The organism is Methylophilus sp. VKM B-3414 (assembly GCF_032248435.1).
Taxonomy (GTDB): Bacteria; Pseudomonadota; Gammaproteobacteria; order Burkholderiales; family Methylophilaceae; genus Methylophilus; species Methylophilus glucosoxydans.
In genome coordinates this window covers 53,541-111,211 of the sequence record NZ_JAVTLI010000010.1, presented here as the reverse complement: position 1 = coordinate 111,211, position 57,671 = coordinate 53,541, and the positions used below count along the sequence as shown (strand labels likewise).

Annotated in this window: 48 protein-coding genes and 3 tRNA genes (1 of these 51 only partly in view); 37 read left to right on the top strand and 14 right to left on the bottom strand. The window is 50.0% G+C overall.

Translation table 11 applies throughout. The features are described from left to right. A protein-coding gene (locus tag Q9292_RS10390; RefSeq protein ID WP_275355359.1) for an acetyl-CoA carboxylase biotin carboxylase subunit crosses the window boundary here: on the bottom strand, positions 1-175 show its 5' portion. 1,244 nt of this gene lie to the left of the window's left edge; only the first 175 of its 1,419 coding nucleotides appear in the window; it begins with the start codon at positions 173-175; the stop codon falls past the left edge of the window. A 340-nt stretch (positions 176-515) separates the two neighbouring features. Between Q9292_RS10390 and Q9292_RS10385 the strand changes: the two genes are divergently transcribed. The 8 genes from Q9292_RS10385 (at position 516) to fabF (ending at position 6,947) form a co-directional block, all read left to right on the top strand. Further along, positions 516-1,022, top strand: a complete 507-nt coding sequence (locus Q9292_RS10385) for a YceD family protein (protein WP_313987680.1) — start codon at positions 516-518, stop codon at positions 1,020-1,022. 209 nt (positions 1,023-1,231) lie between these two features. Then, positions 1,232-1,411, top strand: coding sequence for a 50S ribosomal protein L32 (gene rpmF, locus Q9292_RS10380; RefSeq protein WP_018985326.1), 180 nt, complete (start codon positions 1,232-1,234; stop codon positions 1,409-1,411). A gap of 127 nt (positions 1,412-1,538) precedes the next feature. Next, on the top strand, positions 1,539-2,591 hold the full coding sequence (plsX, locus tag Q9292_RS10375; protein ID WP_194747684.1) for a phosphate acyltransferase PlsX: 1,053 nt from the start codon (positions 1,539-1,541) through the stop codon (positions 2,589-2,591). Positions 2,592-2,639: 48 nt separating this feature from the next. Further along, positions 2,640-3,581, top strand: a complete 942-nt coding sequence (locus Q9292_RS10370; protein WP_313987674.1) for a beta-ketoacyl-ACP synthase III — start codon at positions 2,640-2,642, stop codon at positions 3,579-3,581. Positions 3,582-3,664: 83 nt separating this feature from the next. Then, complete coding sequence (gene fabD, locus Q9292_RS10365; RefSeq protein WP_313987671.1) at positions 3,665-4,588, top strand: ACP S-malonyltransferase; 924 nt, start codon at positions 3,665-3,667, stop codon at positions 4,586-4,588. 10 nt (positions 4,589-4,598) lie between these two features. Further along, the gene (fabG, locus tag Q9292_RS10360) at positions 4,599-5,339 is read left to right on the top strand and encodes a 3-oxoacyl-ACP reductase FabG (protein ID WP_275355353.1); all 741 of its coding nucleotides are present in this window, start codon (positions 4,599-4,601) and stop codon (positions 5,337-5,339) included. Between the two features lie 86 nt (positions 5,340-5,425). Then, positions 5,426-5,662 carry an acyl carrier protein gene (acpP, locus tag Q9292_RS10355; protein WP_018985321.1) on the top strand — a complete coding sequence of 79 codons (237 nt, stop codon included), beginning with the start codon at positions 5,426-5,428 and terminating at the stop codon, positions 5,660-5,662. Between the two features lie 52 nt (positions 5,663-5,714). Further along, positions 5,715-6,947 carry a beta-ketoacyl-ACP synthase II gene (fabF, locus tag Q9292_RS10350; RefSeq protein WP_194747679.1) on the top strand — a complete coding sequence of 411 codons (1,233 nt, stop codon included), beginning with the start codon at positions 5,715-5,717 and terminating at the stop codon, positions 6,945-6,947. Between the two features lie 90 nt (positions 6,948-7,037). Here the strand turns inward: fabF and tpx (Q9292_RS10345) are convergent, their stop codons facing one another. Next, positions 7,038-7,541 (bottom strand): thiol peroxidase, encoded by a 504-nt coding sequence (tpx, locus tag Q9292_RS10345; RefSeq protein ID WP_194747678.1) that lies wholly within the window; start codon positions 7,539-7,541, stop codon positions 7,038-7,040. An 88-nt stretch (positions 7,542-7,629) separates the two neighbouring features. Beyond that, positions 7,630-8,136 (bottom strand): thiol peroxidase, encoded by a 507-nt coding sequence (tpx, locus tag Q9292_RS10340; protein WP_275355350.1) that lies wholly within the window; start codon positions 8,134-8,136, stop codon positions 7,630-7,632. A gap of 184 nt (positions 8,137-8,320) precedes the next feature. Between tpx (Q9292_RS10340) and dnaE the strand changes: the two genes are divergently transcribed. The 7 genes from dnaE to Q9292_RS10305 all read left to right on the top strand — a co-directional run bounded on the left by dnaE (position 8,321) and on the right by Q9292_RS10305 (position 20,095). Next, a complete protein-coding gene (dnaE, locus tag Q9292_RS10335) occupies positions 8,321-11,800 on the top strand; it encodes a DNA polymerase III subunit alpha (protein ID WP_313987663.1) in 3,480 nt (1,159 codons plus the stop codon). Positions 11,801-11,833: 33 nt separating this feature from the next. Beyond that, complete coding sequence (locus tag Q9292_RS10330; protein WP_194747675.1) at positions 11,834-12,829, top strand: acetyl-CoA carboxylase carboxyltransferase subunit alpha; 996 nt, start codon at positions 11,834-11,836, stop codon at positions 12,827-12,829. A gap of 10 nt (positions 12,830-12,839) precedes the next feature. Then, a complete protein-coding gene (gene tilS / locus Q9292_RS10325; protein ID WP_313987660.1) occupies positions 12,840-14,291 on the top strand; it encodes a tRNA lysidine(34) synthetase TilS in 1,452 nt (483 codons plus the stop codon). A gap of 218 nt (positions 14,292-14,509) precedes the next feature. Next, positions 14,510-16,876: a TonB-dependent receptor gene (locus tag Q9292_RS10320; RefSeq protein ID WP_313987657.1), complete on the top strand. Its 2,367-nt coding sequence runs from the start codon at positions 14,510-14,512 to the stop codon at positions 16,874-16,876. 17 nt (positions 16,877-16,893) lie between these two features. Then, a complete protein-coding gene (locus Q9292_RS10315; protein WP_194747671.1) occupies positions 16,894-18,309 on the top strand; it encodes a sigma-54-dependent transcriptional regulator in 1,416 nt (471 codons plus the stop codon). Between the two features lie 155 nt (positions 18,310-18,464). Further along, the gene (gene purT, locus Q9292_RS10310; RefSeq protein WP_313987652.1) at positions 18,465-19,661 is read left to right on the top strand and encodes a formate-dependent phosphoribosylglycinamide formyltransferase; all 1,197 of its coding nucleotides are present in this window, start codon (positions 18,465-18,467) and stop codon (positions 19,659-19,661) included. 11 nt (positions 19,662-19,672) lie between these two features. Then, the gene (locus tag Q9292_RS10305; RefSeq protein WP_275355342.1) at positions 19,673-20,095 is read left to right on the top strand and encodes a group II truncated hemoglobin; all 423 of its coding nucleotides are present in this window, start codon (positions 19,673-19,675) and stop codon (positions 20,093-20,095) included. 122 nt (positions 20,096-20,217) lie between these two features. On the opposite strand, the gene Q9292_RS10300 is transcribed toward Q9292_RS10305, so the two are convergent. Then, positions 20,218-21,669, bottom strand: a complete 1,452-nt coding sequence (locus Q9292_RS10300; RefSeq protein ID WP_313987649.1) for a DEAD/DEAH box helicase — start codon at positions 21,667-21,669, stop codon at positions 20,218-20,220. A gap of 9 nt (positions 21,670-21,678) precedes the next feature. Then, on the bottom strand, positions 21,679-23,229 hold the full coding sequence (locus tag Q9292_RS10295) for a DEAD/DEAH box helicase (protein ID WP_194747667.1): 1,551 nt from the start codon (positions 23,227-23,229) through the stop codon (positions 21,679-21,681). Between the two features lie 377 nt (positions 23,230-23,606). On the opposite strand from Q9292_RS10295, the gene typA reads away from it, so the two are divergent. The 5 genes from typA (at position 23,607) to Q9292_RS10270 (ending at position 29,469) form a co-directional block, all read left to right on the top strand. Beyond that, complete coding sequence (gene typA, locus Q9292_RS10290) at positions 23,607-25,415, top strand: translational GTPase TypA (protein WP_313987645.1); 1,809 nt, start codon at positions 23,607-23,609, stop codon at positions 25,413-25,415. Positions 25,416-25,774: 359 nt separating this feature from the next. Continuing rightward, on the top strand, positions 25,775-26,410 hold the full coding sequence (locus Q9292_RS10285) for a DUF2971 domain-containing protein (RefSeq protein WP_194747665.1): 636 nt from the start codon (positions 25,775-25,777) through the stop codon (positions 26,408-26,410). 164 nt (positions 26,411-26,574) lie between these two features. Continuing rightward, on the top strand, positions 26,575-27,387 hold the full coding sequence (locus Q9292_RS10280; RefSeq protein ID WP_313987642.1) for a polyphosphate kinase 2 family protein: 813 nt from the start codon (positions 26,575-26,577) through the stop codon (positions 27,385-27,387). 127 nt (positions 27,388-27,514) lie between these two features. Continuing rightward, entirely contained in the window at positions 27,515-28,816 is a 1,302-nt protein-coding gene (locus Q9292_RS10275) for an ATP-binding protein (protein WP_409934497.1), read from the top strand. Between the two features lie 32 nt (positions 28,817-28,848). Further along, complete coding sequence (locus Q9292_RS10270; protein WP_018985302.1) at positions 28,849-29,469, top strand: response regulator transcription factor; 621 nt, start codon at positions 28,849-28,851, stop codon at positions 29,467-29,469. Between the two features lie 65 nt (positions 29,470-29,534). Here Q9292_RS10270 and Q9292_RS10265 read toward each other — a convergent pair whose 3' ends face one another. Continuing rightward, positions 29,535-30,398 (bottom strand): DMT family transporter, encoded by an 864-nt coding sequence (locus Q9292_RS10265; RefSeq protein ID WP_313987637.1) that lies wholly within the window; start codon positions 30,396-30,398, stop codon positions 29,535-29,537. 44 nt (positions 30,399-30,442) lie between these two features. Beyond that, positions 30,443-31,594, bottom strand: coding sequence for an aromatic ring-hydroxylating dioxygenase subunit alpha (locus Q9292_RS10260; protein ID WP_313987634.1), 1,152 nt, complete (start codon positions 31,592-31,594; stop codon positions 30,443-30,445). Between the two features lie 274 nt (positions 31,595-31,868). Here Q9292_RS10260 and tal point away from each other — a divergent pair, with 274 nt between their 5' ends. The 3 genes from tal to hxlB all read left to right on the top strand — a co-directional run bounded on the left by tal (position 31,869) and on the right by hxlB (position 34,269). Beyond that, on the top strand, positions 31,869-32,822 hold the full coding sequence (tal, locus tag Q9292_RS10255; RefSeq protein WP_313987630.1) for a transaldolase: 954 nt from the start codon (positions 31,869-31,871) through the stop codon (positions 32,820-32,822). Between the two features lie 172 nt (positions 32,823-32,994). After that, a complete protein-coding gene (gene hxlA / locus Q9292_RS10250) occupies positions 32,995-33,627 on the top strand; it encodes a 3-hexulose-6-phosphate synthase (RefSeq protein WP_194747659.1) in 633 nt (210 codons plus the stop codon). A 105-nt stretch (positions 33,628-33,732) separates the two neighbouring features. After that, positions 33,733-34,269: a 6-phospho-3-hexuloisomerase gene (hxlB, locus tag Q9292_RS10245; protein ID WP_091470596.1), complete on the top strand. Its 537-nt coding sequence runs from the start codon at positions 33,733-33,735 to the stop codon at positions 34,267-34,269. 46 nt (positions 34,270-34,315) lie between these two features. Here the strand turns inward: hxlB and Q9292_RS10240 are convergent, their stop codons facing one another. After that, complete coding sequence (locus Q9292_RS10240) at positions 34,316-35,023, bottom strand: HisA/HisF-related TIM barrel protein (protein ID WP_275355324.1); 708 nt, start codon at positions 35,021-35,023, stop codon at positions 34,316-34,318. Between Q9292_RS10240 and Q9292_RS10235 the strand changes: the two genes are divergently transcribed. The 4 genes from Q9292_RS10235 to Q9292_RS10220 are packed head-to-tail and all read left to right on the top strand — an operon-like array spanning position 35,018 to position 39,257. Then, positions 35,018-36,094: an ATP-grasp domain-containing protein gene (locus tag Q9292_RS10235; protein ID WP_313987623.1), complete on the top strand. Its 1,077-nt coding sequence runs from the start codon at positions 35,018-35,020 to the stop codon at positions 36,092-36,094. The genes Q9292_RS10240 and Q9292_RS10235 overlap by 6 nt on opposite strands. Beyond that, the gene (locus Q9292_RS10230; RefSeq protein ID WP_313987620.1) at positions 36,081-37,133 is read left to right on the top strand and encodes a hydantoinase/oxoprolinase family protein; all 1,053 of its coding nucleotides are present in this window, start codon (positions 36,081-36,083) and stop codon (positions 37,131-37,133) included. Before Q9292_RS10235 ends, Q9292_RS10230 begins: the two co-directional genes overlap by 14 nt. Beyond that, on the top strand, positions 37,130-38,575 hold the full coding sequence (gene pabB, locus Q9292_RS10225; RefSeq protein ID WP_313987984.1) for an aminodeoxychorismate synthase component I: 1,446 nt from the start codon (positions 37,130-37,132) through the stop codon (positions 38,573-38,575). The genes Q9292_RS10230 and pabB overlap by 4 nt, the downstream gene beginning before the upstream one ends. A gap of 16 nt (positions 38,576-38,591) precedes the next feature. Then, positions 38,592-39,257 (top strand): hypothetical protein, encoded by a 666-nt coding sequence (locus Q9292_RS10220; RefSeq protein ID WP_194747655.1) that lies wholly within the window; start codon positions 38,592-38,594, stop codon positions 39,255-39,257. A gap of 20 nt (positions 39,258-39,277) precedes the next feature. Here the strand turns inward: Q9292_RS10220 and Q9292_RS10215 are convergent, their stop codons facing one another. Genes Q9292_RS10215 through Q9292_RS10200 form a run of 4 tightly spaced genes read right to left on the bottom strand, consistent with a single transcriptional unit; the run spans position 39,278 to position 45,204 of the window. Beyond that, positions 39,278-42,409 carry an efflux RND transporter permease subunit gene (locus tag Q9292_RS10215; protein WP_313987616.1) on the bottom strand — a complete coding sequence of 1,044 codons (3,132 nt, stop codon included), beginning with the start codon at positions 42,407-42,409 and terminating at the stop codon, positions 39,278-39,280. 36 nt (positions 42,410-42,445) lie between these two features. Further along, positions 42,446-43,510, bottom strand: coding sequence for a hypothetical protein (locus Q9292_RS10210; protein WP_313987614.1), 1,065 nt, complete (start codon positions 43,508-43,510; stop codon positions 42,446-42,448). Then, positions 43,507-44,925 carry a TolC family protein gene (locus Q9292_RS10205; RefSeq protein ID WP_313987611.1) on the bottom strand — a complete coding sequence of 473 codons (1,419 nt, stop codon included), beginning with the start codon at positions 44,923-44,925 and terminating at the stop codon, positions 43,507-43,509. Before Q9292_RS10205 ends, Q9292_RS10210 begins: the two co-directional genes overlap by 4 nt. Before the next feature lie 42 nt (positions 44,926-44,967). Further along, on the bottom strand, positions 44,968-45,204 hold the full coding sequence (locus tag Q9292_RS10200; RefSeq protein WP_194747649.1) for a hypothetical protein: 237 nt from the start codon (positions 45,202-45,204) through the stop codon (positions 44,968-44,970). Between the two features lie 145 nt (positions 45,205-45,349). Between Q9292_RS10200 and Q9292_RS10195 the strand changes: the two genes are divergently transcribed. The 10 genes from Q9292_RS10195 (at position 45,350) to Q9292_RS10150 (ending at position 55,150) form a co-directional block, all read left to right on the top strand. Beyond that, a tRNA-Leu gene (locus Q9292_RS10195) sits at positions 45,350-45,434 on the top strand. Positions 45,435-45,593: 159 nt separating this feature from the next. Then, positions 45,594-45,968, top strand: coding sequence for a RidA family protein (locus Q9292_RS10190; protein WP_275355309.1), 375 nt, complete (start codon positions 45,594-45,596; stop codon positions 45,966-45,968). Between the two features lie 335 nt (positions 45,969-46,303). Continuing rightward, positions 46,304-47,614 carry a trigger factor gene (gene tig, locus Q9292_RS10185; protein ID WP_313987607.1) on the top strand — a complete coding sequence of 437 codons (1,311 nt, stop codon included), beginning with the start codon at positions 46,304-46,306 and terminating at the stop codon, positions 47,612-47,614. Positions 47,615-47,617: 3 nt separating this feature from the next. Continuing rightward, positions 47,618-48,265, top strand: a complete 648-nt coding sequence (clpP, locus tag Q9292_RS10180) for an ATP-dependent Clp endopeptidase proteolytic subunit ClpP (RefSeq protein ID WP_275355305.1) — start codon at positions 47,618-47,620, stop codon at positions 48,263-48,265. Between the two features lie 27 nt (positions 48,266-48,292). Continuing rightward, positions 48,293-49,582 (top strand): ATP-dependent Clp protease ATP-binding subunit ClpX, encoded by a 1,290-nt coding sequence (gene clpX / locus Q9292_RS10175; protein WP_194747643.1) that lies wholly within the window; start codon positions 48,293-48,295, stop codon positions 49,580-49,582. A gap of 136 nt (positions 49,583-49,718) precedes the next feature. Next, positions 49,719-52,151 carry an endopeptidase La gene (gene lon, locus Q9292_RS10170; RefSeq protein ID WP_313987602.1) on the top strand — a complete coding sequence of 811 codons (2,433 nt, stop codon included), beginning with the start codon at positions 49,719-49,721 and terminating at the stop codon, positions 52,149-52,151. A 120-nt stretch (positions 52,152-52,271) separates the two neighbouring features. Continuing rightward, positions 52,272-52,544 carry an HU family DNA-binding protein gene (locus tag Q9292_RS10165; protein WP_018985281.1) on the top strand — a complete coding sequence of 91 codons (273 nt, stop codon included), beginning with the start codon at positions 52,272-52,274 and terminating at the stop codon, positions 52,542-52,544. A gap of 60 nt (positions 52,545-52,604) precedes the next feature. Further along, positions 52,605-52,680 (top strand) — tRNA-Val (locus Q9292_RS10160). Between the two features lie 163 nt (positions 52,681-52,843). Next, positions 52,844-52,920 (top strand) — tRNA-Asp (locus Q9292_RS10155). Positions 52,921-53,251: 331 nt separating this feature from the next. After that, on the top strand, positions 53,252-55,150 hold the full coding sequence (locus Q9292_RS10150; RefSeq protein ID WP_313987594.1) for a SurA N-terminal domain-containing protein: 1,899 nt from the start codon (positions 53,252-53,254) through the stop codon (positions 55,148-55,150). Between the two features lie 78 nt (positions 55,151-55,228). Here Q9292_RS10150 and Q9292_RS10145 read toward each other — a convergent pair whose 3' ends face one another. Both Q9292_RS10145 and Q9292_RS10140 read right to left on the bottom strand, forming a co-directional pair. After that, on the bottom strand, positions 55,229-55,846 hold the full coding sequence (locus Q9292_RS10145; RefSeq protein ID WP_313987591.1) for a cold shock and DUF1294 domain-containing protein: 618 nt from the start codon (positions 55,844-55,846) through the stop codon (positions 55,229-55,231). Between the two features lie 225 nt (positions 55,847-56,071). Continuing rightward, positions 56,072-56,920 (bottom strand): hypothetical protein, encoded by an 849-nt coding sequence (locus tag Q9292_RS10140; RefSeq protein WP_194747635.1) that lies wholly within the window; start codon positions 56,918-56,920, stop codon positions 56,072-56,074. Between the last annotated feature and the right edge of the window lie 751 nt (positions 56,921-57,671).

Genomic DNA, 57,671 nt, shown 5'->3' with positions numbered 1-57,671 from the left:
AGCCTGCGACAGGGTCTGAGCCAATGTTATAGGCTTCGTCTGCCTTTTTAACATGCAACGCATGGCGGTCAGCATCGGAGTAAATAGCTACCGATTTAATGCCCATTTCAGAGCAGGCACGTACGATGCGCACCGCAATTTCACCGCGATTCGCGACTAAAATTTTCTTAAACACACATTACCCTTAAAGCAAGAAAAAAGGACTAGAGTCTTTTAGTAACTCAACCGAGTTTTTCAATCTCCAGGAGACTGAATATAAAACGGTTCAAGTTGATTTGGTTGTGGTTTGGAGTCGTCTTTGCTACAGCAACAAATGGCCGATCAGGCAAACCGGCACCATGGGTGCGCCCTTGAACAGAGCGCCGCGTGATGCGGTGTCATTATAACAACAAACCTTGCGCTTAAACAGAGGCCTGTCATTTTAGTGCTGGCCTTGTCCGTGTTTTAGTCGTCAATGATCATTGAGTTTGTTATAGTGCCGGCTTAATAGTTGATTGAATTGTTTGGTAAAGATCATGGCGCATTTTCAGGAGCTGGCAAAGCAGCAAAAAACCGTTGAGGGGGTGTTAGCGCTGAGCGCTATGCCCAGGTTACATGAGGCGTTGCAAGCGCTAGGAGTGACGGATGCGGCCGCGCTCGACGGCATGCAGGTGCATTATCGGTTGCAAGGCTTGCCATCCCGCTATTTTGGTGAGGTGTCGCTGCCTATGCTGGCGCTAAGTTTGCAGACGACTTTGCCGCTGATGTGCCAGCGCTGCTTTGAGCCCATGCCAGAGTCGCTAGAGATGACCTTTGAATTTGCGCTTTGTGATGAGCCGCCGGAAGCATTGCTAGAAGATGAAACGGTGGATTGGCTGGAATCTACGGATGAGTCGTCACTGGAAGTGTTGGTCGAGGATGAGTTGTTGATGGCGCTGCCTATCTCTGTCATGCATGAAGAGGCGTGTACACAATTACAGCAGTCTGCGGGTGAAAAGCCGAATCCATTTGCTGTGCTCAAGCAGTTGAAGCTGGACAAATAACCCCGTAAGCTGGGTGTTCATGCCGCGAATCATGGCAAATAAACCAATGAAAAGCGATATTTGCATGATTTATTTGCAGTTATCCCTGAGTTATTTTATAATGCTGGATTAGGTAGCATTTTTAATTTATTAATAACCGAGTTTGTTTTATAAACTGTCATTGAGCTTCGATACATGAGGTGTGGCGGTTTGATATTGGAGTAACTTAAATGGCCGTTCAGCAAAACAAAAAGACACCTTCCAAGCGTGGTATGCACCGTTCCCACGACTTTTTGACTAACCCACCTTTGGCAATTGAGCCAACCACAGGTGAAGTGCATTTGCGTCATCACGTGAGCCCTAACGGTTTTTACCGTGGCCGCAAAGTGATGCCTGCAAAAGGCGAATAATCGCCACATTAAAGCGAACCGCTTTAAAACGCGCCGCGCAGTAAAATGCGCGGCGTTTGCGTATCTGACGTAAGCCGCTGTGATGGCTGCGCTTAAACGCGCAAAGTTAACAAACTTGGAAAATCACATGACAACTGGTCAACACGTGCATTCACATGAAGTAGTGATTGCCATTGATGCCATGGGAGGAGATCACGGTCCGCATGTGACTGTGCCCGCGGCAGTTCGAATTCTGAACGAAAATCCTGAATTAAACATTATCCTGGTCGGCCTGCAAGAGGCAATTGAATCCGAGCTTAAGGTCTTGAATGTCCAGCCGGGACCGCGATTGCGTATCCGCCATGCCAGTGAAGTGGTGTTGATGGATGAGTCGCCACAAAGTGCGATGAAGAACAAAAAAGATTCTTCTATGCGGGTGGCTATTAATATGGTGAAAACGGGAGAAGCGCAGGCTTGCGTGAGTGCCGGTAACACCGGTGCGTTGATGGCGACCGCACGTTTTGTCCTCAAAACCTTGCCCGGGATTGACCGGCCAGCCATTGCCTCGACTTTACCCTCTGAAAAAGGCAGTACATTTATGCTGGATCTGGGGGCGAATGCCGACTGTACGCCTGAGCATTTGTACCAGTTTGCCATTATGGGCGCGATGGTGGTGAGCTGCCTGACCAATAAGCCGAATCCAACCGTGGGTTTGCTCAATATCGGTTCTGAAGATATCAAGGGCAATGAGGTAGTCAAGCAGGCGGCGGAGTTGTTACGCGGCAGTCATTTGAATTTTTACGGCAATGTAGAAGGCGACGATATCTTCAAGGGCACGACAGACGTGGTCGTTTGTGACGGTTTCGTTGGCAACGTATCGTTAAAAACTACCGAAGGCCTTGCGCATATGATGGGTAAATTCCTCACCCAGGAATTTAAACGTAACTGGTTGACCAAATTGATGGCGCTGGGCGCTTTCCCGGTGCTAAAGGCCTTTAAAAAGCGGGTAGATCCAAGACTTTATAATGGGGCAAGCTTTTTGGGCTTGCGTGGCATTGTGGTCAAGAGTCATGGTGGCGCAGACAGCGTCGGTTTTTACCATGCGATTCATGTCGCGATGGAAGAGGCGCAGAGTGGTGTCCTCAAGCGTATTCAGTCGCAGTTGGAGATTGAGCATCTGACGACCTCCGAGCAACCCTGAACCCCTTTTTGTTAGGTGTTTCAAACCAATTAAGGCATAATCGCACGAATGATTTACGCTCGCATTGCAGGTACTGGAAGCTACCTGCCACCCCATATTTTGACCAATGCCGATCTGGAAAAAATGGTGGATACCACCGATGAGTGGATTTACGCCCGAACTGGCATCAAACAACGCCACCGCGTCACGGATGAGCGTACCAGCGATCTGGCGACCCACGCGGCGCGTCAGGCGATTGACGCGGCCGGCATCGCGGCTGAACAGATTGACCTGATTATTGTGGCAACAACCACGCCTGACAAGATTTTTCCAAGTGTGGCGACCATGGTGCAACGAAAATTGGGCATCAGCGGCTGTCCCGCTTTTGATGTACAGGCGGTATGCAGTGGCTTTGTCTATGCGCTGACCACCGCCAACCAGTTCATCAAGTCTGGCCAGTCCCGCAATGTCCTGGTGATTGGGGCGGATACATTCACCCGTATTACTGATTACAGCGACCGCAGCAACTGCATTTTATGGGGCGACGGTGCCGGTGCGGTGATCCTGCAAGCCAGTCAGCAACCCGGTATTCTTTCTACCCACATCCACGCCGATGGTAACTACGAAACCTATTTACATGTGCCGCGCAATCCTGATGGGCCTGACACGGTGGTGATGGAAGGAAATCCGGTGTTCAAAATGGCGGTCAATACACTGGATCAGATCGTCGATGAGACGCTGGAAGCTAACCAGATGCAAAAGTCAGATATTGACTGGCTGGTGCCGCATCAGGCTAATATCCGTATTTTGCAGGCAACGGCCAAAAAACTGGAAATGCCGATGGATAAAGTCGTCGTGACGGTGGATCGCCATGGCAATACCTCTGCAGCCTCAATTCCACTCGCACTGGATGTAGCTGTACGTGACGGGCGCATCCAGCGTGGACATACCTTGCTCATGGAGGCCTTTGGTGGTGGATTTACCTGGGGCTCAGTCCTGGTAAAGTACTAACCAGTGCTAACAGTACCAAAGTTCAACAATGAAGCATGCCGTGCTTGCATGACCGTTTTAATTGAATAAATAACTGAATCAATATGTCTAAATTTGCTTTTTTCTTTCCTGGTCAAGGTTCACAGTCTGTGGGCATGATGCAAGGACTTGCAGCCCATGCCATCGTTAAACAAACCTTTGACGAAGCCTCTGCTGTGTTGGGGGTAGATTTCTGGAAAATGGCCACCGAGCCAAATGAAGAAATTAATCTGACGGAACACACGCAACCCATCATGCTGACCGCCGGTATTGCTACCTGGCGTGTTTATCAGGCGCTGGGTGGCCAGTTGCCAACCGCGATGGCGGGTCATAGTCTTGGTGAGTACACTGCACTGGTTGCAGCCAATGCCATTTCATTTGCGGATGCCTTGCCACTGGTAAAGTTTCGCGCCCAGGTAATGCAGCAAGCCGTGCCGGAAGGCCAGGGGGCGATGGCAGCGATTTTGGGGCTGGATGATGATACCGTGCGTGCTGTTTGTACCGAGGCGGCACAAGGTCAAGTCTTGCAGCCCGTTAACTTCAACTCACCAGGCCAGGTTGTCATTGCCGGTGACAAAGCGGCGGTTGAACGTGGCATGGAGTTAGCCAAGGCGAAAGGGGCCAAGCGTGCGCTCGCATTGCCTGTCAGCGTGCCTTCGCACTGCGACCTCATGCAGACAGCGGCTGAAAAGCTGCGCGAATATCTCAATGGCGTGAATGTACAGGCGCCGATCGTGCCTGTCTTGCATAACGCCGATGTCGCAGCCTACTCGGATGCCGCGCAGATTAAAGACGCGCTGGTTCGCCAGCTCTATAGCCCGGTCCGCTGGGTGGAGACCGTGCAACAGCTGGCTGCACAAGAGGTGCTGAGCACCGCTGAATGTGGCCCCGGCAAGGTGCTGGCTGGTTTAGCCAAGCGCATTGTGGCCGAGGTGAGCTGTGTTGCGCTCGTCAATGACGAAGCCATGCAAACATTGATTACGCAATAAGGGAGAGACCATGTCTGACCAACAAATCGCATTAGTGACGGGCGCCAGCCGCGGCATAGGTGCAGCGATTGCACAAGCCCTGGGCAAGCAGGGAGCCACCGTGATTGGTACGGCGACCTCTGCCAGTGGCGCAGAAGCAATCACCGCCCATTTGAAAGCAGCTGGGGTCAACGGCGTCGGGATGGCGCTGGATGTGACACAGCCTGAACAAATTGAGGCGGTATTAAAGCAGATTGCCGAGCAGTATGGGGATGTCAGCATCCTGGTGAATAATGCCGGCATCACCAAAGATACCTTGCTCATGCGCATGAAAGACGAAGACTGGGATGCGGTCTTGACGACCAACCTGAAGTCCGTATTCCGCATGAGTCAGGCGGTATTGCGTCCGATGATGAAAGCGCGTCAGGGACGTATTATCAACATTTCCAGCGTGGTGGGTCATATGGGCAATGCCGGACAGACCAACTACGCAGCGGCCAAGGCTGGGATGACTGGCTTTACCAAGTCTATGGCGCAAGAAGTCGGCAGTCGCGGTATTACTGTGAACTGTGTGGCGCCTGGCTTTATCGCCACGGATATGACCGCTGAACTACCTGACGATATCAAGACCAAAATGCTGGAGCGTATTGCGCTTGGGCGTTTGGGGGCTGTGGATGAAATCGCGGCGACAGTGGCTTTCCTGGCTTCGCCAGCGGCCGCTTATATCACGGGCGAAACCATCCATGTCAATGGCGGCATGTACTGCGCTTAATATTTAGTTTCTTTGGTATTCTGGGCAAGTTTTGCTAGAATACTGGTTTACTGTACACGACACTTATCAACAAAGGGGTATTTTAGATGTCCGACATCGAACAACGCGTAAAGAAAATCGTTTGTGAACAATTAGGTGCAAACGAAGCTGACGTAAAAAACACATCATCTTTCGTAGATGATCTGGGTGCAGATTCTCTGGACACCGTAGAATTAGTAATGGCTTTGGAAGAAGAGTTCGATTGCGAAATCCCTGACGAAGAAGCTGAAAAAATCACTACAGTGCAGCAAGCGATTGACTACGTCAACGCAAACCTCAAGTAATTCATTGACTTCATTCTTCAATCAGCCCTCGCAAGAGGGCTGATTTTCTATTATGACGAAACGCAGAGTAGTAGTAACTGGCTTGGGCGTGGTGTCTCCAGTAGGGATTGGTACCCAAACCGCTTGGAACAATCTGGTCGCTGGTCAATCAGGCATTACCCGTATCACTAAATTTGATCCTACCCCATTTGCCTCGCAAATCGCAGGTGAGGTTAAGGGATTCAACGCTGAAGACTTTATTCCAGCCAAGGATGCACGCCGCATGGATACTTTTATCCAGTACGGTCTGGCTGCTGGCTTGGAGGCTTTCCGTGATTCTGGCCTGGAAGTGACCGACGCTAATGCAGAACGCATTGGCGTGACCATTGGTTCCGGGATTGGTGGTTTGGGCTTGATTGAGTCCACCAACGACAGTTATGACGAAGGTGGCCCACGCAAGATCTCGCCATTCTTTATTCCTGGCACCATCATCAACATGATCTCCGGCAATTTGTCCATCATGTTGGGTCTCAAGGGGCCGAATATTGCGGTGGTGACTGCCTGTACCACAGGCACCCATAGCATTGGTGAAGCCGCACGTATGATTGAGTATGGTGACGCCGATGTCATGGTGGCAGGTGGGGCAGAAGCCGCCATTACCGAGCTCAGTGTCGGTGGCTTTGCCTCTGCGCGAGCCTTGTCTACACGCAATGACGATCCTGCGACGGCCAGCCGTCCCTGGGATAAAGACCGTGATGGGTTTGTCATCGGTGAAGGTGCAGGGGTGATGGTACTCGAAGAGTATGAGCATGCTAAAGCACGCGGTGCCAAAATTTATGCAGAGGTGGCAGGTTACGGCTTGAGTGCCGATGCCTATCACATGACCGCACCGAATATGGACGGTCCACGCCGCTCCATGGTGAACGCGCTCAAAAACGCAGGGGTGAACCCGGACCAAGTCCAGTTCATGAATGCGCACGGGACCTCGACGCCCCTGGGCGATACCAACGAAACCAATGCCATCAAGGCAACGTTTGGCGATCATGCCTACAAGCTGGTAGTCAATTCGACCAAATCGATGACTGGTCACTTGCTCGGTGGCGCAGGCGGTCTGGAGTCGGTCTTTACGGTGTTATCGATTTACCATCAGGTTTCACCACCGACCATCAATCTGTTGAATCCTGATCCGGATTGCGATCTGGATTACTGTGCTAACACGGCACGTGACTTGCAGATTGAATATGCCCTCAAAAACAATTTTGGTTTTGGTGGGACTAACGGCAGCTTGTTGTTCAAGCGCGTTTAAAAGTATTTAAGACGGGTGTTTAGCAATATAAAAGCAGTAATAAAAAAGCCAGCTTAATGCTGGCTTTTTTTATTACTCAAATCTGCTGACTTATTTGAGGACTGCCAAGGCAGCAGCATAGTTTGGTTCGTCAGCAATTTCGCCAACCAGTTCGCTATGCAATACCTGATTGTTCTCATCCAGTACCACCACTGCACGTGCAGTCAGGCCTGCCAGGCTGCTATCGGTGATCAGGACGCCATAATCATTGCCAAATTTGGCTGTATCGCGGAAGGTAGACAGGGTTACAACATTCTCCAGACCTTCTGCACCGCAGAAACGGCTTTGTGCGAAAGGCAGGTCTGCAGACACGCACAGCACGACGGTGTTGCTGACGCTACTGGCTTCCTTGTTGAAGGTGCGCACTGAGGTGGCGCAGGTGGGCGTATCAATGCTAGGGAAAATGTTCAAGACTTTACGCTTGCCTGAAAACGCATCCAGACCAAGCAGGTTGCGTTTGGCATCTGCCAATTGAAAATCAGGAGCCTTGTCGCCTTTGGTTAAAAATTTACCGCCAACTGCGACCGGATTTCCTTTGAGCGTAACGCTAGACATAGTGTTCTCCAAAATGTGATGAATAAAACTTAAACAAGCACTTTAACGTGTCAGCGCAACGCAATCAACCACATAAAAAGTAAGGGAATCAGGCGGGCAGCACCGCAAGCACGGCTTCGTAGTCTGGTTCCATGACCAGGTCCTTGACCAATTCAACGTGGAGGACGCGGTCATTTTCGTCCGCGACGATGATGGCGCGTGCAGGTAGGCCTGCCAGTTTGCTGGTCATCATGAGCACGCCATAATTCTTGAGCATGTCGCGGCCACGCAAGGTGGATAAAGTCATGCATTGCGGCAGGCTTTCCATGGCGCAGAAGCGGGCCATGGTGAATGGTAAATCCGGTGAAATATGCAGGATGGCGGTGTTAGTCAGATCTAGCGCCATGCGCTCAAGAATACGCACGCTGTTAGCACTGGTGGGCGTATCAATGCCTGGGAAAAAATGCAGTATCTTGCGCTGACCTGCAAAGGCATCCAGCGCAACGTCCTCAAGCTCGCGGTTAACTAGCTGGAAATACGGCAGGTGCTGCCCCACGGCAGGCAGCTCGTCCTCCACCAGTATCGGGTCATCGAGCAGGGCAGTGGCATTGGGCATGTGATCTATCGCTTATGACAAAAACGCCTGCCATCATAGAACATAATCCCGGTTCGTTTCAATTTTTTACAACTATCAACAATCCATTTTTTACGAGGTTTGCATGGCTTTTTTGAGGCTGTCAATGACATTATTTGTCGTCGGCATGGGTACAAAAAAGCAGGTTGGCGGTTAAAATAAAGTGATGGAAGCGCCTGAAACACCCTCTCTCCAACCTGCATTTATTCACCTGCGTTGCCACAGTGAGTATTCCATTGTGGATGGCACGGTGCGCATTGATGATTACGTCAAGGCTGCAAAAAGTGATGCCATGCCAGCGATTGCGCTGACCGATCTGGCTAACCTGTTTGGGGCGATCAAGTTTTACAAGGCTGCCCGTGGCAAGGGGCTCAAACCGATTCTGGGCTGTGATGTCTGGATCGAGAATCCGCTCCAGCGCGACCAGCCTCACCGCTTGCTGTTACTGGTACAAACGCAGCAGGGCTATCGCAATCTGTGTGAATTACTCAGTCGCGCCTATCTGGAGAACCAGTACCGTGAACGGGCAGAAATCAAACCCGAGTGGTTACAGCAAAAAAACGCAGGGCTATTGCTGCTGTCGGGCTTTACTGCCGGTGACATTGGACAGGCACTGCAGGCTGGCAACCAGGCTCAAGCCTTGCAAGCGGCAGCACACTGGGCCTGGGTATTTGAAGGCCGCTACTACCTGGAAGTTCAGCGCGTACATGTGCCCGGCAATACCGAAGCCTATGCCCAAGAGCAATTGATCAGACAAACCATCGCCATTGCACAGCAGCTCGATTTACCTGTGGTGGCAACGCATCCGATCCAGTTCCAGACGCCGGATGACTTTATGGCGCACGAGGCGCGCACCTGTATCGCGGAAGGCTATGTGCTGGCCGATACCCGTAGACCCAAGCGTTTTGTCGCCACCCAGTATGTGAAAACCCAGGCAGAAATGCAGGCTTTGTTCGCCGATATGCCCATCGCCTTGCAAAACTCGGTGGAGATTGCCAAGCGCTGCAACCTGACGCTGACTTTGGGGAAAAATTACCTGCCCGATTTTCCGACGCCTAATGGTGAGAGTCTGGATCAATATCTGGTGGACCAGTCTAAAGCAGGCTTGGAGCACCGCCTGGCCTATTTGTACCCGGATGAACAGCTGCGGGAAGCCAAACGAGCTGAATACGAAGCGCGCTTGCAGTTTGAGTGCGGCATCATCATTCAGATGGGGTTTCCTGGCTACTTTTTGATCGTGGCCGATTTTATTAACTGGGCAAAAAACAACGGCGTGCCAGTCGGACCAGGCCGGGGCTCCGGTGCGGGGTCTTTGGTCGCTTACAGTTTGGGGATTACCGACCTCGACCCGCTCAAATACAACCTGCTGTTCGAGCGTTTCTTAAACCCGGAGCGGGTCTCCATGCCCGACTTTGATATTGACTTCTGTCAGGAAGGGCGAGATCGCGTCATCGATTACGTCAAGCACAAATATGGCTTGGCTTCGGTGTCTCAGATCGCCACCTTCGGGACCATGGCGGCCAAAGCGGTGATCCGCGATGTGGGCCGCGTGCTGGATTTGCCGTTCAACTTTGTCGATGGCATCGCTAAGCTCATTCCAATGGAGCTGGGCATCACGCTTGAATCCGCACTGGAAAAAGAGCCGCAACTGCAAGAGCGCCGCGAAAAAGAAGAAGAGGTCGCAGAATTACTGTCTTTGGCATTGCGGCTGGAAGGCCTGGTCCGTAACATCGGTATGCACGCCGGGGGGGTGTTGATTGCGCCTGGCAAGATTTCAGATTTCTCGCCCGTCTATTGCCAGCCCAATGGCGACAGTCTGGTCAGTCAATATGATAAGGATGATGTGGAGGCGGTCGGCCTGGTTAAGTTCGACTTTTTGGGCCTGCGCACGCTGACTATCCTCAATATGGCGCTTGAAAACGCCAATGCGCAGCGCGCGCAAGAAACGTTGCCTCCACTGAGTTTTGAGACGATTCCGCTCGATGACAAGCGTAGCTACCATCTGCTGAAAACAGCCAATACGACAGCGGTGTTCCAGCTGGAATCGCGCGGCATGAAAGATATGCTTAAGCAAGCCAAGCCAGACTTGTTTGAAGACATTATTGCGCTGGTTGCCTTGTACCGTCCTGGCCCAATGGATCTGATTCCAGACTTCTGCCGCCGTAAACATGGCACGCAGCGCGTGGAATACCCGCACCCGTCGACCGAATCTATTCTCAAGGAAACTTACGGTATTGCCGTGTATCAGGAACAGGTGATGCAGATCGCCCAGGTGGTCGCCGGGTATAGTCTTGGTGGTGCAGACTTGCTGCGCCGCGCCATGGGTAAGAAAAAGCCGGAAGAGATGGTCAAACAGCGCGAAATCTTTAATGAAGGTGCGCTCAAAAATGGCCTGACCTTGCAGCAGTCCAACGATTTGTTTGACTTGCTGGAAAAGTTCGCGGGGTACGGCTTTAACAAGTCGCATGCGGCAGCGTATGCCTTGGTGGCTTATCATACCGCTTACCTCAAAGCGCATTACCCGGCGGCTTTTCTGGCGGCGACCATGTCTGCCGATATGAACAATACCGATAACGTGCATACGTTTTTTGATGACTGCGGCGCCAATCATATCGAAGTGTTGCCGCCAGACATCAATGCCAGTGTCTATCAGTTCAAGCCGCTCAATGCGCAGCAGGTGCTTTACGGCCTGGGCGCTATTAAAGGCACCGGCCTGGCGGCGATTGAGTTGATTATGGCGTCCCGTCAGTCTCAAGGCCCTTTCAAAGACTTATTCGATTTTTGTCAGCGCCTGGATTTGCGCAAGGTCAACCGTCGGGTGATTGAATCCCTGATCCGCGCCGGTGCTTTTGACAAGCTGGAACCTAACCGGGCTGCGTTGCTGGCGGGCCTGGATAGGGCGATCAGTGTCGCAGAGCAGGGCGCGGCACACGCCGGGCAAGATTGCCTGTTTGGCGGGGTGATCGAAACGCAGCATGCTTTACCGGATATTGCCGCCTGGAGCCCTGAGCAGGCCTTGCAAGAAGAAAAAACGGCGCTGGGTTTTTACTTGAGTGGCCACCCTTATTTAAGCTACAAAGCGCAGCTTGGTCCCTTTATCAAAGGCAATCTGGGTGAGCTGGCGCCACAAGAGCAGCCGAAACTGCTGGCCGGGGTGGTCATGGGTGTACGTGTCCGCATGACGCAGCGTGGGAAAATGGCGATTGTGACGCTGGATGATGCCGTCGGTCGCGTGGATGTGGTCGTCGGTAGCGAACTGTTGAATCAGCACGCACAGTGGATCAAGGAAGACCAGCTGCTGGTGGTAGAAGGGCGCATCAGTAATGATGAGTTCTCCGGTGGCATCCGCGTCAGCGCCCGTAAACTCTATGATCTGGCCGCCGTGCGTAACCGTTTTGCGCAAATGCTGACCTTGAGCTGCAATGGCACTTCGGATGTGCAGCGTCTCATGACAGTATTAACGCCTTATCGCTACGCCGGTGAGGAGCAGAAGCGTTGTCCGATCAAAGTCGACTACCATAACCAGTCTGCGCAGGTGAGTTTGATGCTAGGCGATGACTGGCAAGTCGTGCTGCATGATGACCTGCTACACAATTTACAGGGCTGGTTGTCTAAAGAAAACGTCAAAATCCTTTATAATGCCTGAACTTTTTTCTAAAGAATTCATATTGGAATTCCAATGAGTGTAAAACGTTTAACGCCTAGTAAACTGACTTATCTTGATTTTGAACAACCGATTGCCGAACTGGAAAAGCGGATTGACGCGCTACAAGTTTCGCATGACGAACATGACTCTCTGGATATTTCCAAAGAGCTGGATTTGTTACAAAAGAAGAATACCAAGTTATTGCAGGATACCTTCCAGGCCTTGACTGCCTGGCAGATTTCCCAGGTGGCCCGCCATCCGCAGCGCCCCTATACTGCAGACTATATCAATGCCTTGTTTACTGATTTCCAGGAGTTGCATGGCGACCGTGCCTATGCAGATGACCCGGCCATTGTCGGCGGCATTGCGCGCTTTAAAGGCATTCCGGTCATGGTCATGGGCCATCAAAAAGGCCGCGATATCAAAGAACGCCAATACCGCAATTTCGGTATGCCGCGTCCTGAAGGCTACCGCAAGGCGCTGCGCCTGTTCCGTCTGGCCGAAAAGTTCAAGATGCCGATTATCACCTTTATTGATACGCCAGGCGCCTATCCCGGCATTGGGGCTGAAGAGCGCGGCCAGTCAGAAGCGATTGCACGCAATTTGTATGTCATGGCCGAACTGAAAACGCCGATTATTGGCGTGGTGATCGGTGAGGGCGGTTCTGGTGGTGCGCTGGCCTTGGGCGTGGTGGATCATTTGAATATGCTGCAATATTCCACTTACTCGGTGATTTCGCCTGAAGGGTGTGCGTCCATTTTGTGGAAGAGCGCCAGCAAGGCCCCGGAAGCCGCCGAAACCTTGGGCATTACCGCAGACAGGCTCAAGTCTTTGGGCTTGATTGATACCATTATCAACGAGCCGCTGGGTGGCGCACATCGTAATTATGAAGATGTGATGGAGAAGGTCTCGCAAGCGATCGGCCAACAGTTGAAAGCATTGCAAGCCAAAAAAATACCGCAGTTGCTGGAGACACGTTACCAGCGCCTGATGAGTTACGGTAAATTTAAAGCGGCCAGTGAAAAATAATGCTTCTCTTATGACCAGCCTGGAAAGCCAGTTATCTGGTTTTCTGGCTGGGCTGTCAAATCCGGATGCCAACACACCACATCTGCTGCTCGCACTGAGCGGTGGCGTAGATTCTATGGTGTTGTTACATCTGCTGGCAGAGCTCTGCCAGCGATTGCCATTTCGGCTGTCAGCCATGCATGTGCATCATGGCTTGAGTCCTAATGCCGATGCGTGGTTGCAACAATGTGAACACCATTGCCAGACCTACAATGTCCCTTTTTTTGCTGACAAGGTATGCGTAGATTTGCAAAGCGGACTAGGCCTGGAGGCCACCGCCCGCGAAGCACGCTATCATGCCCTAGAGCAACAGCGTCAGCAGATCGGTGCAGATGCGATTGTGACGGCTCATCATCTGCAAGACCAGTCAGAGACGTTGATGCTGCAACTGGTAAGAGGCGCTGGGGTCAAGGGCTTGAGTGCCATGGCCGCGTGGGATGGTGCACGCCGCTTGTATCGGCCACTGTTAAGTGTGCCAAAAGCCACACTTTTACAGTTTGCCACCGCACACCACTTGCAATGGGTAGAAGACGAAAGCAACGCAGATACGGCTTACGACCGCAATTTTATGCGTCATGCAGTGATACCAGTGTTGCGCGAACGTTATCCGCAAGTGGATCAGTCGTTGTTGAGAACGGCGGGGCACATGGCAGACGCGCAGAGTTTGCTGGATATACTGGCCAGTCAGGACTTGGCGCAATGTGATTTACAAGCTGAATGGCTGGGGCAATCGATTGCGATGTCAAAGCTGTATGCATTGGGTGATGTCCGCGCCAAAAACTTGCTCCGCCATTGGTTTCAACAGTTGCAGTTACGGATGCCCAATCAGGATCAATTGCAAGACTATTGGCAGCAGCTTTCATCGGTAAAACCTAACCGTTATCTGCATTTGCCGTTACAAGGGCAAGCCTCGCTTCAGTCAGCTTATTTGCACCATTACCAGCAACGCCTGTATTGCGTTACCAAACCAAGCGCATTGCCACAAACACCGCTGGTATGGCAAGGACAAGCCTCGCAGCAATGGGGTGACTGGCAAGTGCAGTTTAAAGTCGTGAAAGCGCGCGGGATTGCTTTGGCCAGACTGGGGGTTTCCCCGGCAGCGATTACCCTTAACCGGCGGTATGGACAACCTTTGGTGCTTGCTGAAGGCACTTCGCTCAAGTTGATGCCTAGGGCAGGGGGTGAGAGTTTGCAGCCTGATGCCAAGCGTCCACGACGTGAATTGAAAGTCCTCTTTCAAATGCTGGGCATTCCGCCATGGCAGCGTGCTTTTTATCCTTTGGTCCAAGTGGCCACCACCCATCCAGGCGCTTCTGAAACGCTGGTCTCACTGGCAGGTCTCGCCGTGGATGCCGCCTGGCAGCCTGGCCGTAATGCTTACGGTCTGGAAATCAGCCTGACGCCGTCTCCCTCTCTTCTGTAATTGGTTGTATATATCCAATGGTGGTTTTTAAATTGGTTGTAATAAACCAATTTTAAGATAAAATCTGGTTGTAATAAACCAGATTTATTTTTATCTCATTGATTAAAAAAAGATATTTTTTTAGCCTCACAATGGAATGATTTTTGCTCAATACCTTGAGTGTTTTTTGCAGCCAAAAGACATTCATTTAAGTATTCTCGGGAAAAGGATCATTCGTTATGAATAAACAAGCAGTCAAACCATTGTTGATGGCCATTCTCTCTGCTTATGCGGCGCATGCGGTCGCTGTGCAAGCTGAAGAGGTGCAATTGGATAAAGTCGAGGTCATCAGCACCACGCCGCTGAATGGGGTTGGTGTGCCTCTTGAGCACATTCCTGCCGGCGTGCAGCAAGTCAAACAAAAAGAGCTGGTCAAGCAAAAGAGCCTGACATTAGGTGACTACATGAACCAGAACATGCTTGGGGTGAATGTGAATGAAACACAGAACAACCCATTCCAGCCCGATGTGAACTATCACGGTTTTACCGCTTCCCCTTTGCTTGGCACGCCACAAGGATTGTCCGTGTATGTCGATGGCGTACGTGTGAACGAAGCCTTTGGTGATGTGGTGAACTGGGACCTGATTCCGATGAACGCCATTAATCAGATGACTTTGATTCCAGGCTCTAACCCATTGTTTGGTTTGAACACTTTAGGTGGGGCGATTTCAGTGCAGACCAAGAGTGGCCGTACCAACCAGGGCGGCGCTGTTGAAGCTTACACTGGTTCCTGGGGCCGTCATGTGTTGAATGCAGAATATGGTGGCGTGTCCGAAGACGGTTCTAAAGATTTCTTTATCTCTGGCAACAGTTTTGAAGAGGATGGCTGGCGCAGTTTTTCAGCCTCCCGCGTCAAGCAGTTGTTTACCAAGGCCGGTTGGCAGAATGAAAAAACCTCTGTCAATGTCAGCTTGTCGCTCGCAGATAACAAAATGCGTGGCAATGGTTTGCAAGCAGGCAGTTTGCTGGATTCTTTGGGCTACAAAAGCAATTTTACCGTGCCTGACCAAACCAAGAACAACATGGCTTTTGTAAACCTTAATTTGAGCCATTACTTTGCTGACGACATTCAGTTAAGTGGGAATGTTTATTACCGTGATGTGCGTACCAAAACCTTCAATGGTGACTTAAATGATGGTTTTGAATTGGCTGCTGGCGGGTTAGGTGACAATAATTCAGATTGCTTGGCTGGCAATGATGCTGATGAGAACTGCTCTGGCGCGATTAACCGCAGCAGATTAACGCAGAAAAGTTACGGCTTTACCTCACAGTTAACCTTTTCTCAAGATTTACTGGGCCTGAAAAATCAGTTTATCAGCGGCTTGGGCTACAACCGCGGTAAGACCAAGTTCTCGCAGAATACCGAGTTTGGCTTGTTAAACAGCTACCGTGGCGTGGATGGCACTGGCGAACTTAATGCCTTGACTGACCAAGTGAATTTGAGCGGTGTGAACCGCACATGGAGCGTCTTTGCGACGGATACCTTGTCTTTGAATCCCTACTGGCATGTGACCGCCTCTGCCCGTTACAACACCACCAAAATTGATAATGATGACAAGATCACCCCCAGTGGTTCTGGCTCGCTGACCGGCACGCATTCCTTCAATCGGTTGAATCCGTCTTTGGGGATTAATTTTACGCCCAGCAATCAATTGACGGCGTATGCCTCTTATAGTGAAAGCAGCCGTGCGCCTACCTCTATCGAGCTGGGATGTGCGGATGAAAACAATCCTTGTAAATTGCCTAACGCAATGGCCGGTGACCCACCACTCAAGCAAGTGGTTAGCAAAACCTATGATGCCGGCTTGCGTGGCTTCCTGACACCCACAGTCACCTGGAGTCTGGGTGCCTATCATACGATCAACACCAATGACATTCAGTTTCTGACCTCTGCGACTGCTGTCAATAATGGCGCTGGCTTTTTCTCTAATATCAGCAAAACCAAGCGTCAGGGGATTGATGCAAGTTTGGCTGGGCGTATGGATGCGTTTTCATGGAATCTGGGCTACAGCTTTGTGCAGGCCACCTATGAGTCTTCCTTCCAGATTGCCAATGAAGTGAATACCAGTGCTATTCCAGATCCAGCAGGTTCTGGAAACAGCTTTATTCAGGTGAACAAGGGAGATTACATGGCTGGCATCCCAAAACATCAGTTTAAACTGGGCTTGGGCTATGACGTGACTTCTGCCTGGAATGTGGGCAGCAATATTGTGGCTTTCTCCAGCCAGTACTCCCGTGGCAACGAAAACAACAAGGATACAAGCTCTGGCGCAAAAGTCCGTGGTTATACGGTAGTGAATCTGTTCACAAACTACCGGTTTGACAATGGCTGGAACATCTTCGCCCGTGTGAATAATGTGTTTGACCGCGAGTATTACAGCTTGGGCATGCTGGGTCAGAATCCGATTGACCCGACTACCGGCCAGTTTAGCGGCAATGAAACCAACGATACGTTTTATGCCCCTGGTGCGCCAAGAGCAGGCTGGATCGGTGCGCGTTACGATTTTGGCGTCAAAAAGTCAGTCGCTTCTTACGATAAAGACTAAATAAACGAGGAGGATGCGTGCTTTCACAACTTTCATCATCAGTGGATAAATCCAGCTTAATGCCTCTCAAGAAAAAAATCTTGCTGGTAGAGGATGAGGCGCTTTTTGCGCGCGCGGTGGTTAAGCGTTTGCAAAAAGCAGGATTTGAGTGCGAGCACGCAGAATCTTTAAGCGATGCAAGACTGCTAATCAAGCAGTTTGAACCGGATATGGCGCTGTTGGATATGCGCCTGCCCGATGGCAATGGTCTAGACCTGTTATCAGAGTTTATTGCCAGAAATATCAATACGATTGTCATGACTGCGTTTGGTGACGTGAGTGATGCGGTCAATGCCATCAAGCTGGGGGCCATTGATTATTTAAAAAAACCTATTGATCTCGAAGAGTTATTGCTCATTATTCAGAAAAACGAGAAGACGACAGAACTGCAAACCAGCCTGGATTACTCGCGCCAGCGCAATGCCGTTGCTAATGACTCCGTTCAACTGATAGGCGAAAGTACGCCTATGCAAAGTGTGCGCCAACAGATCACGCGTATTGCCCAGTTAAGTGCGCTCAGTGATGCCGTGCAACCGACGGTGTTGATTACTGGGGAAACCGGCACGGGCAAAGACGTTGTTGCACGTTTTTTGCATGGCAGTTGTGCCAATCATGACAAACCTTTTGTGCATGTGGATTGTGCCTCTTTACCGGCTGAGTTGATTGAGAGCGAGCTGTTTGGGCATGAGAAAGGCGCATTTACCAATGCAGTTTCCTCGCGGCCAGGCCTGATCGAATCTGCAGAAGATGGTACCTTGTTCCTCGATGAAATTGGCGAGTTGCCGTTGGGTTTACAGGCAAAATTACTCAATGTACTTGAGCGCAGAATGGTGCGTCGCTTGGGCTCTACCAAGGAGCGTCCAGTGAACGCGCGTATTATCGCCGCCACCAATCGTGATTTATACCAGATGTCGAATGAGGGGCGCTTCCGTTCGGATCTGTATTACCGACTGAACGTGATCACCATGAAAATGCCTCCCTTGCGTGATCGTGGGGCAGATGTCTTGTTGCTGGCTAATTATTTCCGGCAACTGACTGAGAAGCGCTACGCCCTGCCGCATCATGAGTTCAGCGCCGCGGCATTGATGGCAATGCAAACCTATCACTGGCCGGGCAATGTCCGTGAGTTGCGGCATCAAATCAGCCGTGCGGTTTTGATGTGCACACAGTCTATGATTTCCGAGCTTGACTTGGGCTTGCCTCAGGTTGGCATGAACCAGGTCGCGAGTGTCTTGCAAGGCGACAGCCAAGTGACGCTGGATGATGCAGAAAAGGCCATGCTGCTAAATGCCTTGGAGCAGTCGCGTAATAATGTCTCTAAGGCCGCAAGATTGCTGGGCATCACGAGAATGACCATGCGCTATCGTATGGATAAACATGGCATCTCTGTATAACGCGCTGAATCTCTGTCATCCTGAATAAAACGCCTCGCAACTGCGGGGCGTTTTGTTATGCCCGTGCGTGGTTGTTGCATGATGTAAATCAAGCGTACGGCCTCTTGCACATAAATCGCGCATGGTATCATTACGCTTTTACAGTGGAGCTAAAAATGATTGGTACCCCGTTAAGCGCAAATGCGACCAAAGTCATGTTGTTGGGCAGTGGCGAACTTGGCAAAGAGGTGATTATTGCCTTGCAGCGTTTGGGGGTGGAAGTCATTGCGGTTGACCGTTATGAGCATGCGCCTGGTCACCAAGTTGCCCATCATGCCTATGCGATTGATATGACTGACGCGGATGCGCTTAAAACCTTGGTGAGTCAGGTCAAACCACATTATATCGTCCCGGAAATCGAGGCGTTGAATACGCAGGCGCTGGCCGAGATTGAAGCCACAGGCGTCACGGTGGTGCCTACTGTACGTGCCGTGCAACTCACCATGAACCGTGAAGGGATACGCCGGCTGGCCGCGGAAGAATTAAACCTGCCGACGTCACCGTATGCGTTTGCCCGTTCTGAAGCTGAATTGCAAGCAGCGATTGACGGTGGTATTGGTTATCCATGCTTTATCAAGCCCACCATGTCTTCGTCTGGTAAAGGTCAATCCCGCATTACACAAGCCTCAGAAGTGAAGGCCGCCTGGGAGTATGCCGCCAGTGCGGGGCGTGTCAATCAAGGGGTGGTGATTGTCGAAGGTCAGATTGATTTTGATTATGAAATCACCTTGTTAACCGTGCGTGCCAAAAATGCCGCTGGCGAGATTGAAACGCATTTTTGCGCGCCGATTGGCCATGTGCAAAAGCAGGGCGATTACGTTGAGAGCTGGCAGCCACAAGCAATGGATGCGCTAGCCTTGAAAAATGCTCAGGACATTGCCAAAAAAGTGACGGATGCCTTGGGTGGTCAGGGCTTGTTTGGCGTCGAGCTGTTTGTCAAAGGTGAGCAGGTTTGGTTCTCTGAGGTTAGTCCTCGTCCGCACGACACGGGGATGGTCACCATGTGCACGCAGCGCCTGAACGAGTTTGAACTGCATGCACGTGCGATTTTAGGCTTGCCTGTGGATGTGACTCAGCGTGAGACTGGCGCAAGCGCCGTCATTTATGGCGGTGCAGATACCAAAACACTGGCCTATCACGGCCTGGAAGCGGCCATGTCAGTACCTAACAGCGAGATTCGCCTGTTTGGCAAGCCGGAGTCTTTTGTGCGGCGTCGCATGGGCGTCGCCTTGGCGACCGCTGATAATACTGACCTCGCGCGTGCGCGTGCCAAAGAGGCTGCGGGTCTGGTCACGCCTAAAGTCGCAGGATAACTGGTGTGGCAATGACTGAAATTCAAGAGCCAAATACCGCCAAACAATCGTTGTTTGACTGGCTGGGCGGCACAGAAAAAGGGACTGAGACCATCCGACAGCTGGTGGAAACCTTTTATGACATCATGGATAGCGACCCAAAAGCGGCGGGTTTACGCGCCATTCACCAGCCAGATCTCACCGAGGCACGCGAAAAGCTGTTTATGTTTTTAACTGGCTGGACGGGCGGGCCGCAGTTGTATATCGAACGCTATGGTCATCCCAGATTACGGGCACGACATTTGCCGTTTTCCATTGGTGAGTCCGAGCGCGATCAATGGATGTATTGCATGATTAAAGCCATGCATACCTTACAGTTTGAAGAGTCGCTGATGAAGCATATTGCCAATCAATTGTATGGCGTGGCGGATTTTATGCGCAATCGCGAGGGTTAATCCCCTTAATATTCGCAAGCTCAAACTCTCATCCGCAGAAAGAAAAAGCCCCGACTCTCGGGGCTTTGTCATCATCGCGATCCCAGTTCCAGGACTTCAGTGTCGTCTCTGGGATTGCAGGCTTAGGACTCAATATTCGCGGTCTCCGCTGTATTTTCAGCAGGTTGCTGAGCAGGGAGATCTGATTTCTGCTTAGACCTGCCTGTCGTGCGCTTGGCTTGCGTGCGGTTTTGCGGCGTCGCTTTAAAGCCAAATCCACCCAGCAGCGCGGCAACCACTTTGCGTTTTACGTTTGCTGCAGATTTTGCCGTGACTGCTTTGGGCGCGGCCGTGGCGGCGGCTGGCTGGTAAGGCTGCTCAAACCAGGCATCCTTGCCGCTGGAGGCTTTAGAGGGGCGTGAACGCGTAGGGGTCGTACTGCTGCTGACATTCGCTTTTTCTTTTGGAATCTGTTTTTTGATGAGCTTTTCAATCTCGTCAAAATACTTGGTTTCATCCTCGTCGATCAGCGAAATGGCAATGCCTTTAGCGCCTGCACGGCCTGTACGGCCAATACGGTGCACGTAATCTTCTGGCGCAGTAGAGATTTCGTAGTTAACCACCAATGGCAAGTCCGTGATGTCCAGACCGCGTGCGGCAACATCGGTTGCAACCAAGGCGTGAATAGTGCCCGCCTTAAACGCATCAAGCGCTTCGATCCGTTCTTTTTGTGACTTGTCACCATGAATCGCGCTACAAGGCACCTGATCACGTTCCAGGGCTCTGGCCAGTTTGCTGGCCGAAAGCTTGGTTTTGGTAAAAACAATCACTTGCTGATTGGGGTATTGCTTGAGCAGTTGTACCAAAAAACGTTGTTTCTGGTCAGTGTTCACCAAAAACGCTTTTTGTTCCACATTGTCGTTGGTGGCGTTGCTGCGTGCCACTTCAATCAATGTCGGATTATTTAAAAACGCATCTGCCAGTTTTTTGATTTCATCAGAAAACGTCGCCGAGAACATCAGATTTTGCCGCTGTTTTGGCAACAAGGCCAGAATGCGCTTCAAGTCAGGCATAAAGCCCATATCCAGCATGCGGTCGGCTTCGTCCAATACCAGAAACTGTACCTGGTTTAACGACAAGGTTTTTTGCTCGACATGGTCCAGCAGGCGGCCGGGTGTCGCGACCAGGATTTCAACGCCTGTCTTGAGGATAGGCGTTTGCGTCTTGATATCTACACCGCCATACACCACAGTACTACGCAAAGCCGTGTGTTTGGCATAGGTTTTGATGTTGTCGTATACCTGAATCGCCAGCTCACGTGTCGGCGCCAGCACCAAGGCCCGGATGGGATGCTTGGCTGGCGAGGTGCTGGTGCTGGCCAATGGCAGCAAGGTATGCAAAATTGGCAGCGAAAACGCCGCCGTTTTGCCCGTCCCTGTTTGCGCACCGGCCATCAAATCCATGTGCTGCAAGGCAAGAGGAATCGCCTGCGCCTGAATCGGCGTCGGCGTGGTATACCCGGATTCCTCAATCGCTTTCAACAGCGGCTCGGCCAGGCCGAGCGCACGAAAATCTACAATGGTTTGCTCAGTCATAGGCTAGGCTTAGGCAAATGAACGAGGACGTTTGGCGGCGCCACCACCATTGTCACCAAAGGATTTTCCCGCTGGACGTGGTTTTTGATTGCTACGGCTGGCGTTAGGGTTGCCAAAGCGTTCCTGGCTATTGGTTGGACGTGGGCGGCGCTGGCCAAACTCGTCCGCCAATGCGCGGGCAAACTGGAAGTCGGTATCCTTGTTGTAGCTCTTGCTGTTACCGTTGACTTCTTTGCTTTGTCCAGCTTCTGGGGTACGCGGTGCACGTGGCTTATTGTTTTGCGCATCGCGCTGGCCTTCACGTGCAACACGTTCACCAAATGATTTTGGCTGTGCTGAACGCTCGTCGCGACGGAAGCCACCTTTACCTTGTGGTTTGCCAGGGCGCTTGCCACGACGGCTATCGCCATCATCCATGCGTACCGCACGTTTTGGCTCAAAACCGGCAATCACTTCAGCCTGTAATTTCTGGCCAGTATATTGCTCGATTTTGCGCAGCAAATGACGATCGGCGTTTGAAGCAAACGAAATCGCAACGCCGGTATTGTTGGCGCGGCCAGTACGGCCAATGCGGTGTACATAGTCTTCAGCAAATTTAGGCAGGTCGTAGTTAATGACGTGTGAAATACCTTGTACATCAATGCCGCGCGCTGCAACATCCGTCGCTACCAGCACTTTTACATCGCCGTGGCGCAATTTTGTCAGCGTGCGGTTACGCGCACCTTGAGTCATGTCGCCGTGCAATGCGGCAGTGCTATGGCCGGCAGCATACAAGTCTTCAGCCAACAAATCGGCATGGCGCTTGGTGCTGGTGAAAATAATGGTTTGATTGACATCTGGTGCAATCAGCAAGTGCTCCAGCAGTTTGTTCTTGTGGTTCATGTCATCCACAAAGTGCAAACGTTGTTCAATGTTGGCATGTTTTTCTTTTTGACCAGCCACCTGAATAGTGAGTGGATTATTGAGGAAACGTTTGCCGATATCCATAATCCCGTCAAGAGTGGCAGAGAACAGTAAAGTTTGGCGCTCAGCAGGCAAGGCTTCGCAAATACGCTCTACATCCGGCATAAAGCCCATATCCAGCATGCGGTCAGCTTCATCCAGCACCAGCATCTGCAGGCGGCTCAGGTCAATGCGGCCACGCTCAAGGTGATCAATAAAACGGCCTGGCGTTGCTACCAGAATATCCAGTGGTTGCGACAGCAGCTTGTTTTGCAATGGGTAAGGCATGCCACCCACAATGCTGATGCAGCGTGCACGCAAGAATTTACCGTATTTACGTGCGGCTTCATTCACTTGTGCAGCCAGTTCACGGGTTGGTGTCAGTACGAGGATACGTGGGCCACGGCTGCGCACCGGGTGTGGTGTTGCCAGCAAGTTTAAAGCGGGCAGGGTAAATGCAGCGGTCTTGCCGGTGCCGGTTTGTGCAGAAGCCATAATGTCACGGCCTTGCAATGCTTCAGGAATAGATTGTGCCTGAATCGGTGTTGGGTTTTCATAGCCTGCGTCGGTCAATGCGCGCAAAATGGAGGGGTCGAGATTTAAATCTGCAAAAGACAAGGAATGTCCCTTTCATCAACAATTAAAAAGGGCGCTAGTAAAGCAAATGCAAAGCCAGTCAATTACATTGCACAAAGTGTGCATGTAGTACTTGCTGAGCGAAAGCAACATCAGGAATGGATTGCTTTTACCGGCGCTTGGGCATGGCCACTAACCGATAAAAGAAGATGGTGTCATCAAGACTTCATCTAAAGATGATAACCTCAAAAATTCGCGAGTTATCGACAGGTCAGGGCAATGAATTTAAAACGTATTGGGCTAGTAGAGCACCAGCAACGCTTTAAAGTTGCTCGCAGTATATCCATTTTATTTTAAAAGTCAATTATTTAGTTGATTTGTGATAAAATCGCGCCCTTTCCAAACAGATGGCAGTTCACATGGCACGCAATTTAAGAAATATCGCAATTATCGCCCACGTTGACCACGGTAAAACCACCATGGTCGATAAGCTACTTCAACAGTCAGGTACTTTTGCCTCACACCAAGCGGTGACTGAGCGTGTGATGGATAGCAATGATCTCGAAAAAGAGCGTGGCATTACCATTTTGGCCAAAAACACCGCCTTAACTTATGAAGGCACGCATATCAATATCGTTGATACCCCGGGCCACGCCGACTTTGGTGGTGAGGTAGAGCGTGTATTGGGTATGGTGGATGGCGTATTGCTGTTGGTGGATGCCGTTGACGGCCCCATGCCACAAACCCGTTTTGTGACGAAGAAAGCACTGGCGCTAGGCTTGAAGCCAATTGTCGTGATTAACAAGGTAGACCGTCCAAGTGCCCGTCCGGATTGGGTGATCAACCACACTTTTGACTTGTTCGCCAATTTGGGGGCAACGGATGAGCAATTAGACTTCCCTGTGGTCTATGCCTCTGCCTTGAATGGTTTTGCAACGCTGGACCTGAAAAATCCTTCAGACAATATGCGCGCCTTGTTTGAAACGATTTTGAGTCACGTTGAGCCACCTAAAGGCGACAGCGATGCTCCATTGCAATTGCAAATCTCAGCCTTGGACTATTCGACATATACAGGTCGTTTGGGCGTTGGTCGTATCACTAACGGTCGTATCAAGCCAGGCCAAGTTGTAGCAGTGATGCGCGAAGATGAACAAGTCGCACAAGGCCGTATTAACCAAGTGCTCGGTTTTAGAGGTTTGGAGCGTGTGCCGGTAGAAGAAGCCGAAGCTGGCGACATTGTGATCATTTCAGGGATCGAAGAAATCGGTATTGGCTTCACCATCTGTGATCGCGACAAACCTGTTGGTTTGCCACATTTGGGCGTAGATGAGCCAACTTTGACCATGGACTTTATGGTCAACACCTCACCATTAGCCGGCACTGAAGGTAAGTTCATCACTTCACGTCAAATTCGTGATCGTTTAACCAAAGAATTGTTGGTTAACGTGGCTTTGCGCGTTGAAGATACCGAAGACACCGATGTTTTCCGTGTGTCTGGTCGTGGCGAATTGCACCTGACCATTTTGCTGGAAAATATGCGTCGTGAAGGCTTTGAAATTGCCGTAGGTAAACCACGCGTTGTGTTCAGAGAAGTCAATGGCGAAAAATGTGAGCCTTATGAAATCCTGACTGTAGATGTTGAAGATGAAAATCAAGGCGCAGTCATGGAGGAGTTGGGCCGTCGCCGCGGTGAAATGACTAACATGGAATCTGATGGTAACGGTCGCACACGTTTGGAATACCGCATTCCAGCACGCGGCCTGATTGGTTTCCAGGGTGAGTTCTTAACCTTAACCCGTGGTACAGGGTTGATGGCGCATATTTTTGACGAATACGCGCCTGTAAAAGCAGACATGCCAGGCCGTCGCAATGGTGTACTTATTTCAGCGGAACAAGGCGAGGCCGTTGCCTATGCCTTATGGAAGCTACAAGATCGCGGCAAAATGTTCTCTAGCCCAGGCGACAGATTGTATGAAGGCATGATCATCGGTATTCATAGCCGCGACAATGACCTGGTCGTTAACCCGATCAAGGGCAAACAACTCACTAACGTGCGTGCTTCTGGTACAGACGAAGCGGTGCGTTTGATCCCGCCAGTCTCGCTAAGCCTGGAAAGTGCCGTAGAGTTTATTGACGATGACGAATTGGTCGAAATCACGCCAAAAACCATTCGTCTGCGTAAGCGCTACCTGTTAGAGCACGAGCGTAAACGTGCTTCTAAAGACTAAGTGATATGTTGATAAAAAACGCCAGCGAAAGCTGGCGTTTTTGATTGCGAGTAATCAGTAGTGGTCATGAATGAAAGCTACGCACTTGTCATGATTAAAAGTGTGGCGTTTAATCCAAAGAGATCAGCAGCTTTTGGAGTGATTGCTGTTAGCCCAACCCGCAATTAGTCAACAATTAAAGTTAGCAACTTTAAAAAGGTTTGCTTAATATGCTTTACATAAAAAGCCTTATTTGGGTGCGATATAATAAAATTAATAATTGATTTTGTGCTAAAAATTAATTGGTATGTTTTTATTACAGTATCTTTAATAAGAGGGTGTATTCGGTTTTTTGTCTGATTTATGTTAGGTGTTGTCGTATGTCTAGTAAGTCCATCAAGGCAAGCTTCTTAAAGCGTTATACCGATTTGCCAGCAACTTTAGCGGTATTGCGGAATCGCGAATTAACGCTACTAAGCCCTATGACCTGGGACGATACAAATGATCGCGGAACATTAGCGCACTATGCAGAACGTCGAGAGTTAAAAACTTTGTTGAGTGCCTGTTTCTCTCAAGCGATTGAGACGTATCATCATTGGAAAGTATTTTCCCCTGGCTCAGCAGGAGTATGTATCTACTACTTTAAGGACAAGCTATTAAAGGCAATTCCAAAACAGGGCTTTTCTCACCGGCTTGTTGATTACAAGTCGCCAACGGAGTTGCTGGCCTCATATTCTGAATTAAACGATATGCCATTCACTAAAGCAGAGGCGTATCGAGACGAAATCGAATACAGAGTTATCTATTCATCGAAAACAGAATTTCTTAGATATAAAACCATTACTATAGAATTGGATGTTATTCGTTCAATTGTGCTTAGCCCTTGGATGGCACCATCGTTATTTGAGGCTACTAAAGAAACATTATTGTCTATTGAGGGTTGTGAAAATATACCAATCACACAATCCAGAGTGGTTGCAAATGAGGCTTGGCTTCAGTATGTAAAAAACACCTAGCCGTTCTATGAAGCTGGAAGTAGGATCCGACGGGACTTCTCAGGCCTGTCGAGCAGGGTGGGCAACTCGTTGCCCACGTATTGTGATCCCAAGCTAATCAGACCTTTTGCAACCCTCTCAGCTTGAGATACACTGCTTGTGACTTTGTGATCTTGGCAGGCCTTATGGAAAAGCTGGAAAAATACCGCGTCAACCCTAAAAAATTCTCCCTCAAGCAATATTCTCCCGATGACCGTTCCGCGCGGAGTGAAGATAAAGCGCAGGATTTGGCCGAGTTGGCAAAACTGACTGAGGCGATTAATGCGCGGCAGGATATTTTGCATGCTGAGGGCAAGGATAAGGTGATTTTGCTGTTGCAGGGCATGGATACCAGCGGCAAGGATGGCACAGTGAAGCATGTGTTCAGTGCTTGTGACCCGTTAGGCATCCGTCTGGCGAGTTTTAAAGCGCCTAGTGCTGATGAGCTGGCGCATGATTATTTATGGCGGGTGCATGCGCAGGTGCCAGCTAACGGTGAGTTGGTGATTTTTAACCGTAGCCATTATGAAGATGTGCTGATTGTGAAGGTGCATGGCTGGATTGATGAGGTGGAATGCAAGCGCCGTTACCAGCAAATCAACGATTTTGAGCGTATGTTGACCGAGACGGGCACGACACTGATCAAGTGTTTTTTACATATCTCGAAAGAGGAGCAAAAGGAGCGCCTGCAAGAGCGTCTGGATGAACCGACCAAGCATTGGAAATTTAATCCGAAAGACCTGGAGGAGCGGGCGCTTTGGGAGGATTATATGCAAGCTTATGAGTCTGCCTTGCAAGCCACGTCTACCGAGCATGCGCCCTGGTACGTGATCCCGGCCAATTCCAAGACCAACCGCAATCTGCTGATTTCACGTTTGTTGCTGGAGACGCTGAATCAACTGCCATTGGCTTACCCGCCTAAACCCAAGGAATGGGATGCTTTGAAGATTAAAGACTAAGCGCCGGATTGGTTGAATTTAATGATTTTACGCTGTGAGAATGCGCGGTAGTTAAAGTCTAATAGGGCAATTGCGATTATCATCACTCTCCATGAGTTTACGTTTCAGGTTAAATCTTTTAGTCACCATGCTGTCGCTGGCTTTTTTGGTCGCGGCAGGCGTGGTGTTGGTGCGTGATACCAAAGACAGTATTCGTGAGCGGGTGGAGGCGGCTACGCGGGTGACGGTGCAATTGCTGGATACGGTGATTGTCAGTTCTGCCATGAATCCCAGCCTGGGGCCAACGCATTATGTGTTGCAGGACTTTTTGCGCTCTTTGGGCTATGTGCGCAGCAGCCGGATTGAGCTGTATGACTATGCCAATAACCAGTTGTATCTTTCTCCTGGCTCCACTTTTAAATCTGAGGTCATCCCGCCACAATGGTTTGTACGCCTGGTGGCCCCCAAGGTCGAAACCGTGACGCGTCGCGTGCGGTATGGGGTGCTGATTGTTCACTCCAGTGCAGAAGGCTCGATTCGGGAGGCTTGGTCCGGCTTTAGGCAATTGATGATTATGGGCATTGGTTTTTTTGTGCTGCTCAACTTGCTAGTGTATGGCTTGCTGAGTCATGCGTTGCGCCCGGTCAGGCATATTTTGCATGCGATTAACCGCATAGAGCAGGGTGATTTGACAACGCGCCTGGAGCGCTTCTCTTTGCCCGAGTTTGACCGTATTGGCCAAAGCTTGAACCAGATGGCTGTGTCGCTGGATGCCGAGCGCCAGTTGGAGCAAAACCGCCAGCTCACGCAACTGATACAGCAGCATATTGAAGACGAGCGGCGCAGCCTGGCGCGTGAGCTGCATGATGAGCTCGGCCAGTATGTGACCGCGATCAAAACCTTTGCCGTGGCTATTGTAAACAAAACCAAGGCGACCACGCCTGATATCTCTGCCAATGCGCAGACCATCGTGGCGGCGGCCAACCATATTTACGACGGCATGCACAATATCATCCGTCAGTTACGTCCGGCTGCCATGGACAATATGGGGCTGGTGGAAACCTTGCGCGATATGATGTCTGGTTATCAGGCGCAGCATCCAGAATTAAGCATACAGCTGCATGTCTCTGGCGAGTTTCAACCCATGGGCGAGAATGTGAACATCAATCTTTACCGCATTGTGCAAGAGGCGGTGAATAACGCGATTAAGCACGCGCATGCACAATGTATCAATGTGCATTTACTGCTGGATAAGGATGGCTTGCGCCTGATGATCTGCGATGATGGCGTGGGGGTGCATATCGACAACGTGGACCAGACCAAGCATTTTGGCTTGCTGGGCATGCGTGAACGTGTACAAGCATTGCATGGGCAATTTAAGGTAGTTTCTCAGCCGGATGCCGGCCGTGGAACCACTCTGGAAATTAGATTGCCTATACAATCAGCATAGAACAAAAGGGAGAGATAAACGTGATTAGTGTAATGCTGGTGGATGATCATGCCGTGGTCAGGATGGGCTTTAAAATGTTGCTGGAGTCCGACCAGGACATCAAAGTGATTGCTGAGGCCGAAAGTGGTGAAGCTGCCATCAAGGCCTATGTCGAACACCAGCCCCAAGTCGTGGTCATGGACATCACCATGCCCGGCATCGGTGGTATGGAGGCGATTGAGCGTATTTTGGCCAAAGATAATCATGCACGTATTCTGGTGCTGTCTGCGCATGAGGATTCGGTACATCCCAAACGTGTGCTGAATGCTGGTGCCATGGGCTATGTGACCAAGCGTAGCGCGGCCGAAGAACTGATTAAAGCGATCCGCAGTGTGGCGCAGGGCAAGAAATATATTGAAGCCAGCGTGGCGCAGCAAATGGCTATCCAACAGTTGTCGGGTGAGCAGAATCCGGTCGATGTGCTCAGTGAACGCGAGTTTGAAGTATTTATGTCGCTGGCCCGCGGCAAGTCAACCAACGAAATCGCAGAAACCTTATTCCTGAGTCCGCGTACCGTGGGAACGCATTTGTACAATATCAAGCAAAAGCTCAACGCGCAAAACTCGGCGGAGATTGCACTGATTGCCATGCGTTGCGGATTGCTGGAGCCTTAAAGTAATTTTCAGAGGTGCGAATAAAAGCCATTCTTTTAAGAATGGCTTTTTACATAGTGAAAGCGCTATCGCTTGATGCGCGTACTGAATATGCCAAAAGCAGCAATCAGTAACATCCCGGCAATCTCGTGCAGGCTCAAGGTTTCACCCCACACAATCATGCCTATCAACGTGGCAAACACCACGGTGCTATAAGCCAGGCTGGCTACCGTCAGGGTGTTACCGGTGCGATAAGCACGCGTCAACGCCAGTTGGCTGAAGGTCGCCGATATACCCAAGCCAGTTAATAATGGTAAATCTTGCCAGCTTAGGGCGGTCATATGGTCAATGAGCATCCAGCCTCCGCTGGCAACAGTGCAGACCAAGGTAAAGTAAAACACAGTTCGCCAATCCGGCTCGCCTTGTATGCCTAACTGTTTGACGTGAACGTAGGCCAGGGCGGCACCTATGCCAGAGAGTAGGCCTATGCCGCCAGCAAGCAGTTGGTCCCTATGAAACGTTGGTTGCAGTAGCAGGCAAATGCCAGCAAATCCACCTGCGACGCACATATTCAACACCAACCGCTGTTGACGTGTCAGTAGTTTGTCACCTGTCAGCAGCCATGGCGAGAGCAGGGCCAGGAACATCGGTGAGGTGTAGTTAAGCGTGATCGCTGTGGCAAGCGGTAAATGCGCGATGGCATAGAAGAACAGTAGCAAGGCCGTGAAGCCTATGCCCGCCCTACGTAGCTGAATGGCGAGTAATGGTGTTTTCAAGGGCTTGCGTTGCCAGCAGACAAGCGCTGCAATCATCAGGAAACCAAACGCAGAGCGATAAAATACCAGCTCACTGGTGGTGAAGCGCGCTGAGCCTGCTTTCACAAAAGCTCCCATGATGGCAAACCCTAGCCCTGCCAGCAGCATCCAGTAACTGCCAAGGCGCCAATGCACAGGGTGCCAGTGACTTACTTGTCGGGACTTAAGCAAACAGAAGCCTAGCGCTGTAAATGGTCAGGCAGATGTGGCTCCATCTGCTTGCGGTACCATTGATGAAAGTGTTCCAGACCCGTTTCCATGGGATGCTGGTAAGGGCCACGTTCATCTTTGCCTAGCATAAACAGCCCTTTTCGACCGTCATGCATGCGCTGGCAAATTTCTTTGTCTTCAACCGCTGTTTCAAAATAAGCCGCCTGTTGAGCCTTAATATACTCACGCTCAAACAGGGCAATATCTTCCGGATAGTAAAACTCCACCACATTCTGGCAAGATTCTATGCCGGTGGGAATAATGTGCGAGACCACCAGCACGTTTGGATACCATTCAATCATGAGAAATGGGTAGAGTACAAACCAGATCGCGCCATACTTAGGCGTAGTGCCTTGCTGGTAATCAGTCACCGCTTGTTGCCACTGTTTGTAAACAGGGGAGAGGCTGTAATCGGGTAATGGTTTGTAGCCGACAGTTTGTACGCTGTAATGCTCGCCAAACTCCCAGTTCAGTTCGCCGCAATCGACAAACTGGTTCAGGCCAGGGTGGAAAGGGCCGACATGATAATCTTCAAGGTAGACCTCAATAAAAGTTTTCCAGTTGAAATCGTAATGATCCACAATGGCGGAATCAAAGTGGTAGCCGGTGAAGTCGAAATCTTGTTTGCACCCGAGCTGTTTCAGGATATTCGCAATTTCCAGACCTTTTTGCTTGCTGGCCTGGTTATTGGCTTTAAATAACAGGCCTTGCCATTCAGTCAGGGCCTGTTTTTCGAGGTGCAGGCAGGGGTTTTGTTCAAAATGTGGCGCACCTAGCAGTTGCCCGCCTAAATCATAGGTCCAGCGATGTAACGGGCAAACAATATGTTGGGTATTGCCCTGGCCATTGAGCATCACGGCCTGGCGGTGGCGGCAAATATTGCTGATGAGTTGAGGTTTACCAGCTTGATTTACCAGGGCAGTGGCATTATGCATCCAGTCCAGGGCGCGATAATCGCCCGCATGCGGGATCATGCGGGCGTGGCCGAGATATTGGGGAACCCTGGCGAACAGGTGTGCCTGCTCCAGCGCATATATTTCCGGATGCAGATACCAATCGACAGGTAATTGTGCGAAGCGAGTCTGGTTTTGTTCTTTGTTTAAAGAGGTGACAGAACCCATATGCCCAACTGATTAATCACTTGCAAAAAATGTGAATTGTGCCCGAAAAGGGGGTAAATGAAAAGTCAGCTCCCCTTTATCTACTGTAAAAATCTGGTTCAATCATTTGATTTTAATCAAAAAAATGTATGGTTCACATTAGGCTGGCCCAAGACTGGTGCGCATTTAAGGCGAAAACGAGGCTTAACCAACTCAAATAAATTCAGTTATAATGTTCGAGGTTTTTGTGTATAACAATACGTAAACGATTATTGCAATTTTTAGGAGCAATCGAATGGCAAACTTATTAGATCAGTTGAAAGCAATGACAACCATCGTGGCTGACACTGGTGATGTTGAAGCAATCAAAAGCGTTAAACCTGTGGATGCAACCACAAACCCATCTCTGGTGTTGAAAGCCAGCCAAATCCCAGAATACGCACCATTGATTGACACTGCCATTGCTTATGCAAAAGCACAAGGTGGTTCCAAAGAGCAACAAATTGAAAATGCTGCTGACAAACTGGCAGTATTGATTGGCGCTGAAATTACTAAAGTGGTTCCAGGCCGTATTTCTACAGAAGTGGATGCACGTCTGTCTTTCAACATCGATGCGATGATTGCTAAAGGCCGTAAATTGATCAAGTTGTACGAAGAGTCTGGCATCAGCAAAGACCGCGTACTGATCAAGCTGGCTTCTACCTGGGAAGGTATTAAGGCTGGTGAACAGCTGGAAAAAGAAGGTATCCAGTGTAACCTGACATTGTTATTCGGTTTCGGCCAAGCACGTGCATGTGCTGAAGCTGGCGTGTTCCTGATCTCGCCATTCGTGGGCCGTATCCTCGACTGGTACAAAGCGAAAAACCCAGGCACTGAGTACACACAAGAAACTGACCCAGGTGTAGTTTCTGTGCGCGCAATCTACCAGTACTATAAAGAGCACGGTTACAAAACCGTGGTAATGGGTGCTTCTTTCCGTAACACTGGCGAGCTGATTGCCTTGGCTGGTTGTGACCGTTTGACCGTGTCTCCAAACCTGCTGCAAGAGTTGGCTGCAACTGAAGGTACATTGACTCAAGTGTTGAAAGATGGCGGAAAAACCAAAGAAGTGCCTGCCAAATTGACAGAAGAGCAGTTCCGCTTTGAATTGAATCAGGATCCAATGGCGACAGAAAAATTGGCTGAAGGTATCCGTGGTTTCGTGGCTGACCAGAACAAACTGGAAGCTGCATTAGCCGCAAAACTGTAATATCGCCATGCGATAATGCACACGGGCAGTGATCTGCCCGTGTGGCTTTTAAGTCAGGCATAAATTGGCCTGCAACATTGACTTATTTTGGCTGCGAGCTTACTATGGGCGACCAGCTTGAATTGGTAGTACGCTAGCAATAGCATTTAAATTTTAACTTTTGGAGAAAAACATGGCATTAACACAAATGGCATTAGACTCATTGGATTTCGACGCAACTATCGCTTTGGCAGAAAAAGTTGCTCCACACGTTGACATTCTGGAAATCGGTACACCATGCATCAAGCACAACGGTATCAAATTGCTGGAAACTCTGCGCGCTAAGTTCCCAAACAACAAGATCCTGGTTGACCTGAAAACTATGGACGCTGGTGAGTACGAGTCTGAGCCATTCTACAAAGCCGGTGCTGACATCTGCGTAGTATTGGGCGTATCCGACATCGGTACAATCAAAGGCGTAATCAAAGCAGCTAACAAATACGGCAAAAAAGCTCAAGTTGACCTGATCAGCGTTGAAGACAAAGTTGCTAAAACTAAAGAAGTTGCTGCTGCTGGTGCACACATCATCGGTATCCACACTGGTTTGGACCAACAAGCTGCTGGTCAAACTCCATTTGCTGACCTGGCTGCTGTTGCCGGTTTGAACCTGGGTGTTGACATCTCTGTTGCTGGTGGCGTTAAAGCTGCTACAGCTGCTCAAGTACGTGACGCTGGCGCGACTATCATCGTTGCTGGTGCTGCTATCTACGGCGCTGCTGACCCAGCTGCTGCTGCTGCAGAAATCACTGCTATCGCTCACGCTTAATTCATTTAAGCATCAATAAGCAATTATTGATTAGCGATCATAAAAACCCGACCCAGTAATGTGTCGGGTTTTTTATTCAATTTTATGTTTACACAGGATTTAAAAATGGATCATCAACAATTTATTCTGGACAACCTGAAACGCATTCTTGACGTGACCGACAAATCAAAAGCAGCTGAGCTGCTCAAGTTGGTTGATGAGGCAGGTTCTACGTTCATTGGTGGCGCAGGTCGCTCACTGCTGGTCTCACGTTTCTTTGCCATGCGCCTGGTACACTCCGGTTACAGCGTTTACATGATCGGTGAAGTGGTGACTCCAGCCATCAAAAAAGGTGACTTGCTGGTATTGGTTTCTGGTTCCGGTGGTACAGCGACGTTGCTGCCATTTGTGAAAAAAGCCAAAGAAGTGGGCGCAAAACTGGTGGTTATCTCCATGAAGAAAACTTCTGCCATGGCAGATGTGGCTGACCTGGTGATTCAAATTGGTCAGGATGACAGCTTCCCACTGGTAAAAGGCATGCCTATGGGTGGTCAGTTCGAGCTGTCGACCTTGGTATTCCTTGAAGGCGCGATTTCTGAATTGATTCATGCTAAAGGCCTGACAGAAGAAGGCATGCGCGCATTGCATGCAAACCTTGAGTAAGTGTTTAGGCTTGGCCTATAAAAAACCGGTCGTATGACCGGTTTTTTTATGCGCCCCATTTGGATAAATCATGTGCTGTGAGTTGCTTTTGATGCAGCGCACTGGCGATCAATACGCCGCTGGCGCCTGCCTGCGATAAGGTTTCAATATCTTGCGCATCACGTACGCCACCAGCGGCATATAAAGCTTGTTGCGGATGCTGCGCTTTGAGCGTGGCCAGTTGTGTATGGTCTGGGCCGCGATTTGCCCCGACCTTGGGCAAGCTCATGACGATGGTGGGGTGTGTCCATTGCTGTGGCGCTGAGAGCAGTTGGGTGGGCCCATGAAAGCCATCTTGGAAAAAGTCCAGCGAGAGTAGGCTGTTTGGGCACGTTTGCCGCATTTGTGCATAGGTTTGATCATCTTGCATAGACTCACTGGCCAGAATAGGGGTGATGCGGGCAGATTGCCAAGGAATCAGCTGGTCGGCGGTTTGAAAACCTGCGTCTATCCACCAGGCTAATTGCGGGAACTCGACCATCGCCTGCTGGATCAAGGACAGGTGGTTCGGCAACGTGCCTTGGCCAGTGATGGCATTTAAATCTGCAATATACAGGCAGTCAAACGGATAAACTTGTAAAATAGCTGCCACGATATCGATCAGGGCATGGCTCTCCGTCAGTTGCGATTGAATAGGACGGTAGTGCTGGCGCTGGCCTTGTATGGCCTGGACCACCTGGCCATGCATCAAATCGATGACGGGAATAATATGCAAAATACCACTCGTTTCAAAATCTGGGTTTGTGAATACATCAGCGCCGGCGGCTTGGTTGCAGAAGCCTTGCCTGCCAGTTTGCTGCAGGAAGGGCTGTTGATGCGAGACGCCCTATTGGCAGACCTGGCTGCGCTGGGCATGGATTGTATCACTAGCCATGACTACCGCGTGATGCCGCCTGCAATGGCGCAGAGTGTTGCCATACAGGCGCATGAAAATGCGCATTCGGTATGGCAACAGCAACTCGCTGAGCAGGACATTGATGCCTGTTGGGTGATCGCACCCGAAACGCAGGGGATTCTGCAAGCGTTGTGTCATCTGGTGCAAGACATGGGTATTCCATGGGTCGGATGCACGGCACAGGCTATTGCCGACACCACCAGCAAGGCATGCATGGCTGAGCTTTGTCACCAGGCCGGTGTGCCAGTGGTGCCACACGTGATGTTGGCTGAACTGACCACATTTGAATCGCTGTCCTGGTATGCTCAGGGGCAGTTGCATGGCTGGGTAGTGAAACCTGATGATGGCGCGGGTTGCACTGCAACATATTACTTTAAAAAAGATTCTGAACTGATTGAATTTAAAAATAATTTAATCAATAATTCCTTGCTGAGTCAGACGCGGTTTTTGCTACAGCCCTATGTGCCAGGCATTGCCTTGAGCATGTCAGTGGTGGCTACCGCTAACCAGGTAAAAGTGATCGCTGCGCATCGCCAGCAGGTGGAAATCGTCAATGGTGAATTTACTTTTAACGGGGCTGGTGTCAACGAAGCGACGGATCAGATCCTCGCCATGCAGCGACTGGCCGAGCAAGTGCATCGTGCGATCCCGGGCCTGATCGGTTATTGGGGGGCGGATATGATTTTGAATGCTGCGGGCGCCTTGGTTCTGGTTGAAATCAATCCACGATTAACCACTCCGTATATTGGATTGTCGAGGATAATGAACAGCAATCCGGCAGGAGTCATTCTGCAGGCAGTATTAAACAATCAGTTACAAGCAGACGTGGCTAGCAGCTCGCTAAGACTCACGCTGAACACATTGCAAGAGGGGGGATATGACCAGGTCTAAACCTGTCATTGGATGGGATATTGGCGGTGCGCATGTCAAAGCGGTGATGCTGGATACACAATCGCAGGTACTCAACGTTTCACAGCAGGCATGCGCTTTATGGAAAGGCCTGCCGCGATTGGAAGAGGCCATTAAGCATCTGTTGCATGACTGGCAATTGTCCGCGGACGAATGCGATCATGTCATTACCATGACCGGCGAGTTGGTGGATTTATTTGAAAATCGGGCACAAGGCGTACAAGCAATTGCGGAAACGGTCCATCGCTATTTGCCAGCCGCCAGATTTTATCAGGCCACAAAGGGTTCAGGCATGACCTTTACCGACAATGTGACAGGCCAAGCGGAAACGATTGCCTCCATGAATTGGCATGCCTCAGCACAATGTCTTGCCATGGCCTTGCCTGATACCGCGATGGTTGTGGTTGATATCGGCAGTACGACTTGCGATCTGACACGATGTCAGCAGCAACAGGTCTTGCCCTCAGGCTGGACAGATGCCGAACGTATGCGGCAATCTGGACTCTGTTATACCGGTGTCGTCCGCACACCGCTGATGGCGCTGGGGCCATTTATTGAATGGCAAGGTGCACAGCGGCATATCGCTGCCGAGTATTTTGCCACCACGGCGGATGTCTACCGTATTTTGGGCGAGCTGCCGGCCAGCGATGACCTGGCAGACACGGCGGATGGTCAAGGCAAATCGCTGTTAGAAAGCATGCGGCGCATCGCTCGTATGGTTGGGCATGATGTCGAATCAGCCGAGGACAACCTCTGGCAGTCTCTGGCGCAGGCGTTTAAAGCAGCGCAGCTCACCTTAATCAAGCACAGTATTCAGGCAGTGATCGCGCAGGGACAAGACCTCCCGCAGACTCTGGTGGGTCTTGGTGCGGGGAGTTTTCTGGTCAGCCAATTGGCAGGCGAATTGGGGATGAAGTACTACGCTGCTTCTGCTGTGGTAGAGGCTGCTGAGGCAAGTTTAAAAAAGGATGCAGAGGTGTGTTTTCCGGCCTATGCAGTGGCGAGGTTATGGCAGCAATGACATTGAATACGCTGACGCTCCCGTATGCTGAAGGCATGCATTGGTTCAAGCAGGTGAGAGACCTCACTTGGCCCATGTTGCTTGAAAGTGGGCAGATTGAAAAAACAGATGCGGTCGCGACCCTGGATGAAGAGATCAGCCTGGGGGCGCGCTTTGATATTGTGGTGGCTGCCCCTGTGGCGAGAATAATTCATCGGCATCCGCACACAGACGTGCTGGTTGATCAGCAGCGCACCCGCACGGAAGAAGATCCTTTCAAAGTCATTCAGCAATGGTTGCTCTCCCATCCTGTTGAACGTACCCCTGAGGTTCCGTTTGCGGGGGGCGCCCTCGGCTATTTTGCCTATGACTTGGGTCGCAGTATTGAAAACATTCCAGTGATGGCGCAACAGGACGTGCCGTTGCCAGAATTGATGGTGGGCATTTATGACTGGGCAATCATCGTGGATCACCATGCACGGCAGTGCAAGCTGGTTTCGCATTTACGCTATCTGGATCAAGCAGGGCTTGAGCAGTTGCATGCCAGGTTGCTATCCGTGGCGCCAGAACGCAATAGCGTACCATTTGAAGTCGTCGGCAACGTAGAGGCCAATCTGGATCAAGCCGCTTATGCTCAGGCCTTTACACGCGTCAAAGATTACATCCGTGCCGGGGATTGCTATCAGATTAACCTTGCGCAGCGTTTTGCAGTGGAGGTGCGCGGTGACGCCTGTCAGGCGTATGATCATTTCCGGCAATTGAGCCGTGCGCCTTTTATGGCGTTGATGCAAGCGGAGGACGGGGAGGGGTTGCCTGTTTCGGTCCTTTCCATGTCACCTGAGCGTTTTTTGCAGGTGGTGGATCAACAGGTGGAAACGCGTCCGATCAAAGGCACTCGTCCGCGTCACCAAGATGCTGAGCAAGATGCGGCGATTGCGCAGGAGTTATCCGGCTGTATCAAGGACCGCGCCGAGAACCTCATGATTGTTGATCTGTTGCGCAACGATATCGGCAAGGTGTGTGCCGTCGGCTCAGTGAAAGTCGAAGCGTTATTCAAATTGCAGCGATTTACCAATGTGCATCATCTGGTCAGCATCGTTCGTGGTCAGCTGGCCAATGGGTTTCATGCGCTGGATTTGCTGCGCGGTTGCTTCCCTGGCGGTTCTATTACTGGTGCGCCCAAGTTGCGTGCGATGGAAATTATTGAGGAGTTGGAGCCGCATCGGCGTGGGATTTATTGCGGCAGTATTGGCTACATTGGCTTTGATGGTTGTATGGATACGAATATTGCGATTAGAACGGCGGTCATTGCCCAAGACCGCATGACGTTTTTTGCCGGCGGTGGCATTGTCGCTGATTCGGATTGCGCCAAAGAGTATCAGGAAACCTTTGACAAGGCGTCGCAGTTCTTCAAGCTGGTTGCGGCATTTAAAACAAAAAACGAATGGTCAGCAAAAAACTAATGTTCAGGAAGATGCGATGTGGGTGATCAAGCTAGGGGGTAGCGTGACCCACTATGATAGCCTGATGCAATGGCTAAAGCTGGTGGTGCGCTGGGGGGATGGTAAGGTGATCATCGTCCCCGGGGGCGGTGTGTATGCTGATGCAGTACGTGAGTTCCAGCGTTTGCGGGCGACGATGCCTGAGGGACATATCGATGACAGTCAGGCGCATGCGCTGGCAATTTACGCCATGGATCAAATGGCACGTAGCCTGGTAGCGATGATGCCCGCGCTAACCCTGGTGCGTAATCCCTTTGAAATTGCCGAGCGTGGCTGGCAACACCGTGGCCTGGTCTGGTTGCCTAGTGAAATGGCATTAAACCAGGCATTTGCCACGGAATATCCGCTGCCGCACAGCTGGGACGTGACCTCGGATAGCCTGGCCGCGTGGTTGGCTTTGCAACTGGATGCTTGCCAGTTGTTGCTGGTGAAGTCTGATGAACGCTTGCTGAGCCTAGACCAGGCGCTGACATTGCCGCAATTGCAGGAGATGGGCATGATAGACACCGGAGTTACCGCGCTCCTCAAGCTGGCGCGGTTTAAAACCCGGGTGGTGCATCAGAGTCAATACATGCTGTGCGAGCACGGCTTTGATGCCAGCCATTTTGATCGTTGTGGCGTGACGAGTATTTCAACTGCGTAATGCAGGTTTAGCCAGGCACATTATTGAGGGGCTGTCTGCTCAAACTTGCCAAAATGCAGCATGATCGTGGGCAGAATCAGCAAATTAAGAATTGTTGAAGACACCAGCCCGCCGACAATAATGGTCGCCATCGGGCCTTCAATCTCCCGCCCGGGTTCGCCGCTGCCAATGGCGAGCGGGAGTAAGCCTAACGCCGTTACCAATGCGGTCATGAGCACCGAAGGCAGCCGTTCTGAGGCGCCACGAATGCAGGTTTCCAGATTCCATTCACAGCCTTCATGATCCACGAGATGCTGGAAGTGCGATACCATCATGATGGAGTTGCGTAACGTGATGCCAAACAAGGTGACGAACCCCACCAATGTGCCTACCGAGATCCAGCCGCCACTAAAAAAGGTCACCACCACGCCGCCAATCAAGGCAAAAGGCAGATTGGCAAAGGCTAGCAGCAGGTTACGCAGCCGGCCAAACGCCATGTACAGCATGAGAAAAATGGCGATGCCAGCGACCAGCGAATGAACAATTAGGTCCTGACGCGATTGCGCGTTAGCTTCAGCCTCACCCGAAAATTCAAGATAATTGCCGGGATTGAGTGTCATCTTTTCATGTAAAGCGCTTTGTATCTGTTTAAGCAATAATGCCTGGTCACGCCCGGCCATATTGGCGGTGACAGTTTGGATGCGTTTGGCGCCTGAATGCAGGATTTTTGAGCGTCCACCTTCTTGCGCAACATAAGCGACATCGGACAGCTTGAGCATCTGGCCTTCGGGGTTGAAAATGGGCAGGTTGCGCATATCGGCGATATCGTCGCGTGCGGCATCATTGAGCAGCACGCTGACACCGACCGCGCGATTGCCAATGTAAACCTGGTTGACCGGCACCCCTTCATAGCAGGCTTTAACCGTCTCCAGGACGTCCATGGGCTGCAACCCCCACAATGCCAGTTTTTCCTGTTTGAGCCGAATCACAATCTCTGGCGTTTCAGGCGGGGATTGCACCATGACATCACGAATGCCGCGTATCCCGGCCAGTACACTGGCGACTTTTTGCGCATCCCTGTCCAGGGCATCCAGGTCCTGCCCATATATATTAATCACCAGGCCCGCGGCGTAGCCCGAGATGGTTTCTTCAATCCGCTCGGTTAAAAACGTATTCATGGCAAAATTGGCGCCGACAAATCCAACTTCCACTTTACCGTCATCCTCTTCGTCCGTGGATTCGCCAGCCAGCTCCTCTCGGATGGCATGAAAAATACGCTCCTGCTCAGCGCCGGGCAAGGTGCCAGTTTCGACCTCAAACTCGCTGTAGTGCGTGCCAAACGTATCTGCTGCATTCGGGGCCCGGCCTACCCATTGGGCGACCGTTTTCACTCCGGGGATTTCCAGCAGGGTTTTGGTGACCTGATTGCCCAGCTTGAGTGACTGCACCTCTGAGGTCCCCGGCACGGTAGTCATGTGCAATACGTAGTGCCCTTCATGCAGGGAGGGAATAAATTGGCTCCTGAATAAAGGCAGCAGGGCCAAACCGAGAGCAATACACACAAAGCTGCTCAGCAGAATGAGCTGATAATGCTGTTCAATGCGGTGGAGCAGGGCGACATAACGGTGCTTGAGCCAGTGTAGTAAAGGTGATTCTTGCGCATCTAAAGGCGCTTTCGCCAGCAACAGATAACAGAGTGCGGGGGTAAGGGTGAGGGCGACGAATAATGAGGCTAAGATGGCAGAAATATAAGCGTAGCCCAATGGCGCGAACAATTTGCCTGCCACCCCTGTCAAGGTCAGCAACGGTAAAAATACCAGCGCGACAATCATGGTGGCGTAGACCACCGAACTGCGCACCTCCATCGAAGCTTGAAAAACCACGGTTGTCACAGGTTGTGGCTGTGCAAGCTGGCGGTTTTCGCGCAGGCGGCGGAAAATATTTTCCGTATCAATAATGGCGTCATCCACCACTTCGCCCAGTGCAATCGCCAGCCCCCCCAGCACCATGATATTCAGACCTGCACCACACTGGTAGAGCACCACAATGGCGGTTAGCAGTGACAAGGGAATGGCGGTGGCAGAAATGACGGCCGTACGCACGTTGAACAAAAATACAAACAAGACGGCGATGACCAGTATGGAACCAATCAAGATATCGGAGCGCAGGCTGTGAATCGCCGTTTCAATAAAGTTGGCCGGGCGGAACAGGCCGGTGTGCAAGGTTGCTTGTGCGCGTTGCAAGCTGGGCTGTATCTCTGCCAGTTTTTGCTCCAGCTGTTTGGTGAGGGCGTATACGTTGGCCCCCAATTGCCCTTGCACCGACAGATAGACGCCCACCTTGCCATTGATCGCCGCACTGCTAATGGAGGGTGCCGCACCTTCTGCGACTTCGGCCACATCGCTGATGCGAATGGTCCGGCCAAGTTTGCGGAGCAGGGTGATGTGTGCGAGTTGCTGTGGTGTCGTGGTTTGCCCTTGCGTATTCAGAATGAGGCGCTGATTGTCATTTTGGATAAACCCGGCCCCTCTGACTCCAGTTGCGCGGGAGGCCGCATTGACGACATCTTGCACATTCAGCTGGTATAGCATCAATTTGCGCGGATCAATCTTGATTTGAAACTGACGCACTTGTCCGCCATAGACATTGACGTCAGCCACGCCAGGAATGCTCATCAAATGCGGAGTCAGTTGCCAATCGACCAGGGTCCGTAGCGCCATCAGCGACAGTGTCTCCGAGGTAATACCCAGCCCGAGGACGGTACTGGCGGACGAGGTCAGCGGAGTCATTTTGGGAATAATGCCTGCAGGTAGCAGATTGCCCAGCATGTTCAGGTGTTCCGCAACCATTTGCCGATTGCGGTATATGTCTGACTTGTCCTGGAAAACAACGGTGACGATGGACAAGCCTGGAATCGACTGCGAGCGTAAGCTTTTGATGCCTATCGATCCGGAGAGCACGTTTTCAATCGGTTGTGTCACCATTTTTTCTACCAGGCTGGCGGACAAGCCCGGCGATTCGGTTTGAATCACCACCTGTGTTGGCGCAAACTCTGGAAAAACATTCAGGTCGCTCTGCTGCAGGCTATAAACACCATACAGTACTACCAGCAGGGCCAGGCCGATGATGACACCGTAAAAGCGGATGGAAAATCTGACTAGGGCTGCCATCATGGTTTGAAATCTCTATTTTTTTCAAACAGTTGCAGATTAATCTTCATTTTCATTCTTGATCTGAAATTTGAACTCTTCCGACAACAACAACTGTGCACCATGGGTGACGATTTCTGTGCCGGGCGTTAAATGGGTGTCGAACCAGCCGTGCTCGAGTTCAATATCAGAGGCCACCGGTTTGCGCAAAAACGTATCTGGCTGTGTCTTGATGTAAATCCAGGCGATACCCCCGTGCCAGGCAATCGCCTGGTTAGGCACCAGTACGCCCTTGAGTGATTTTGACGAGGCCTCGGCCGGAACCACATTGACCCGCATGCCTACCCGCAAATAATCGGCGGGCGCACTGTAAAAATAGGTTTTTCCGATATTGCTGATATCAGTTTGGATCGATTGCGAAACAAACTCTGCCCGGATGGGGGTGACTTCATCTTGAATTGGGGTCAGATAAACAACGGAGTCGGTGGCTGGTGCCTCATAATTCAACGGAAAACTGACTTGTACCAGTACTTTTTTTTGCTTGATCAAGTCATTGAGCGGGCCTTGCGAAGGTTGCTGGGTGATGAGGGTAGCCAGCGGTTTGCCCCATTGTGCCACGATGGTGTCTGTGAGCGCCCTGAGTTGCTCTTGCGTGGTTTTGATATGCGTCTGGTCGCTAATCATCACTGACTGCGCTTCTTGTAGTGCCTTGTCAGAGATATTTTTGTCATCTTCGTTCAGTTGCTTGTAACGCTGGTATTGCAGTTGATGGTTAGGCAACATGTTTTCAGCCAGTGCCAATTGCGACTTGAGTAGCTGATACTGGCTGTTGTAGTCCACCAGTGTCTGGATCGAGATCACCGAACCCAGCACCTTGATATTGCCATGATATTGATAGGCTTGCAGAGGCTGCACCTGGATGCCACTGTTTTTTTGCGTGGCTGCATTCAATTTGACCACTTGCAACCCATTTTGCTCGCTTACTCTTGAGGGGCCTTCAATGGTTTCATCTCCGTCATTCTGGACGGATTCATACTCGTCGCGACCGACAATGGCAACGCACCATATCAGAACCACAATCAGTAAAACCTGAACTACAATAATCCACAGCGCTTTTTTATTCATTTGGCTGTTGCCTTTTGCTGTTGTTTTAGGGTGACCACCGGGCGCTGTGACAGCGCGATGGGTGTTTGCATTACGTTCTCAATCTCTTGCAATGCCCGCATGACATTGGCTTGCTGCAAAATGAGCCGTTGCTGCGCATTGTAAAATTGAATTTCGGCTTGCAAGTATTCCACTTTGTCGATCAGCCCTTGCCGCCACTGTTTTGCAAGCTGGGCTTTTCTCTGCATTTGCTGTTCATAGGTTTGTGTCAATGTGACCAGCAAATGCGCGCTATCGCGGTATTTGACATGCACCTGCTCTGAAGATTGAATCACCTGATGCTGTAAGGCATAAAATCGCGCAGCTTCATTCAGTCTCACTTGCTCGGCTTGTGCCCACAAATCCGAATTGCGGTTGAGCAGGTTCAGCATGGTGCTCAATCCCAATGACCAGATTTTATCGCCATATTCATACATGATGCCGGGGCTGAGCGAGAGGTTGGGGTAGCGCTTGGCCATCTCCAGTTTCAGTTGCGACTCAGCCTTGGCATATTGTGCTAAGCCGCGTTGAATGTCCATGCGGTTGGTCAGCGCATAATGTTGTATGGTGGTCGCATCGGCATATACCGCTGCATGCGCAAAGCGCTCCTTGAGAATTTGGGAAAGCTGGACTGGCGCCAGTTTAAACAGCGGGTTGTTTTGTGTGGTCAGTCCGGCATCATGCAAGATTTTCTGCTCGGTCTGTTTGATTTGAACACTGGTTTGCTGCAACTGCCAGGCTGACTGGTCACGCTGCAAACGAATCGGCAGCACGTCAGATTGCCCTGCGACTCCCACATCCAGCCGTTTCTGGTAAGCATCCAGCAATTGATCCTGTGCTGTTTGCAATTTGCTCAAGTTTGCCTGCATGGCTTGCTGCTCTGCTAGCAAAATCAAGTCTACGCTCAATTGCTGCCTGAGCATCCACGCCGTTTCCGCGATCTGTATTTTGGCGATGTCAGCCTGATATTGCGCGATTTCAATGCTGATTTGTCGCTTGTTAGCAGTAATCAGCGGGATACTCACTTGCAGGCTATAAGCCCAGGGGCTGATGTCGCCATTGGCCTGGTTGCTATGCGCTAACTGGCTGTTCAAGCCGACTTGCGGCCGGAGTCCGGCACTGGTGATGCTGGCGAGCGCAACCGCGTAATCGGATTTTGCAACTTTAAGGGCTGGATGAAAATAAAGCGCAGATAAGGTCAGGCTATCCAAATCCCAGGTCTGGATAGGCCAGGCGGTCTGGGGTGCATTGCTTAGAACAAAGGTCTTGAAGCCATCTTCATCCGGCGCCGCTTCATGAATGGTGGTAATGTTTTCTTGTTGGGGAATCGGGTGTGGCTGAAAAGCAGTGCCGCAAGCAGTCAGTAACCATGGAAAAGCAAAAGCTAGCAGACGCATCACATCTCAAGCCCGCATGTCAGACATGCACTTCACCAGAACTTAGTTGACGATGGTCGCGTGAACAGCGTCCAGCGCGTCTTGTAACAGGTCTTCTGGCAGCTGATTAATGGTCGTGGCCAATAAATCAGCGGCTTCCACCGTGCGAATTGGCAAATCCGGTGTGTTGAGTTCTGCAATGAGTCCGGCAGCCACCCCGGTGATTTTGAGCAAAATTTCACGCTCTCGCATCAAGAGCTCAAGTTCCGCTCTAAGCATGTTTTCTTCGGCTGAATGCATATCCTGTCCTATAACAACGTTTTTATGATGATTAATCTGGCATCTTGCAGTTGAACGGCTGGCTTGTCAATCTGAACTCGGCAAGTTTGTGAAAGCTGATGCAATTAGGGTATACTAGCGAATTGTCAGCGAACGATGGCAGTATGCGAAAGTGGCGAAATTGGTAGACGCACTGGATTTAGGTTCCAGCGCCTCGCGGCGTGAGAGTTCGAGTCTCTCCTTTCGCACCACCTCACCCGATGGGGGAGGATACAAATTAAAGGCTTCCTTTGCGGAGGCCTTTGTTGTTTTTGGCGGCCGTTCAATGGTCATGATAGAGCGGCCTAAGCAAATGATCTGGAGTGATTTGAGCGAGTCATCTTTGAGTGACGCTCTGAAAGGAACGAAAAATGAATATTGTACAAACAGCGAATGCACCAGCCGCGATCGGGCCTTACGCACAAGGTGTTGTCGTCGGGAATATGTTGTTTACCTCAGGTCAAATCGCCTTGCGCCCGGATGGCACGCTCAATGATGGCGATATTGAGACCCAGACGCGTCAAGTACTATCCAATTTGCAGGCTATTATCGAGGCTGCAGGGGGCAGTTTGCAGCAAGTTGTGAAAACAACCGTGTTTCTCAAGAATCTGGATGATTTTGTGGCGATGAATCAGGTGTACGCCGAGGTGTTCGGCACGCATACCCCGGCACGCTCCACGGTACAAGTAGCCAAATTGCCGCGCGATGTGCTGGTTGAGATTGAGACGATTGTTGCGCTTGCTTAAGATGGCGAGTAAACATTGCTAAGCTTGGCGGCTTGCAATTAAAGTGCTTAGCCCCATCTTCGATTCATGTAGTGAGTATTTCGCATTTTGATGGGGTTGTCGTTTAAAAGTACAGTGTCTTTAGCCATGTGTTGTGCGCAGTTGCGCTAAACTGGCTTTAAGTTTATTTCAATTCAGACTTGTGTTATATTTTTACGCTCTTTTTTCATCATTTGATCGCCGGCCTCTGCCTTTAGAGTGTGGTCAGGTTGTGTGAAAACATTATTAAATGCGCATTCAATGGCGCTCACTTACATAACCCATCGTTAAATAACGATTTTTACAGGAAGTTCAGCATGGCAGCAGTATCTGTTGAAACAGTCAGCAACTTGGAACGTCGCATGACAATCAAAGTCCCTTTGGCACCGCTGGAAGGGCAAATCAGACAACGTTTACAGCAAATTTCACGTACCGCCAAGTTTGCTGGTTTCCGTCCGGGCAAAGCGCCCATGGGTTTGGTCAACCAGCACTATGGCAATCAGGTACGCGATGAAGTTTACTCCAAAGCGGTAGAAACCAGCTTTGGTGAAGCGGTAGAGCAGAATCAGCTGCGTGTGGCAGGCTTCCCGAATATCGAACATATTCCGTTTAAGGATGCTGCAGAGGAATTTGAATACATTGCTACTTTCGAAATTTTCCCGGAAGTGAAACTGGGCGATCTGAGCAAAGTCAAAATTGAGCGTCCAGCGTTGGAGTTGACCGATGCCGATGTGGAAAAAACATTGGATGTGTTGGTGAAGCAGCGCGTGAGCTATGAGCCGGTCAAACGCATGTCGAAAAAGGGTGACCGCATTAACATTACTTTGACCGCTTCTATTGATGGTGAGCAGGTTGAAACTACTGGTGACCGTGGTATTGATCTTGTGATCGGTGAACCAGGCCGTGTGAAAGAATTTGACGATGCGTTGATCGGTGGCAAAGCTGGTACCGAAAAAACATTTGAGATCACTTATCCGGAAGATCACAATCCGGCGCAGTTGGCAGGTAAAACTGTGTCTTATGCGGTGAAGTTTGTTTCTGTGTCGCAGCCAGTCTACCCTGAAGTGGATGCTGAGTTTGCGAAAAGCCTCGGGGTGGAAGATGGCAACATCGACACCATGAAAGCTGAAATCAAGCAAAGCCTTGAGCAAGAAGTGGATAAACGTATCAAGGCACGGGTTAAAGAGTCTGTCTTCCAGGCCTTGGTCGATGAGAGCAGCTTTGAATTGCCTAAAGCAGTGATTGCGGCCGAGACTAATCGTTTGATGCAGGTTGCTGCACAAAACCTGCGTCAGCGCGGCGTGGATCCGGCACAAGTGCCAATGGAGCCTTCTGTGTTTGAAACGCAGGCACAGCGCAATGCCAAGTTGCGTTTGGTTTTAACTGAGTTGGTCAACACCAACAACTTGCAGGCCAATGCCGATCAGGTACGTGCGATGGTAGATACTTTCGCGCAAAGCTTTGAGAAACCTGAAGAGCTGGTCAACTGGTATTATGCAGATGTGAAACGTCTGGATGAGCCAGCGGCCTTGGCGACCGAAGAAAATGTTGTTGCCTGGGTGTTGGACAAAGCCAAAGTAACAAACAAAAAAATTAAATTTGATGAATTGATGATGGCAGGTGCTTAAACCATGAATTATATGAACGCGAACGAAGGCATGATGCAACAACGTATGGAGCCACAAGGCCTGGGATATATCCCTATGGTTATTGAGCAGAGTGGCCGAGGAGAGCGTTCATATGACATCTATTCCAGGCTGCTTAAAGAGCGCGTCATTTTTCTGGTGGGGCCGGTCAATGACATGACCGCCAATCTGGTGGTGGCGCAGTTGCTGTTCCTCGAGGCCGAGAATCCTGACAAGGACATTTCTCTCTACATTAACTCTCCCGGTGGCTCGGTCACTGCGGGGATGTCTATCTATGACACCATGCAGTTCATCAAGCCCGATGTCAGCACGCTGTGTATCGGACAAGCTGCCAGCATGGGCGCGTTCCTGCTGACCGCTGGTGCGAAAGGCAAGCGTTTCTGCCTGCCTAACTCACGCGTGATGATTCACCAGCCGTTGGGTGGCTTCCAGGGCCAGGCGTCTGATATCGAGATCCATGCCAAAGAGATTTTGTACCTGAAGGACAAACTCAATGGCATCATGGCCCATCACACTGGCCAAAGTATTGAAACCATTGCCAACGATACCGATCGTGACAATTTTATGAGTGCTGACGCTGCCAAAGCTTATGGTTTGGTAGATCAGGTGATTGCCGCACGTAGCGCTGCTTAATCAGCGCGTAACTAGCAGGGGAATAGCATGGCAAACAAATCTGACAGCGAGAAGCTGTTATATTGCTCGTTTTGTGGCAAAAGTCAGCATGAGGTGAAAAAACTGATTGCAGGCCCCTCTGTGTTTATTTGTGATGAATGCGTTGATTTATGCAATGACATTATTCGTGAAGAAATCCAGAGCCTTAACGAAATTAAGTCCGCAGACAAGAAATTGCCGACGCCACAAGAAATCTGCTCTATTTTGGATCAGTATGTGATTGGTCAGATACAGGCGAAAAAAAATCTGTCTGTTGCGGTGTATAACCACTACAAACGTCTGGGGTATAACCCTTTGTCTGACGGCAACCAGTCTGGCAAAGATGATGTTGAGGTACAAAAAAGCAACATTTTGCTGATTGGACCAACCGGCTCTGGCAAAACATTGCTGGCGCAGACCTTGGCACGTTTGCTGGATGTGCCTTTTGTGATGGCGGATGCGACCACACTGACCGAAGCCGGTTATGTGGGTGAGGATGTTGAAAACATCATGCAGAAACTGCTGCAAAAGTGTGATTACGATGTAGAAAAAGCACAGCGCGGCATTGTTTATATCGATGAAGTCGACAAGATTTCCCGTAAATCTGATAACCCGTCAATCACCCGTGATGTGTCTGGTGAAGGCGTACAACAGGCCTTGTTGAAACTGATCGAAGGGACGATTGCCTCGGTGCCGCCACAAGGTGGACGCAAGCATCCTAACCAGGAGTTTGTGCAGTTGGATACCACCAACATTCTGTTTATCTGCGGCGGCGCTTTTGACGGGCTGGAAAAAGTCATTCGTCACCGTTCAGAAAAAGGCGGTATTGGTTTTGGTGCCGAAGTGAAGAGCAAAGAAGATGTGCGCGCGGTTGGCGAAGTTTTGCGTGAAGTGGAGCCGGAAGATCTGATCAAGTTTGGTTTGATTCCTGAGTTCATTGGTCGTCTGCCAGTCGTGGCGACACTTGAGTCTCTTGATGAGGCTGCGCTGATGACGATTCTGGTGGAACCCAAAAACGCTCTAACCAAGCAATACATGAAGCTGTTCAAAATGGAAGGCGTTGAGCTGGAGTTTGAAGAGTCTGCCTTGCGTCTGATTGCTAAAAAAGCGCTGGAACGTAAAACCGGTGCACGTGGCCTGCGTTCGATTCTCGAGCACGCTTTGCTAGACCTGATGTATGAGCTGCCATCTCTTAAAAACTTGTCTAAAGTGATTGTAGATGCTGGCGTGATTGAACACACCTCCGAACCAATTCTGATTTATCAGGATGCACAAAAACGCGTTGAAAACGCACATTAAATCCCGCTTGCAATAGCCGTCCGGCTATTGCAAGATAGCATCTAATAGCATGAGATGCCTGCTCTCTTGAATTCTCAAAGAATGTTCCCATCTATATGCAAAGGGCTTGTTCCTTTGACACTTATTGAAAGACGCTATGACAGAACACACTTTGCTTGACTCCGAGACACCGGAAAACGCTTTAATCCCTTTATTGCCTTTGCGCGATGTCGTCGTCTATCCCCACCTGGTGATTCCATTGTTTGTTGGCCGGACCAAATCGGTCAAAGCGTTGGAGCGCGCTTCAGAGGGCGATAAAAAGATTTTGCTGGTTGCACAAAAGTCAGCCAACAAAGACGATCCTGTGGCTGAAGACTTGTATGAAATCGGTACCCTGGCGACCGTACTGCAAATGCTCAAGCTCCCGGATGGTACAGTGAAAGTTCTGGTAGAAGGCTTGCATCGCGTACGCGTTTCCCATTTTGTGGAGACTGACGAGTGCTTCATGGCTTTGGGTGAAGAGGTTGAGCAAACAGATCAGGATGACAAAGAGGCTGAAGCCTTGATGCGTACGGTCATGACCCAGTTTGATCAATACGTTAAACTGAATAAAAAGATTCCCCCCGAAATTCTGACTTCGCTGGCAACAATTAACGAGCCTGGTCGTCTGGCTGACACCATTTCAGCTCACTTGACGCTCAAGCTGGAAGAAAAGCAGAAAGTGCTTGAGATGCTCAGCGTGATTGAGCGTCTGGAGCATTTGCTCTACCTGATGGAGTCTGAAATCGACATCCTGCAGGTTGAAAAACGCATCCGTGGCCGTGTTAAACGGCAGATGGAAAAAAGTCAGCGCGAGTACTACCTCAATGAGCAGGTGAAAGCTATCCAGAAAGAGCTCGGTGAGCAGGATGAAAATGCCGAGATGGAAGAGCTGGACCAGCGCATTAAAAACGCTGCCATGCCTAAAGAGGCATTAGCCAAAGTCACTGCCGAGTTCAAGAAGCTGAAATTGATGTCACCGATGTCAGCTGAGGCTTCTGTGGTACGTAACTACATTGATACTCTGTTAAATCTGCCATGGAAAAAGAAAACCAAAATCAGCAAAGACTTGCAGGCAGCAGAAGCGATTCTGGATGCGGATCACTATGGTCTTGATAAAGTCAAAGAGCGTATTGTGGAATATCTGGCAGTACAGCAGCGTGTTGGCAAGCTCAAAGCCCCAATTTTGTGCTTGGTGGGCCCTCCAGGGGTCGGTAAAACCTCGCTGGGACAGAGTATCGCCAAAGCGGTCAACCGTAAGTTTGTGCGCATGGCTTTAGGCGGTGTGCGTGATGAGGCGGAGATTCGCGGCCATCGCCGTACCTATATTGGCTCCATGCCAGGCAAAGTGCTGCAAAGCATGACTAAAGTTGGGGTGAAAAACCCGTTGTTCCTGCTTGATGAAGTCGACAAAATGGGCCAGGACATGCGCGGTGATCCGTCTTCAGCTTTGCTGGAGGTGTTGGATCCAGAACAAAACCATACCTTTGCTGACCACTATGTCGAGGTTGATTATGACCTGAGCGACGTCATGTTTGTCGCGACGGCTAACAGTATGAATATCCCCGAGCCGTTATTGGACCGGATGGAAATTATTCGTCTGTCAGGGTATACCGAAGATGAGAAGATCAATATTGCGCAACGCTACTTGTTACCCAAGCAGCTTAAAGCCCATGGCTTGAAGTCTACCGATATTTCGGTGGCGGAAAGTGTGTTGCGCGATATCGTGCGTTACTACACCCGTGAAGCGGGGGTGCGTCGCCTGGAGCAGGAAATTGCCAAGGTCTGCCGTAAAGCAGTCAAAGAGCAATTGCTGGCCAAAGGCAAAACCAAAACCGTTAAAAAGATTAACATCACCAGCAAGAATATTGAGCAATACCTGGGCGTCAAGCGCTATGACTTTGGTGTTGCCGCTAAAGATAATCAGGTAGGGCAGGTGACAGGCTTGGCATGGACCTCGGTAGGCGGTGAGTTGCTGACCATTGAGGCGGTGACTTTGCCTGGTAAGGGTAAAACGATCACCACCGGTAAGCTGGGCGATGTGATGCAAGAGTCTGTCACTGCGGCCATGAGTGTGGTACGTAGCCGTTCAGAAGGATTGGGTATTCCGACCGACTTTTACGAGAAGAAGGATATTCATATCCACTTGCCAGAAGGTGCGACGCCTAAAGATGGTCCAAGTGCCGGTATTGCCTTAACCACCGCCTTTGTGTCTGTGCTCACGGGCATTCCAGCCCGTGCAGACGTGGCGATGACAGGCGAGATCACTTTACGTGGGGAAGTGCTGGCGATAGGCGGCTTGAAAGAGAAATTGCTGGCCGCTCATCGTGGGGGGATTAAAACGGTATTGATTCCTTCCGCCAATGAAAAAGACCTGGTTGAAATTCCTGCCAACATCAAAAAGGATCTCGACATTCATTGCGTGAAGTGGATAGATCAGGTCCTGGATCTTGCGCTGGAAAGAGCACCGCAACCGTTGGCTGTGGAAGCGCCTGCAGTCGAGATTGTTGCCGCTGGCGAAGGGAATGCCGAGCAAGCTGTCACGCATTAGTAAAATTGATGCGAATTATTGTCAAAAGGCCGGAATACCGCTTGACAGCTCGTTTTGCGGCTTGATATAAAGACGGTACAGGATGTACCTGTCTTTTTAACTAGTTATTAGGGGAAACACGTGAATAAATCAGAATTGATAGATCATATTGCAAGTGCTGCTGGTATTTCTAAAGCCGCTGCGGCTCGTGCTCTGGATGCAACAACTGAGGCTATTTCCGGTGCATTGAAAAAAGGTGATATGGTGACCTTGATTGGTTTTGGTACATTCTATGTAGGTGAGCGTTCTGCCCGTTCTGGCCGTAATCCTCGTACCGGCGCAACAATTAACATCAAAGCTGCTAAATCTCCTAAATTTAGGGCTGGTAAAGGCCTTAAAGATGCTGTAAACTAGCATTCTTTGGTTGAGCAGCGTTTGTTGCTTAACTGCAGTAGCAACACCAGTGGTTGTTACGGGTGCTTAGCTCAGTTGGTAGAGCGTCGCCCTTACAAGGCGAATGTCAGCGGTTCGACCCCGTTAGCACCCACCAAACAATTTAAATTAAGAGTGCGAAGTTTGCGCTCTTAATTTTTTGAGTGACACGGTACTTAAGAAGTTACTTTAATTAGCAATGCTAAGTACCGAATAAGTAATTAAAAAAATTAGTTGATTTTATAAAAAACAATGTTATAATTTCAGCTTAACGATTACCGGGAGCGGTAGTTCAGTTGGTTAGAATACCGGCCTGTCACGCCGGGGGTCGCGGGTTCGAGCCCCGTCCGCTCCGCCAAATAAAAGCCCTGATTATTCAGGGCTTTTTTCTTTTTCAGTCTCTAAATCAATCCTCATCTACTCACTAAAAATTCCAGCATTGGTACAAGTAATTTTATTACTGCTGAGTTTGTACAGACTCTGTGCTCAGTGACACGCCTTTACCGCTCGTTATCGTATCTGGCTTGCAGCACTTTGATTGAGTGTGGGCTACTGGCGTGATTCTTACTGTTTATTTTTCCTGCACAAATTGGCCGCGCTTATGTCTTAAAGGCGTTGCACTCAGGCGGTTTTAATCGCTTTATGGTATAGTTTGCAGTTGCAAAAAATCAGGTAATGGAAACGATAAAATGTTGGAAGCACTTAGAAAACATACACAAGGATGGATGGCAAAAATCATTCTGGCACTGATTGTGGTGCCGTTTGCATTGTTTGGCATCGACTCCTATTTGAATCAGGCGGGTGGGCAGGTTGCAGTGGCCAAAGTTGATGGCCAGAAGATATCCCTGCAGGAATATTCTAACGCTGTGGAAAATGCGCGTAACTATATGCAGTCCCAGGGACAAAAAGTCGATACGGCTTTGCTCGAAAGCCCGGTTTTCAAGCAATCTGTGCTGGAAGGCATCATTACACGTCGGCTGATTGAGGGCGCGATTCATGATTACCGCTTTAAAATCAGTGATGAGCAACTCAGCCAGCATATTCTTGGCATGCCCGAGTTTCAAACCAACGGTAAGTTTTCTGAGGAAACCTACAACCAGTTGCTGACACAAAACAAGCTGACACCAGCCAAATTTGAGCAGAGCATACGCAAAGACCTCGCGGTCCAGCAGGTACGAGAAGGCCTGAGCAATCTGGTCTTTATGCCGAAAAAAGTCGCTGAGCAATCGCTGATGTCCGAGTTTGAACAGCGTGAAGTCAGCGTGACCGATATTAAAGTAGCTGACTTTATGAATCAGGTGACGGTGACGCCTGAGCAGGTACAAGCGTATTACAACCAGCATAAAACTAAATTCATTGCACCTGCCAAGGTGAAGTTACAGTTTGCTTTGCTCTCTGCTGCAGGCCTGATGGGTCAAGTTAGCGTGACTGACCAAGAAGTTAAGCAATACTATGATGAAAATGCGGCTAAATTTCAGGGCAATGAACAACGCCAGGCCAGCCATATTTTGATCGGTTTTAATAGCACTGCCACGCCTGCTGAAAAAGCCGCTGCCAAAGAAAAGGCAGAGTCCATTCTCAAGCAAGTCAAGGCCAATCCTAAGAGTTTTGAAAAGCTGGCAATTGAGTTCTCCCAAGACACAGGCTCAGCAGGCAAGGGCGGCGATTTAGGCAGTTTTGGCCGTGGTGCGATGGTCAAGCCTTTTGAGGATGCAGCTTTCTCGATGAAAGTTGGCGATATCAGCGATTTGGTGGAATCTGAGTTCGGCTACCATATTATCAAGCTGACAGGCATTACAGGCGAATCTTCTGATTTTGATTCGATGAAGCTCAAAATCAAAGCCGAATTGTTGTTCCAGAAAGCGCAAGCCAAATATGCAGAATTGGCCGATGATTTTGGCAATACTGTGTATGAGCAATCTGGCAGCCTGGAGCCAGCGGTCAAGAAATTTAACCTGCAATTGCAGTCTTCTCCAGCCATGAGCAAAGATGAAGTCGCCAAGTTCTTCAAAAGCGACCGCTTTGCTTCCTTGGTGTTCTCCGATGACGTGCTCAAAGATAAACGCAATACCGAAGCCGTTGAGGTATCACCGAATAACCTGGTATCTGCACGAGTGGTTGAGTACAGCCCAGAAGCGCCTCGTAGCTTTGATGAAGTTAAAGCCGGTATTGAAGGTTTGCTCAAAGCTGAAGCCGCAGATAAATTGGTGCAGCAAAAAGGCGAGGCCTTGTTGGCTGAGCTAAAGGCCGGTAAAGCAAGCAATGCAGACTGGATTACGCCCGTGACGGTTGATCGCAGAAATGCGCAGGGCTTGAGCGATGGTGTGATGAGAAATGTGTTCAAGGTCAACACACATACACTGCCAGCATACTATGGCTTTAACGAGGCCAACAAAGGCTATACCGTGATTAAAGTGATTGCGGTGAACCAGAAGCTCAAAGACCAGCCAGATGTGGCTGACAGAGCCTTTAAGGTGTATCAGATGGCACTTGGGGCAGAGATGTCACATGCTTATGTGGCTTCACTCAAAGCCAAGAAAGATATTCAGTTCAATGCCAAAGTGTTGTTATCCAAAGGTAACGAATAATGAGCGAACTGAAGTGAAAAAAGGAGGGCATAGCCCTCCTTTTTTATTTCATGTCACTATGTTAATTAATACACCTGGCTAATTTAAAAATGTGCTAATCACGCGCTCTGTAAAAGCAAATCCATCTATGGAAAGCAGCCACGCTAATGTCGCGCAGTTCAGAATAATAGTTGCCCAAAAAATCACTTGAAAAGAAAGCTTCTTTGATTTATGACGAAACAGTTTCTGGCCAATAATGGCCCCAGGCCAGCCACCGATCAAGGCTAATAGATGCAAGGTTTTTTCAGATGTACGTCTATTGTTCTGCCTTGCAGCAGTTTTATCCAGCTTGTAAGCAATGAGTGTGCAACTGCTCATCAGCAAATAGATCCCTAACACCCATAATGGCAGTTTTCCGGCGAAAACGGATATTGCCATGCAAACAAGAAAAATGATGGCAAATAGCAATAGAAACTGCCCATCCTTTGATCGCGATGGTGCATCAATGTATTGAACATGCTCGGCTTTTAATTTCCCACTCGCATCTTTACTGACTTCATAACTCACAATCTCGTTGCCAATCGGGCGTCGATGATGGTTTGAAAATGCAGTGATATGCACAAACACTTGCTTCCCGCCAGTATTGGGCGTGATAAAGCCAAACCCTTGTTCGTCTTTCCAGGTGGTAACTCTGCCTTGATAACGAGTGCATTTCATAATTCATCTTTGTTAGAGTCCGTTTGATATGACTCGCTAGGTTTCGCCTTCATAGCGCATGAACTCTGCAATTCTTTGATAATCTACTAAAGATAAGGAGACGAGAATGGCTGCAGCTTTTGCGAGCGTTCTCATAACCCGCTAACGTTTGAGGTAAGGGGCGCGAAGCCGGCTGATCGGCGTAGCGTCCCTCAGGAGCAGCGGGTTAGAGAGCGCAACCCTTGTTCACTGCTTTACACTTAGCAAAACTATTTTCAGCGGAACGGCCGGTACATTAGTAGTGTCTTTTGAAACTAGTTTAAGAATTAGTCGGCAGTAAGTGCTATCAAGAACAAGATTACCCCACTCGTTGAACGAAGCATTCCAGAGTAGCTTCGATCCGACTGGACCGCCGAGGCCAATACCACTGCTGGTGAGTAGTCCGTCTACGAAAGTGAGCGGTAGTGAATCGCTTGTCGGCGGCGCTCGACGTGAGATAGAAACTGCTTCTTTTTTGATGGTCCATATGTCATTAAAAAAACCGTATGGTGGAGCTTGGTTACGCAGGACATTCTCGTAAGCGATGACTTCCCAGACCCCTTGCAACCGTTCAATAGTTGGCAACTTTGAATAGTCTCTGACATCGTATGCCGTTGCTGCGGGACTACTCGAATTATCATTTACCAGTTGTAAACTCATTGGTTCAAGCTTTTTGTCAAAACCTATGATGCGCTTGAAGGTACGTTGGCTTTCATATTTTTGGGTGATGATCATAGTCTCAGTATCAGGAAATGTCACAGTCATGACTCGCGCTTGCCCACCCGGGAAGGTTACCTTCAACTGCTTTCCGTCGAAGGTGTAATCAGTTGGGGTGAAATTCGCAATCGATATTGCATCAGGCCTCAAAGAGAATAGCTTTCCATCGTGTGTGAAGTACATTTTTGTATTTGTAATACCGCCTGGTATGGTATTTTCCACGTCCTGCGGCGCTACGTAAGTCAAAACCCACGTACCGACTATGGACGTATCTGCTCCGCATACGAGTGGAAAGATGACCGCAAAGTTAATTAGAATGCTTCCAATCCACTTGATCATTTACTCACTCTCTAAAGTTTGAAGTAAGGGCTGGAGAGACTAGTGGCTCAACCCTCGTTATTAATAATTTTCTCATAAAAGAATCTTATCACCAGTCCCGCTTGAGTGATGGGTTAGGTTTTTTTGTGTGGCCTAGATATATAAGCCACCCACTAAACAAACAAAGTAATAATGTTGTTGGTACTTTGCCAAGATAAATACAGGTAAACAATAAATCTGCTGCTAAGCCCTGAGATTTAGGAATAGCAGTTACAGAAGAGAATGGAAATGATGGGCACTGGTTGTTTAATAAAACATCGCTAGCAAGCAAGAGAGTGGCTATACCAAACACAATATAAAACCTATTGAATGCTACTTCTGAGTAAGTAGTGCCGAGTGGCCAAATCAAGTAAACGAGCAGAATGTAAATTAGAGATACAAGTGCTATAGGAGTGTATGGGCTTGAAGGAGAGTGTAGTACCACCAACGAAATAACTGCCCAAAAGAGCGTTAAGACCAAAATGAGTAGTGCTTTTACAATAATCATCGAGAACCTAACTTACATAGTTGAGCACCACCCCGCAGCGCGGGATGAAGTGGTCAATTGGGGTTCGTGATTGACCGCACCCGCGCAAGTGGCCGGAGTCGTGAGCAACGGAAACGATGTATGCTCAAACGAGACGTTAGATTTTGTTGCTGCGCCTCTTAGTGAAACAATCTCTTTTTGCAATACTGTGATCTTCATCACTCCTCACCTATTCCAGCTGGCCAT

Coding starts and splice junctions, on each gene's coding strand:
- hxlB (WP_091470596.1), top strand. CDS start 33,733: ATGGATCATCAACAATTTATTCTGGACAACCTGAAACGCATTCTTGAC.
- Q9292_RS10330 (WP_194747675.1), top strand. CDS start 11,834: ATGAGTGTAAAACGTTTAACGCCTAGTAAACTGACTTATCTTGATTTT.
- tpx (WP_275355350.1), bottom strand. CDS start 8,136: ATGCCCAATGCCACTGCCCTGCTCGATGACCCGATACTGGTGGAGGAC.
- Q9292_RS10150 (WP_313987594.1), top strand. CDS start 53,252: ATGTTGGAAGCACTTAGAAAACATACACAAGGATGGATGGCAAAAATC.
- Q9292_RS10235 (WP_313987623.1), top strand. CDS start 35,018: ATGCAAAATACCACTCGTTTCAAAATCTGGGTTTGTGAATACATCAGC.
- Q9292_RS10300 (WP_313987649.1), bottom strand. CDS start 21,669: ATGACTGAGCAAACCATTGTAGATTTTCGTGCGCTCGGCCTGGCCGAG.
- Q9292_RS10220 (WP_194747655.1), top strand. CDS start 38,592: ATGTGGGTGATCAAGCTAGGGGGTAGCGTGACCCACTATGATAGCCTG.
- Q9292_RS10280 (WP_313987642.1), top strand. CDS start 26,575: ATGGAAAAGCTGGAAAAATACCGCGTCAACCCTAAAAAATTCTCCCTC.
- fabG (WP_275355353.1), top strand. CDS start 4,599: ATGTCTGACCAACAAATCGCATTAGTGACGGGCGCCAGCCGCGGCATA.
- typA (WP_313987645.1), top strand. CDS start 23,607: ATGGCACGCAATTTAAGAAATATCGCAATTATCGCCCACGTTGACCAC.
- Q9292_RS10200 (WP_194747649.1), bottom strand. CDS start 45,204: ATGCATTCAGCCGAAGAAAACATGCTTAGAGCGGAACTTGAGCTCTTG.
- tpx (WP_194747678.1), bottom strand. CDS start 7,541: ATGTCTAGCGTTACGCTCAAAGGAAATCCGGTCGCAGTTGGCGGTAAA.
- Q9292_RS10320 (WP_313987657.1), top strand. CDS start 14,510: ATGAATAAACAAGCAGTCAAACCATTGTTGATGGCCATTCTCTCTGCT.
- Q9292_RS10190 (WP_275355309.1), top strand. CDS start 45,594: ATGAATATTGTACAAACAGCGAATGCACCAGCCGCGATCGGGCCTTAC.
- Q9292_RS10140 (WP_194747635.1), bottom strand. CDS start 56,920: ATGATCAAGTGGATTGGAAGCATTCTAATTAACTTTGCGGTCATCTTT.
- tilS (WP_313987660.1), top strand. CDS start 12,840: ATGACCAGCCTGGAAAGCCAGTTATCTGGTTTTCTGGCTGGGCTGTCA.
- dnaE (WP_313987663.1), top strand. CDS start 8,321: ATGGAAGCGCCTGAAACACCCTCTCTCCAACCTGCATTTATTCACCTG.
- Q9292_RS10215 (WP_313987616.1), bottom strand. CDS start 42,409: ATGATGGCAGCCCTAGTCAGATTTTCCATCCGCTTTTACGGTGTCATC.
- Q9292_RS10270 (WP_018985302.1), top strand. CDS start 28,849: ATGCTGGTGGATGATCATGCCGTGGTCAGGATGGGCTTTAAAATGTTG.
- Q9292_RS10305 (WP_275355342.1), top strand. CDS start 19,673: ATGACTGAAATTCAAGAGCCAAATACCGCCAAACAATCGTTGTTTGAC.
- Q9292_RS10210 (WP_313987614.1), bottom strand. CDS start 43,510: ATGAATAAAAAAGCGCTGTGGATTATTGTAGTTCAGGTTTTACTGATT.
- pabB (WP_313987984.1), top strand. CDS start 37,130: ATGACATTGAATACGCTGACGCTCCCGTATGCTGAAGGCATGCATTGG.
- Q9292_RS10275 (WP_409934497.1), top strand. CDS start 27,515: ATGCTGTCGCTGGCTTTTTTGGTCGCGGCAGGCGTGGTGTTGGTGCGT.
- hxlA (WP_194747659.1), top strand. CDS start 32,995: ATGGCATTAACACAAATGGCATTAGACTCATTGGATTTCGACGCAACT.
- purT (WP_313987652.1), top strand. CDS start 18,465: ATGATTGGTACCCCGTTAAGCGCAAATGCGACCAAAGTCATGTTGTTG.
- Q9292_RS10230 (WP_313987620.1), top strand. CDS start 36,081: ATGACCAGGTCTAAACCTGTCATTGGATGGGATATTGGCGGTGCGCAT.
- plsX (WP_194747684.1), top strand. CDS start 1,539: ATGACAACTGGTCAACACGTGCATTCACATGAAGTAGTGATTGCCATT.
- acpP (WP_018985321.1), top strand. CDS start 5,426: ATGTCCGACATCGAACAACGCGTAAAGAAAATCGTTTGTGAACAATTA.
- rpmF (WP_018985326.1), top strand. CDS start 1,232: ATGGCCGTTCAGCAAAACAAAAAGACACCTTCCAAGCGTGGTATGCAC.
- lon (WP_313987602.1), top strand. CDS start 49,719: ATGACAGAACACACTTTGCTTGACTCCGAGACACCGGAAAACGCTTTA.
- fabF (WP_194747679.1), top strand. CDS start 5,715: ATGACGAAACGCAGAGTAGTAGTAACTGGCTTGGGCGTGGTGTCTCCA.
- tal (WP_313987630.1), top strand. CDS start 31,869: ATGGCAAACTTATTAGATCAGTTGAAAGCAATGACAACCATCGTGGCT.
- fabD (WP_313987671.1), top strand. CDS start 3,665: ATGTCTAAATTTGCTTTTTTCTTTCCTGGTCAAGGTTCACAGTCTGTG.
- Q9292_RS10260 (WP_313987634.1), bottom strand. CDS start 31,594: ATGGGTTCTGTCACCTCTTTAAACAAAGAACAAAACCAGACTCGCTTC.
- clpX (WP_194747643.1), top strand. CDS start 48,293: ATGGCAAACAAATCTGACAGCGAGAAGCTGTTATATTGCTCGTTTTGT.
- tig (WP_313987607.1), top strand. CDS start 46,304: ATGGCAGCAGTATCTGTTGAAACAGTCAGCAACTTGGAACGTCGCATG.
- Q9292_RS10145 (WP_313987591.1), bottom strand. CDS start 55,846: ATGAAATGCACTCGTTATCAAGGCAGAGTTACCACCTGGAAAGACGAA.
- Q9292_RS10385 (WP_313987680.1), top strand. CDS start 516: ATGGCGCATTTTCAGGAGCTGGCAAAGCAGCAAAAAACCGTTGAGGGG.
- clpP (WP_275355305.1), top strand. CDS start 47,618: ATGAATTATATGAACGCGAACGAAGGCATGATGCAACAACGTATGGAG.
- Q9292_RS10370 (WP_313987674.1), top strand. CDS start 2,640: ATGATTTACGCTCGCATTGCAGGTACTGGAAGCTACCTGCCACCCCAT.
- Q9292_RS10285 (WP_194747665.1), top strand. CDS start 25,775: ATGTCTAGTAAGTCCATCAAGGCAAGCTTCTTAAAGCGTTATACCGAT.
- Q9292_RS10205 (WP_313987611.1), bottom strand. CDS start 44,925: ATGCGTCTGCTAGCTTTTGCTTTTCCATGGTTACTGACTGCTTGCGGC.